Below are 54,282 nucleotides of genomic sequence, written 5' to 3'. Positions count from 1 at the left end.
GCCATCGACCACTGCGTCGGCAACGTCGAGCTCGGCCACATGAACGAGTGGGTCGGCTTCTACAACAAGGTCATGGGCTTCACGAACATGAAGGAGTTCGTGGGCGACGACATCGCCACCGAGTACAGCGCGCTGATGTCGAAGGTCGTGGCCGACGGGACCCTGAAGGTCAAGTTCCCGATCAACGAGCCGGCCGTCGCCAAGAAGAAGTCCCAGATCGACGAGTACCTGGAGTTCTACGGCGGCGCGGGCGTCCAGCACATCGCGCTCAACACCAACGACATCGTGCGGACGGTACGGACGATGCGCGCGGCCGGGGTGCGCTTCCTGGACACCCCCGACTCCTACTACGACACCCTCGGTGAGTGGGTCGGCGACACCCGCGTCCCCCTCGACACCCTGCGCGAACTGAAGATCCTCGCCGACCGCGACGAGGACGGCTATCTTCTGCAGATCTTCACCAAGCCGGTCCAGGACCGGCCTACGGTGTTCTTCGAACTCATCGAGCGACACGGCTCGATGGGCTTCGGCAAGGGCAACTTCAAGGCCCTGTTCGAGGCGATCGAGCGGGAGCAGGAGAAGCGCGGCAACCTGTAACTCACAGTTCGCGCGCGGGACTTGGGAGGACACTGGTCCCATGGCCAGGATCAACGACGTGGGTGGCACCCAGGGTTTCGGTGCCATCGACACCACCGACGACCCCGAGCCCTTCCACGCCGACTGGGAGGCCCGGGTCGTCGGGCTGTTCAACGCCCTGCGCGCGCGAGGGATCTTCAACACCAACGAGTTCCGGGACGCGATCGAGGCGATCCCGCCCGCCGCCTACCTCCAGATGTCGTACTACGAACGCTGGTTCACCGCGATCGCCGCCCTGCTGGAACGCAAAGGCGTGCTCGCACCCGGTGAGTTGGGGGAGCCGGATGAGTGACCGCTTCCCGCCCGGCACCCGCGTCCGGACCTTCCCGCACGACCCGCCGCACCACACCCGCCTGCCCCGGTACGCGCGCGGCAAGTGCGGTGTCGTCGTCGAGCCGGAGGGGCGCGCGGAGTTGGCGGACGTCAGTGCGCAGGGGCGCGGGGACGCGCCGGTGGAGCAGGTGTACGCGGTGCGGTTCGCGGCCCGGGACCTCTGGGGCGACGGCGACCATCACGTCGTACTGGACCTGTGGGAAAGCTACTTGGCGGCGTGTGAGGAGGAGCCTGACGATGAGCGGTGACCACGCGGACGCCTCGATCTCCCGGCGGGTGAGGCGACTGGAGACCCTGCTGGAGGAGAAGGGGATCGTCCCGGGCGGGGCGGTCGACGAGGTGCTCGACGCCTTCCTCGCGGGCGCCTCACCGGTGAACGGGGCGCGGGTGGTGGCCCGCGCCTGGACCGACGAGTCCTACCGGGCAAGGCTGTTGGCGGACGGCACCGCCGCCGTCCAGGAACTCGGCTACATGGACGGCTCGTACCAGCGGCTGCGGGTGGTCGAGAACACCGACGCCCTCCACAACGTCGTCGTCTGCACCCTCTGCTCCTGCTACCCGCTAGCCCTCCTCGGCCCGTCCCCCGGCTGGTACAAGTCCGAGGCCTACCGCTCCCGCGTGGTCCGCGAACCCCGGTCGGTGCTGGCCGAGTTCGGCCTCCACCTGCCCCCGTCCACGGACATCACCGTGTGGGACTCCAGCGCCGAGACCCGCTATCTGGTCCTGCCCCGCAGGCCCGAGGGCACGGAGTCCCTCACGGAGGACGAACTCGCGGCACTCGTGACCCGCAACGCGCTGATCGGCACGGCAGCGGTCTGAGCCAGGGGTTCAACTCGCCTTGTCCTGAGGCTCCTTGTCCGCAGTGTCCGAGGGCAGCGGCTCGTCCGCCGGTTCGCCCAGCGCCGCCAACGCGGCCTGGGCCAGGGGCACGCGCAGCGGTGAGAAGTACGGATTGATCTGCAGCGCCTCCTGGAGATGCCGGCGCGCGGACGCCGACTTCCCCAACTCCCGCTCGATCATGCCCCGATGGAACGCGTACAGCGCGTCCCGCACCCCGCCCCCGTGCACCTTGTCCGTCGCCACCGACGCGAACTTCAGCGCCTCCTCGTTCTGCCCGGCCCGGTGCAGCGCCCACCCCAGCGCGTCGGCCACCGCGATCCCCGGCTGCCGCGTCCACTCGCCCCGCAGCCGCCGTACGGCATCCAGCGCGTCCCCGTGGTCCGCCTCGAACACGCCGAGCACCAGCTCGTCGTCGACCCCGCCCGCCGTGTCCTGCGCCACCAGCGTGCGCAGGGTGTCGTACTGCACCCGGGCCGCCTGCGCGAGACCGAGCGACTCGTACAACTCGCCCAGTTCCAGGGCGTATTGGGGGGTCGGCTGCTTGGCGAGGGCGACCTGGTAGGCGTTCAGCGCCTCCGAGGTGCGGCCCAGTGCCGCCAGCGCCCGGCCCTCACCGGCGAGCGCCTCCCGCTGGTCGGGATCGATCCGTACGGCCGCCTCGAAGTGCCGCAGCGCGACCTCCCGGTCCCCGCGCTCCCAGGCCAGCTCCCCGGCCCGCTGCCACCAGGCCGCCTGCTCGGCGGGCGCCGTCGCCTTCGCGGCCGCGTCGGCCAACTGGGCGGCGGCGTCCTCGCGCCAGCCCCGGTCGCGGTAGACGGCGGCGGCCCGCGCCATCACGGCGGGCCCGGTGTGCAGCGCCAGCAGCTTGTCGAGGGTTCGCCGGGTCGCCTTGTAGTCGCCGAGGCCGGTGTACGCGTCGATCAGCAGCGGATACGTCGTCCACCGCTTCGGCGCCAGCTTCACCGCGGCCTCGCCCCAGGTCCGCGCCGCCCGGAAGTCCCGCCGCTCGTTCGCGAGGGCCGTCAGACCGTCCAGGGCCACGGCGCTCGCTTCGTTCCCCTTCGACCGCACCTTCAGCGAGGTCCGCAGCGCCTGCTCGGCCTTCGGGTAGTACAGGGCCTCCCCGGTCCGCCGCCCCTGCTCCACATAGGCCGCCCCGAGCACCGCCCACGACCGCGCGTCCCTCGGACGGACCCGCACCCGGGCCTCCCGGTCGCCGATCAGCGCGGCCAGGTCCGGCAGCGAGGCCGGCACCCCGGCGGTGACCGCGGTCAGCGCCTGCGCCTTGGGCCTCGGCGCGGGCGGCGGCGCCGGACGCGGCTCCTCGGGCAGCAGCCACAGCAGCCCGCCGACCAGGGCACACCCCGCGACCGAGGCGATCAGTACCCGCCGCAGGACGGGGGAGCGGCGCCTGCGCACCTCCGCCACCAGGGACGTGCCCGGGCCGCGCTGTTCGTTCTCCATGACGCTCACTCTGCGTCAGTACGACGACCACACCCCGGCACCCAAAGCCTCGCGTGGACGGGTTCACACCGATGGCCGCGAGTGCGACGCTGTGATCATGAGCCGTATCGAAGCGCCTCGCGACCACGACACCGGAACCCTTCTCGACCAACTGCTGACCGGCCTCCCCGCCGAGGCCGTGCTCACCGACCCGGACATCACGGTCTCGTACGCCAACGACATGGCGAGCTTCTGCCCATCCGGCACGCCCGCCGTCGTCGTGCTGCCGCGCACGGTCGAACAGGTCCAGCACGTGCTGCGGGTCGCCACCGAGCTGCGCGTCCCGGTCGTCCCGCAGGGCGCCCGCACCGGCCTGTCGGGCGCGGCCAACGCCTCCGAGGGCTGCATCGTGCTGTCCCTCACCAGGATGGACCGGATCCTGGAGATCAGCCCGGTCGACCGCATCGCCGTCGTCGAGCCGGGCGTCGTCAACGCGACGCTCTCCCGCGCGGTCAACGAACACGGTCTGTACTACCCGCCCGACCCCTCCAGCTGGGAGATGTGCACGATCGGCGGCAACATCGGCACCGCCTCCGGCGGGCTGTGCTGCGTCAAGTACGGGGTGACCGCCGAGTACGTCCTCGGCCTGGACGTCGTCCTCGCCGACGGGCGGCTGATGAGCACCGGTCGCCGCACGGCCAAGGGCGTCGCCGGGTACGACCTGACCCGGCTGTTCGTCGGCTCGGAGGGCTCGCTCGGGATCGTGGTGAAGGCGATCCTGGCGCTGAAGCCGCGGCCGCCCCAACAGCTCGTGCTGGCGGCCGAGTTCGGGTCCGCGGCGGCCGCGTGCGACGCCGTGTGCCGGATCATGGCGGGCGGGCACGTCCCGTCCCTCCTCGAACTGATGGACCGTACGACCGTCAAGGCCGTCAACGACCTGGCGCACATGGGACTGCCGGAGACCACGGAGGCGCTGCTGCTCGCGGCCTTCGACACGGCGGACCCGGGCGCCGACCTGGCCGCCGTAGGAGCGCTCTGCGAGGCCGCGGGGGCCACCGGGGTGGTGCCCGCCGAGGACGCCGCGGAGTCCGAACTGCTGCTCCAGGCGCGCCGGTTGTCGCTCACGGCGCTGGAGGCGGTCAAGGGCACGACGATGATCGACGACGTGTGCGTGCCCCGGTCGCGGCTCGGCGAGATGCTCGAAGGGGTGGAACGGATCGCGGAGAAGTACCGGTTGACGATCGGCGTCTGCGCCCACGCGGGCGACGGCAACACCCATCCCACCGTGTGCTTCGACGCGCAGGACCCCGACGAGTCCCGGCGGGCCCGTGAGTCCTTCGACGAGATCATGGCCCTCGGCCTGGAACTCGGCGGCACCATCACCGGCGAACACGGCGTCGGCGTCCTGAAGAAGGAGTGGCTGGCCCGCGAGATCGGCCCGGTGGGCGTGGAGATGCAGCGGGCGGTCAAGGCGGCCTTCGACCCGCTGGGGATCCTCAACCCGGGCAAGCTGTTCTGACGTTCACTCTTGTTGCTGTTCTTCGTACGGCTCACTCCCCGTCCTTGGACTCGTCCGAGGGCCACGGGTCGCGCAGCCACAGGTCGTCGGCCGGGGTCGGTGCGAGCAGCTCGGCGAGGCCGTCGTCGATGCCGAGCTGCTCCGCCTCAGAGCCCGGGGGGACCACCCGGAGGGTGCGCTCCAGCCATGCGGACACCTGGGCCGCCGGGGCCTGGAGGAGGGCGTCCCCGTCGGGTGAACTCAGCGCCATCAGGACGACGCTGCGCCCCGCCACCTTCGTCGGCCACACCCGCACGTCACCGTGGCCGCAGGGCCTGAACACCCCCTCGACGAGCAGTTCGCGGGCGAACGTCCAGTTCACCGGGTGGTCGGAGTTGATGTGGAAGGTGATGTGGACGGCGTACGGATCGTCGGTGCGGTAGCTGAGCCGGGCCGGGACCGGGATGCTCCGCTCCGGCGACAGGATGAGCTGTAGCTCCAACTCCCGCTCCACCACTGTGTGCATGACGTGGGTCTCCTCTCGTCGACGGGGCCCGCGGTGGGCCCGTACGAGTGGAGAGGGCGTGCGGCGCGAAGCATTACGCGAGTTCGGGAATCTTTTTTTCCGGGCGTGTGGACTCCGTGCACGAGGTTGCCCGGAAAGGGGTGGGTCGGACGGGACGGGCAGTGGCGGTTGCTCGGGTCTGATAGATGTGGACACCCCCTTTGACCTCCGAGCAGATACGGGACGACGGACATGAGCGCCCCAACCCCGGCACCCGGTGACGACAGGCCCCGCGAGGGGTACTACCCGGACCCGTCCATTCCTGGATACGTCCGGTACTGGAACGGCACGGCGTGGGTGCCCGGCACCAGCCGCCCGGCGCCGTCGGACGGGCTGCCGCTCGCCGCGCCCGTCGAGGAGACCGGGCCGCACTTCTTCGACGAGGACCCCGCGCCGGGCCCGGCCGACCGCCCCGAGCCGGCGGCGGCGTGGGGCGCGGACCGTTCCCACCAGAGCGGCTTCGGCGGCGACCAGGACCGCCGCGTCTCCTGGGGCGCCCCGGACCCCCGCATCCCCGCCCAACAGGAGGAATCCCCCGACCCCGGCACCTTCACCTTCCGCCGCCCGACCCCGGACACCCCCGACGAGGGCACGACGACTTTCCGCCGCCCGACCCCGCGCACGCCTCAGCAGGGTGGGGCGCCGGGGGCGCAGGGCGGGGGCGCGGGCGACTTCGGTGCGCAGGGTTCGGCGGGGGCCGGTGCCGGTGCGGGTGGTCCCGGTGGTGGGGCGGGGTCGGGTGCCGGTGGTTTCGGTGCGGGAGCGGGATCGGCGGGGTCCGGTCCGGGTGCCGGTGGCTACGGCTCGGAGGGGCAGGCGGGCTCCGGCCCGGTTGCCAGTGGTCTCGGTTCGGAGGGTTCGGCGCGGTCCGGCCCCGGTGGCTTCGGTGCGCAAGGTCCGGTGGGGTCCGGCTCGGCCGGCGGTTTCAGCGCGGAGGGTCGTGCGGGATCGGGCGCGGGCTCTGGTGGTTACGGCTCGGCGGGATCAGGTGCCGGTGGGTTCGGTGCGGGAGCGGGGTCGGCGGGGTCCAACCCCGGAGCGTCCGCCGGAGGCCCCGGCTCGCAAGGTCTCGCAGGTCCCCCCTCATCCGCCGGAGGCCCCGGTGTGCAAGGCCCCGTAGGAGCCGGCTCCACCGCCGCGGGCCCCGGTTCGCAGGGGGCTGGCGGGAACACCCCCGTCGGCGACCCCTCTGCCCCCGGCTTCGGTGCTGGAAAGGCGGCAGCGGCCCGTGCGGCCGCCGCCCAAGCGGGGCCCGGCACCGGTTCGGGGGCCGCACCGGCGGGTCCCGCAAACGGATCGGCGGCCGCCCGCGCTGCCGCCGCCCAGGCGGGACCTGGTGGCCCCGGGGCACCCGCCTCCGCCGCTCCTGTTGTGCCCCAGCAGGCCGGCCAGGTGCAGCCGCAGGGCATGCCCATGGCCACCGGCCCCGGTGGTGGGCAGCCCTCGTGGGCGCAGCAGGTGCATCGGCTGGCGGGGGACGAGGACGGGGTCGTAGCGCCGTGGAAGCCGCCCGTGGAGGACGTGTTCCAGGCGGCGGCGCGGCGGCAGGCGGCGGCCCGGCCCGCGGGGCTCGGCAAGCGGCTGGTCGCCCGGCTCGTCGACACGCTCGTGCTCGGCGCGGTCACCGCCGGGGCCGCCCTACCCCTCGGCACCAGGGCGGCCGACCACATCAACGAGAAGATCGACGCGGCCAAGCTCTCCGGCCGTACCGAAACGGTCTGGCTGCTCGACGGCACCACGGCCGTCTACCTGGGCATCGTCCTCGCCGTGTTCCTTCTCGTCGGCGTCCTCTACGAGGCGCTGCCCACCGCCAAGTGGGGCCGCACCCTCGGCAAGAAGCTCTACGGTATCGAGGTCCGGGACATCGAGAGCCACGAGCCCCCCGGCTTCGGCGGGGCGCTGCGCCGCTGGCTGGTCTACAGCGTCCCGGGTCTGCTCGGCATCGGGATCGTCGGCGTCGCCTGGTGTCTGTTCGACCGGCCGTGGCACCAGTGCTGGCACGACAAGGCAGCACATACGTTCGTAGCGGCATAGGGGCATACGTCGTCCGGGGTACCCGATTCCGTACCCCGGACGGCCGCTCGCCGGATGCGGAGCCGGACCGTTCGCGGTCGACTCGGGCCATGAGCACCGAACCGCCTCCGGGCTCCGGCCAGCAGCCGCCGGAAGACGACCCGTTCAGGAAGCAGCCCCCTCCTGGCCAGGGATCGGGCTCACCGTACGACCAGGGAAACCAGCCGTACGGCGATCCCCACGGCGGCGGCTCCTACCCCACCGACCCCCTGGCCGGCATGCCCCCGCTCGCCGAGAGCGGCCGGCGCACGCTCGCCCGGATCATCGACATGATCCTGGTCGGCATCGTCGTCTGGCTGCTCACCTGGGCCTTCGGCGTCCATGAGTACGACGTGAACTCCGACAACATGTCCTACGCCAAGTCGCTCGGACAGTCGCTGACGGCGGCCGTGCTCTACATCGGCTACGACACCGTGATGCTCGCCAAGTCGGGCCAGACGCTGGGCAAGAAGTGGCTGGGCCTGCGGGTGGCCAACCTCGACAACGGCTCGACGCCCTCCGTGCAGACCAATCTGATCCGCGCGGCGGTGCTGTGGATCCCGTTCGCGTTCTGCTGCGCGTGCATCTGGACGGCGATCAGCGGCGGTTGGAGCTTCTTCGACAAGCCGTACAAGCAGGGCCTGCACGACAAGGCCGCCAAGACGGTGGTGGTCAGCACACGTTGAGCCGGCGGGTACACAGCGATCGGCGGGTCCGTGGTCAACGGACCCGCCGATTCGCGTCGCTGAGCTGGGACTTGCGCTTGTGCTTGGTCTAGGGAGTGCTCCGCTCCCGCACCGGCTCCGCGGAGGACACGGCGGCGGACACGGTCTCGCGCCGTACCGACACCCGCACGTGCTGCGGGGCGAGCGGAACGGCGGCCGGGGCCGCGGGCTGGGCGGCGGCTGCGCGGGTCTTCGGCTGGGGCACCGTCAGCGAGACGAGCAGCCCGAGGGCGAGCGCCGCGAAGGCGATGACCGTGATGCCCAGACCCGAACTCGTCTGTGACAGCAGCAGCATGGCGAGCGTCGAGAAGATCACGGTGAACGAGCCGTAGGCGAGCTGTGCGGCAGTCGGACGAGGCATGGCAATCGAGTCCTCGTTAGGGGGTGGAGGGGAGCTGTGAAACGGGGGAGCGACAAGGATGTCGGCCTGGCTTTCCGCCGGTTCCTGGCGTTCCGCCAATCGACTCTATTCGCCTGCATGCCCGAGTGGAACGTGTAGTAAGCATGACCTAACACACAGCTCCGGAGCATGGGGGGCGCACGGAGTCATACCGTCCACCAAGTGGACGTACTCGCGCGCCCGTTGAGGACATGCCGGTGTCCGCAAAGCGGGCCCCGGATTCGTCTAGTGCACTTGTCCTGCTCAAGTCAAGGTCTGTCTTTTTTAGTAAACCTCCAGTCAAATAACGTCACTTGACTATCACGCGTACCGCGCGATCGGTTGCGCAGAGAGGATCTCAAGTGACCAGCAGACCTTGGACGTTCAGAACGGCCGCGGTGGGCGTGGCCCTCGCGGCGGCCACCGCCACGTTCTCGACGTTCGCCGTGGCCGAAGCAGGCACCACGGCCAACTCCGCCCGAGTGGACCGGCACGACCCCGCGCCGGTCGCCCAGAAGGAGCACGACCTCGACGGCCCGCTGAGCAAGACGCAGGACGCTCAGCGTCAAGAGGCCCTGAACCAGGTCATATCCGGCAAGGCCTCGGTGAAGGACCGCGACGGCTCGCAGGTCGTCCAGCTCAAGAGCAAGGGCGGCAGGAGCAAGTACGTAGAGCTGGGCCGGGAGAAGACCGACAAGATCTTCACCATCCTGGTCGAGTTCGGCGACCAGGTGGACACCCGCTACGGCGGCACCGCCGGCCCGCTGCACAATCAGATAGCCGCGCCGGACCGCGCGAAGGACAACTCCACGGCCTGGCAGGCGGATTACAACCAGGCGCACTTCCAGGACCTGTACTTCGGCACCGGCAAGAACACCGAGTCGCTCAAGAAGTACTACGAGAAGCAGTCCTCGGGTCGCTACTCGGTCGACGGCGAGGTCACCGACTGGGTCAAGGTCCCCTACAACGAGGCCCGTTACGGCTCCAACAAGGCCTCCACCGGCGCCTGGTACGCGGTCCAGGACGGCGTCAACGCCTGGGTCGCCCAGCGCGAGGCGGCGGGCGACACGGCCGCCGAGATCAAGACGGAGCTGGCCCAGTTCGACCAGTGGGACCGCTACGACTACGACGGCGACGGCGACTTCAACGAGCCCGACGGCTACATCGACCACTTCCAGATCGTGCACGCCGGTGAGGACGAGTCCGCCGGCGGCGGCGCGCAGGGCGAGGACGCGATCTGGGCCCACCGCTGGTACGCCTTCGGCACCGACGCCGGCTCCACCGGGCCGGACACCAACAAGCTCGGCGGCACCCAGGTCGGCGACACCGGCATCTGGGTCGGCGACTACACGATCCAGCCCGAGAACGGCGGACTCGGCGTCTACGCCCACGAGTACGGCCACGACCTCGGCCTGCCCGACGAGTACGACACCGCGGGCGGCGAGAACTCCACCGGCTTCTGGACCCTGATGTCCTCCGGCTCCTGGCTCGGCACCGGCAAGGACGCCATCGGCAACCTGCCCGGCGACATGAACGCCTGGGACAAGCTCCAACTGGGCTGGCTGGACTACGACGTGGCCAAGGCCGGCACCAAGTCGAAGCACACGCTGGGCGTCGCGGAGTACAACACCAAGAACCCGCAGGCGCTGGTGGTGCAGTTGCCCGAGAAGGCGGTCACCACGGAGGTGGTCGCCCCGGCGCAGGGTGCCACCCAGTGGTGGAGCGGCAGCGGCAACGACCTGAGCAACACCCTTTCCCGTTCCGTGGACTTGACCGGCAAGTCGTCGGCGGCGCTCACTCTGGACGGCTGGTACGACGCCGAGCAGGACTACGACTTCCTCTACACCGAGGTGTCGACCGACGGCGGCACGAGCTGGACCCCGATCGACGGCAAGCTGGCCGACGGCTCCGCCATCCCGCGTGACGGCAGCGGCAACCCCGCCCTCACAGGCACGGCGGCCGCGTACCAGAAGCTGACGTACCCGCTGGACGCCTACGCGGGCCAGAAGATCGACGTCCGCTTCCGCTACCAGACGGACAGCGGGGTGGCGCAGAAGGGCTTCGCGGCCGACGAGATCACGGTGACCGCCGACGGCGCGACCCTCTTCTCGGACAACGCCGAGTCGGCGGACGCCGCTTGGACCGCGAAGGGCTTCTCGCGCATCGGCGCGTCCTTCACGGACGACTACGCGCAGTACTACATCGCAGAGAACCGTCAATACGTGTCGTACGACAAGGTGTTGAAGGTCGGCCCGTACAACTTCGGCTTCTCGACGACCCGTCCGGACTGGGTGGAGCACTACGCCTACCAGAACGGCCTGTTGATCTGGAAGTGGGACACCTCGCAGGCGGACGACAACACCAGCGAGCACAACGGTGAGGGTCTGATCCTGCCGATCGACTCGCACCCGACACAGCTGAAGTGGTCCAACGGCACGCTGATGCGCAACCGCGTCCAGGCCTACGACTCGCCGTTCAGCCTGTACCGGACGGACTCGATGACGCTGCACAACGCGGACGTGGCCACCAAGATCGCCTCGCAGCCGGGCGTCCCGATCTTCGACGACGGGAAGTCGACCTACTACGACACGTCGAACCCGACGGCCGGTGTAAAGATCACTGACACCAACACCCGGATCAAGATCGTCAAGGAGCCGCTGAACGGCTCGACGGTGACCGTCCAGGTCGGCCCCTCGGCCAAGTAGTCGGTAAAATCGCAGGTCAGAGACGTATCGGCGGTGACCCCCTGGCGGGTCGCCGCCGATACGTGTTTAGGTGCGTCCTGTGCTTCCCTTATTGACACCGACGTCGACACCGATATCGACACCGACTCGCACGGGGGTGTGACCGCATTGTCCGCAGGAGGTTTCTGCAAGCTGCCCACAGGCAGCGTGGTGGTGGCGCTGAACCTGCCCAGACCCACCGCCCAGGGGGACGGCTGCGTCCGCGTGCTCGTCCACGCCCGCAACCGCGCCCGGGCCCTGACCAGGCTCCGCAACCTCGGCATGCGGGCTGTCTACCTGCGGGGCAACGGCTCTCCGCCGACCCCGGACGAGATCACCGCCGTACTGCACCACCCCGACGGCCTGATATGGCGCACGGCGCCTGACAACGCTGTCGTCGCCCCCGGTCCGGAGCTGCCCCAGGAGCTGTGGCACCCGATCCGGGCGCTGCTGCGGAGGCCCGCGGCCCCCGCGTGAGGGGGCACCACCCGCTCGACAGGCGGCCTGCGGCGACCGCCCCCATCGTGGGATGGCTCGGGGCGCCCTGGACCGCGGCGGAGGCCGTTCCGCGGCTACCGTCCGGGCCGCCCAGCGGGGCTGAGGAGGGCCGTCCTCGCCATCCTCGGACGACCGCGTCTCCTGGCTGCCGTCCTGGCTGGACCGACTCCTCCCGCAGCGGGCCCCGGTCTGACCCGCGGGCGGCGCCGCTCCGAAAATCGGTGGAGCGGCGCCGCCGTATGCCCCTATCGTCCTGGCGAACCTGTTCGGCCAGGAAGGGACGTGCCGTTGTACACCGTGTGAGACCCCCCGAGAGCTGATCTGTCGCGCGTCGCGCCTGTGCGCCGCGCCGCTTCCTGCTGCGGACTTCTCACTGGAACCGGTGTACTCCTGTGCTCAAACGCTGGGTGGTCATGCCCACCTGCCTCCCCCTCGTCATCCGCCGCTGCCACGTATGCGCGTCCGACCGCTTCCGGTCGGACGGCAAGTTCCGTGTCAACGCCCACCACAAGCTCCTCGACGTCTGGCTCCTCGCGCTCTGCGTCACCTGCGGGGATACGACCAGGCTCACGGTCCTGGAGCGGACGAACGTGCGCTCCCTACGACCCGAGCTGCTCGACCGGCTGCACGCCAACGACCCGCTCCTGGCAGCCGAGTTGCTCCAGGACCCGCTCGTGCGGCGGCGCAACCGCGTCGCCCTCGACTGGGCGGGTGCCTGGCGTCTGGACACCGGCGGGCCGGATCACCTCGACCGCGAGGTGATCGACGTCTCGGTCCGGTTCGCGGCGCCGATACCCGTCCGCCCGCTGCGGCTGATCGCCGAAGGATGCGGTCTCTCGCGGGCCGAGGCCGAAAGGCTGCTCGCGGAGGGGAACCTGGTGTCGGCGGTCCGACTGTCCGGCAGGCTCTCCGGCGACTTCACCTTCACACTGAAGCGCGGCTGCTAGACGACCGGCTTCCCGGTCAACTCCACACCGGCCGCGCGCAGTTCCTCCAGCGCGCGGTCGGTGGTCTCCTTCGCCACCCCGGCGGTGAGATCCAGGAGCACCTGCGTACGGAAGCCCTTCCGTGCGGCGTCCAGGGCGGTGGCCTTCACGCAGTGGTCGGTGGCGATGCCGACGACATCCACCTCGTCGATCTCCCGGGCCCGCAGCCAGTCTCCCAGCGGCACGCCGTTCTCGTCCTGCCCCTCGAACCCGCTGTACGCCGCCGCGTACGCCCCCTTGTCGAAGACGGCGTCGATCGCGCCGGAGGCGACCGCGGGCGCGAAGTTCGGGTGGAAGCCGACGCCCTCCGTGCCCGCGACACAGTGCGCGGGCCAGGAGTGGACGAAGTCGGGGTTGTCGGCGAAGTGGCCGCCGGGCGCGATGTGGTGGTCGCGGGTGGCCACGACATGCCGGTAGCCGGCGGGCGCCTGCCCGATCAGCTCGGTGACGGCGGCGGCCACGTCGGCACCCCCGGCCACCGCGAGACTGCCTCCCTCGCAGAAGTCGTTCTGCACGTCAACGACGATCAAGGCGCGGCGCATGGTGGGTGTCCTTCGACGGTGAGTGAGATTCGAGCCTAGAGACTCCGGCGGCACTACGGGAGGGCGCACCCGGGTTTTTCGGGTCTGTCTTAGCTACCCGGACGCCCCTGCACGTACTCCGTGGGGATGACGGCCTCCCCGCGCGACAGTTGGGTCGCCGACAACGGCAGGTTGGCCCGCGCCGCCGCGTGCCGGTCCCGTACGACGTCCAGCGGTTCACGGGCGACGACCTCGCCGCCCTTGACCAGCTCCACCAGGAGCTGCCGGTCGGCCAGTTCGGCGGGGACCGGCCCGGTGCCGACCACCTCGGCCTCCGCGGTCCCGTCGGCATCCAGCCGCCGCGCGGCCCACTTGCGGCCGCCGATCGAGGTCTTGCCGCCCAGGGACTTCTTCGCGACCGGCACCAGCGGTGCCTTCGGGTCGGCGGACTCGGCGCGGGCGACCAGCTTGTAGACCATCGAGCAGGTCGGGTGCCCGGAGCCGGTCACGAGCTGGGTGCCGACGCCGTACGCGTCCACGGGCGCCGCCGCCAGCGAGGCGATGGCGTACTCGTCCAGGTCGGAGGTCACGATGATCTTCGTGTTGACGGCGCCCAGCTCGTCCAACTGCTGCCGCACCCGGTACGCCACCAGCAGCAGATCGCCGGAGTCGATGCGGACGGCGCCCAGTTCGGGCCCCGCGACCTCGACCGCCGTACGGACCGCCTCGGTGACGTCGTAGGTGTCGACGAGCAGGGTGGTGTTCCGGCCCAGCGAGTCCACCTGGGCCTGGAACGCGTCGCGTTCGGTGTCGTGGAGCAGGGTGAAGGCGTGCGCGGAGGTGCCGACGGTGGGGATGCCGTAGCGGAAGCCGGCCGCGAGGTCGGAGGTGGTGGCGAAACCGCCGACGTAGGCGGCGCGCGAGGCGGCGACGGCGGCGAGTTCGTGGGTGCGGCGGGCGCCCATCTCGATCAGCGGGCGGTCACCGGCGGCGGAGGCCATGCGGGAGGCGGCGGCGGCGATCGCGGAGTCGTGGTTGAGGATGGAGAGGATCACGGTCTCCAGCAGCACGCACTCGGCGAACGACCCCTCTACCCGGATGATCGGCGACCCCGGGAAGTACACCTCGCCCTCCGGGTAGCCCCAGACGTCACCGCTGAAGCGGTAGGAGGCGAGCCACTCCAGGGTCTCCTCGTTGACGACGTTCCGCTCCCGCAGGAAGCCGAGGACGTCCGCGTCGAACCGGAAGTTCTCCACGGCGTCCAGGACGCGTCCGGTGCCTGCGACGACGCCGTAGCGGCGGCCCTCGGGCAGTCGTCGGGTGAAGCACTCGAAGACCGAACGCCGGTCGGCCGTCCCCGCTTTGAGGGCGGCCTGCAGCATCGTCAGCTCGTAGTGGTCGGTGAAGAGCGCCGTCGAGGGAACGTCCACCGGCAGCCCAAGGTCCGCTGTGTTCATGGCAACGGATGGTACTCCCATCTCGTCACTCTGACGATTTGTGGGGTCCGTTTGTGCGGGGACCCCCTTCTGGTGGCAGCATGGGCGATGTGACGTCACCCGCACCCCTGGAGATCGAACGCACCGAGTCGGCGGAGGAGGTCTTCGCCGTACCCGAGCCCGACGTCCCCTGGGTCACGATCGTGCACAACGACCCGGTCAACCTGATGAGCTATGTGACGTACGTCTTCCAGACGTACTTCGGCTACTCCAAGGACAAGGCCACCAAGCTCATGAAGGACGTCCACCACAAGGGCCGCGCGGTCGTCTCCAGCGGAAGCCGCGAGGAGATGGAACGCGACGTGCAGGCCATGCACGGCTACGGTCTGTGGGCCACCCTCCAGCAGGACCGGAAGTAGCGACACATCCCGATGCCAGGACACTTCGAACCGCTCCGCGGCGGCGGTGCCGCCGTCGCCCTCGACGACGTCGAGATCTCCATCATCCGGTCGCTGGCCGTCCAGCTCCTGGAGCTGATCGGCCCCGGCCCGGGCGAGGACGCCCCCGGCGACCCGCTCGCCGAACTCTTCGCCGAGGGCCCGAGCGAACCGCCCGCCGACCCCGTGCTCAGGCGGCTGTTCCCGGACGCCTACACCGACCCGGAGCAGGCCCCCGACTCCCCGCAGGACGCCGAGGAGAAGCTGGCGCACTCCGCCGAGTTCCGCCGCTTCACCGAGAACGACCTCAGGGCCGGCAAGCGCGAGAACGCCCTCGCGGTGGTCCGCACCCTGGACTCGCTGACCCCCAGCGGCGACGGCGGCGCGGTCCTCAAGCTGACCCCCGACGAGTCCCGGCAGTGGCTCGGCTCGCTCAACGACCTGCGCCTGGCGATCGGTTCACGCCTCGACATCACCGACGAGGACGACACGGACGACCTCTACCGGCTCCCGGACGAGGACCCGCGCAAGCCGATGGTGATGGCGTACCTCTGGCTGGGCGGCCTCCAGGAGACCCTCGTCGCCACGCTGACGCCGTGACGGGCGGGGCCTCCCTGTTTGCTCAGCGGACGCTCAAATCCGGATAACGATCACGTCACCGCGACGGCCGGTTATGCCGATCCCGGCCGCGCTTTGTCCGCTTCTACCTGTGGTCTGCGCCACAAATGCCCAAGTCGATCGCCGAAGTGACCGTGATAGATCTTCACGACCGCACACGGGGGGATTCGGCGAAAGGCACATCACACATGACCTCCGCTCAGGTCGAAGAGACGGACAAGACCCCCGAAGAGGGGTACGAGCGCGGGCTCGGCAGCCGCCAGGTCCAGATGATCGCGATCGGCGGCGCCGTCGGCGTCGGCCTCTTCCTGGGAGCCGGGGCGAACATCGCCAAGGCCGGCCCCAGTCTCATCCTCATGTACGCCCTCGCCGGCGTGATCATCTTCTTCATCATGAGGGCATTGGGCGAACTGCTCCTGTACCGCCCGGTCTCCGGCTCCTTCGCCGAGTACTCCCGGGAGTTCCTCGGCCCGTTCTTCGGCTACTTCACCGCCTGGACGTACTGGTTGATGTGGGTGGTCACCGGCATGGCCGAACTCACGGCCGCCGCCATCTACGTCCACTACTGGTTCCCGTCGGTCCCGCAGTGGACCACCGCCCTGGTCTTCCTCGTGGTGCTCTTCGTGGCCAACCTGATCTCGGTGAAGCTGTTCGGCGAGATCGAGTTCTGGTTCTCGATGGTCAAGATCACCGCCCTCATCGGCATGATCGTCATCGGCCTCGGCGTGCTCACCTTCGGTTTCAGCTCGGCCGGTGACACCGCCTCCGTCGCCAACCTCTGGCAGTTCGACGGCTTCTTCCCCAAGGGCATCGGCTCCTCCCTGATGACCCTCCAGGGCGTGATGTTCGCCTACCTCGCCGTCGAGCTGGTCGGCGTCACCGCAGGCGAGTCCGAGGACCCCGAGAAGACCCTCCCCAAGGCGATCAACACCCTGCCCTGGCGCATCGCCCTCTTCTACGTCGGCGCCCTCAGCGTCATCCTCTGCGTCGTCAAGTGGACCGAATTCGCCCCGGGCGTCAGCCCGTTCGTCGAGGCCTTCGCCAAGATCGGCATCCCGGCGGGCGCCGGCATCGTCAACTTCGTGGTCCTCACCGCGGCCCTCTCCTCCTGCAACTCCGGCATGTACTCGACCGGCCGCATGCTGCGCACCCTGGCCGACAACGGCGAGGCCCCGAAGGCCTTCAGCCGCCTTTCCGCCTCGAAGACCCCGGCCCTCGGCATCACGATCTCCGTCGCCTTCATGGGCATCGGCGTGGTCCTCAACTACGTCGTCCCCGAGAAGGCCTTCGGCTACGTCACCTCGGTGGCCACCGCCGCCGGCATCTGGACCTGGCTGATGATCCTGGTCAGCCACGTCCTCTACCGCCGCGCGGTCGACGCGGGCCGCCTCCCGGCCTCGTCCTTCCCGGCCCCGGGCGGCGCGAAGTGCTCCTACGTGGCCATCGCCTTCCTGCTCTTCGTCACCGGTCTCATCGCCTACGACGCCGACTCCCGCGTCTGCCTCTACGTCATGGCCGGCTGGGCCTTCGCCCTGTGGATCGGCTGGCTGGTCCTGAAGTCCCGCAACCCGCAGGTCACCGAGCGCCGCGAACCGGAGTTCGAGAAGGCCCTCTGACCGACCGGTCCCGGCATATGGGCCGCCCCGTACCACCACTCGGTACGGCGCGGCCCTTCTGCTTATCCTGACGACCATGCCGACGCTGACCATCACCCAGGCCCTCTTCGACCAGATCGTCGCCCACGCGCGCGCGGACCACCCCGACGAGGCGTGCGGGGTCGTCGCGGGCCCGGTGGGGGAGGGCCGCCCCGAGCGCTTCATCCCGATGCTGAACGCGGCCCGCTCGCCCACGTTCTACGAGTTCGACTCGCAGGACCTGCTGAAGCTCTACCGCGAGATGGACGACCGCGACGAGGAGCCGGTGATCATCTACCACTCCCACACCGCGACCGAGGCCTACCCCTCCCGCACCGACCTCGCCTACGCCAACGAGCCCGGCGCCCACTACGTCCTCGTCTCCACCGCGGACACGGACGAGGCAGGCCCCTTCCAGTTCCGCTCGTACCGGATCGTCGAGGGCGAGGTCACGGAGGAGGAGGTCAAGGTGGTGGAGGCGTACTGATCCCGACCTCATCCCGACCTGATCTCGTACTGCGGATGAAATCGGTCCGAAGTGTGAGATCACCTACCGAGGACCGGACAGGGAATCGATACGATGAGCCCATGGTTCTTCTCGACGTGAGCGACAAGGCGCCGGGCATGCTGCTCGTGGCGCGGCTGCACGTCGACCTGTGCAGGCTGAACAGCGCCATCTGTTGACAGCGCGCTGTCGCCGTACGGCCCGTGCGCCGCGGCAAGCAGACGTGTGCCCACCGACACCAGACGACCCCTCCCGCTTTCCGACAGGAGCCCCTTGCCATGGCCATCGAGGTCCGCATCCCCACCATCCTCCGCACCTACACCGGCGGCGAGAAGGCCGTCGAGGGTGCCGGTGAGAACCTCGCCGCGCTCTTCGCCGACCTCGAAACCCGGCACGCGGGCATCCAGGCCCGCATCGTGGACGGCGGCGAGCTGCGCCGCTTCGTCAACGTGTACCTGAACGACGAGGACGTCCGCTTCCTCGACGGCATCAACACCAAGCTGACCGACGGCGACAACGTCACGATCCTGCCGGCCGTCGCCGGCGGTATGGCCTGATCGTCGATGCGTTACGACTCCCCGCTGGCCGCGGTGGGCAACACCCCTCTGGTGCGCCTGCCGCGGCTCTCGCCGTCCACCGACGTCCGCATCTGGGCCAAGCTGGAGGACCGCAACCCGACCGGCTCGGTCAAGGACCGCCCGGCCCTGCACATGATCGAACAGGCGGAGAAGGACGGCCGGCTCACCCCCGGCTGCACCATCCTGGAGCCGACCTCGGGCAACACCGGCATCTCCCTGGCCATGGCGGCGAAGCTCAAGGGCTACCGCATGGTCTGCGTGATGCCCGAGAACACCTCGCAGGAACGCCGTGAACTGCTCGGCATGTGGGGCGCGGAGATCATCCCCAGCCCCGCGGCGGGCGGCTCCAACACGGCCGTGCGCGTGGCCAAGGAGCTCTCCGCCGAGCACCCCGACTGGGTGATGCTCTACCAGTACGGCAACCCGGACAACGCGGGCGCCCACTACGCCACCACCGGTCCGGAGATCCTCGCCGACCTCCCCTCGATCACCCACTTCGTCGCGGGCCTCGGCACCACCGGCACCCTGATGGGCGTAGGCCGCTACCTCCGCGAGCAGAAGCCGGACGTCAAGATCGTCGCCGCCGAACCGCGCTACGACGACCTGGTCTACGGCCTCCGCAACCTCGACGAGGGCTTCGTCCCCGAGTTGTACGACGCCTCTGTCCTCACCACCCGCTTCTCGGTCGGCTCGGCCGACGCGGTCACCCGCACCCGCGAACTCCTCCAGCAGGAGGGCATCTTCGCCGGCGTCTCCACCGGCGCGGCCCTGCACGCGGCGATCGGCGTGGGCAAGAAGGCCGTAGCGGCGGGGGAGAGCGCGGACATCGCGTTCGTCGTGGCCGACGGCGGCTGGAAGTACCTGTCGACGGGCGTATACACGGCGGCGACGACAGAGGAAGCGATCAAGACCTTGCAGGGTCAGCTCTGGGCGTGACTCAGCGGGTGAGGTGCCGGACCTGGTCCCACAGGACCGGGTCCGCGACACCCACCCGCCGGCGGAACGCGGCGACCGGCACCGAGCGCAGCTCGGCCGTCTCCAGGTAGCTCGCCCGGCCCCGCGCGTCACCCACCGAGCCAGGGGGCAGCGCGATCACCCCGCCGCGCTCGTCGTGGTACTTGCTGGTGATCTTCGCGACCGTCGCCGTCCGCCGCCGCACGGCGAGCACCAGACACGGCCGGTCCTTCGCCACCCCCGGCCGGTCCTCGAAGGGCACGTTCGCCCACCAGATCTCGGCGGCCCGCGGCCGGTCCCCCCGTACCTTCCGGGCCGGCCGGCGCCCTCGCCCCCACCCGTCGACGAGCGTGGCGATCAGCGCCAGCAACATCACCACCGCGAGCGCGAGCCACCAGAACCTGTCCATGCGGACGACGGTACCGGCGCGCAATCCCAGCCGCGCGCCCTCTCGCAGACCCCACGCGCCCCGGTTCCAGCCGAACCGGTGACACCACGGGTGAGTTCCCCCACAACAGCCCTTGGCGGAGGAGCGACCGGCCCTTTTGCGCCTTACGCTCGACGGACCGCACGACCCCCGTCACCCAACTCCAGAAGTAACCCGCCAGCGGAGGTTTCTGCTTTATGAAGCTCACCGTCGTCGGCTGCTCGGGGTCGTTCCCGTCCGCGGAATCGGCCTGTTCGAGCTACCTCGTAGAGGCCGACGGCTTCCGGCTGCTCCTCGACATGGGCAACGGCGCCCTGGGCGAGCTGCAGCGCCACTGCGGTCTCTACGACCTCGACGCGATCTTCCTCAGCCATCTGCACGCCGACCACTGCATCGACATGTGCGCGTACTTCGTCGCGCGCTACTACCGTCACGACGGCGGCCGCTGCGACCCCATCCCGGTCTACGGCCCCGAGGGCACCGAGCACCGCCTCACCACGGCCTACGCCGACACCCCCACCGCCTCCTCCATGAGCGAGGTCTTCGACTTCCACACGGTGAAGCCGTCCACGTTCGACATCGGCCCTTTCACCGTGCACACCGAGCGGGTCCGCCACCCCGTGGAGGCGTACGGCATCCGCGTCGAGCACGGCGGCCGGTCCCTCACCTACTCCGGCGACACGGGCGTCAGCGAGTCCCTCGACGAACTCGCCCGGGACACCGACCTGTTCCTCTGTGAGGCCGCGTTCACCCACGGCAAGGAGAACATCCCCGACCTCCACCTCAACGGCCGCGAGGCGGGCGAGACGGCGACCCGAGCGGGCGTCAGGCGCCTGGTCCTGACCCACATCCCCCCGTGGACCGACCCCCAGGCCAACCTGGCCGACGCGCGAGAGTTCTTCGCGGGGCCGGTGGAGCTGGCGGCGCCGAGGGCGGCGTACGAGATCTAGCCGTACGTACGTGACATGCGAAGGCCCCGGCACCTTTTCGGTGCCGGGGCCTTCGTCATCGCCGTACGAGGATCACGCCTTGGTGAGGTCCTCGACCTCCTCGTCGGGCTCGCGGCCCGGGGTGGGGAGGTTCCACTTGATGATCGCGAAGCGGAAGACGAAGTAGTAGATCGCGCCGAAGACCAGACCGATCGGGATGATCAGCCACGGCTTGGTGGCGAGGTTCCAGTTGAGCGCGTAGTCGATGAAGCCGGCGGAGAAGGTGAAGCCCGCGTGGACGCCGAGCGACCAGGTGATCGCCATCGACAGGGCGGTCAGCACCGCGTGGATCGCGTACAGCAGCGGCGCGATGAACATGAACGAGAACTCGATCGGCTCGGTCACACCGGTCACGAAGGAGGTGAGCGCGAGCGAGAGCATCATGCCGGTCACGGCCTTGCGGCGCTCGGGACGGGCGGTGTGCGCCATGGCGAGTGCGGCGGCCGGGAGGCCGAACATCATGATGGGGAAGAAGCCCGACATGAACTGACCGGCGGTCGGGTCATGGGCGAAGAAGCGGGTCAGGTCGCCGTGCACGACGGCGCCGCTGGCGTCCTTGAAGTCGCCGATCTGGAACCAGGCCACGGAGTTGACGAACTGGTGCATGCCGACCGGGAGCAGCCCACGGTTGATCAGACCGAACAGACCGGCACCGAAGGCACCGAGACCGGTGATCCACTCGCCGAAGTTCGAGATGCCCTCGCCGATCGGCTTCCAGACCAGGCCGAAGAAGACACCCATGAGCGTGCCGACGAAGGCCATGATGATCGGCACCAGACGGCGGCCGTTGAAGAAGCCGAGCCAGTCGACCAGCTTGGTCCGGTGGAACTTCTGCCACAGCACCGCGGAGAGCAGACCCATGATGATGCCGCCGAGGACACCGGGGTTGTTGTAGGTCGCGGCTACGTCCGCGCCCTTCATGATCTTCGCGTCGGTGACCGGGAACGCCTTGAGCACATTGCTGTAGACGAGGAAGCCGACAAGCGCCGCGAGGGCGGTGGAGCCGTCGGCCTTCTTGGCGAAGCCGATCGCGACACCTATACAGAACAGCAGCGGCAGGTTGTCGAAGATCGCGCCACCGGCGGTGGCGAAGACCGCCGTCACCTTGTCCGGCAGGTTCAGCTTGTCGTGGATGTCGGCCTGACCGAGCCGGAGCAGCAGGCCCGCCGCCGGAAGCACAGCGATCGGAAGCTGTAGGCTGCGGCCGATCTTCTGCAGGCCCTGGAACAGGCCGGATCCCCACTTCTTTGTGGGGGCCGCCGTTGGCGCGGTGGCGGTGCTCATAGACTTCCTCCATCGGGTGGTGGTCTACACCACTCAGTGGTGTAGACCTGTTGTAGCAGATGAAGTCCGCATAAAGGAACCCGCGAATCCTGCAACCGCAGCGCTACGCCCCGTACATGGCCGCGCATACGTCGACCGGCACACCAAAGGGCCCCCGGACCAGTGGTCCGAGGGCCCAACTCCCCAGTGCTGTCAGGCTTTTGTGACGTCCTCGTGCTCCTCCTCCGGCTCCCGCCCCGGAGTCTTCAGATCGAACTTCGTGATGGCGAAGCGGAAGACGACGTAGTACACCGCCGCGAAGCACAGCCCGATCGGAATGATCGCCCACGGTTTCGTCGCCAGGTTCCAGTTGATCGCGTAGTCGATCAGACCCGCCGAGAAGCTGAACCCGTCATGCACCCCGAGCCCCCAGGTCACCGCCATCGACACCCCGGTCAGCACCGCGTGCACCGCGTAGAGGAGGGGAGCGATGAACAGGAACGAGTACTCGATGGGCTCGGTGATACCCGTGACGAAAGAGGTCAGCGCCACCGAGAGCATCAGACCGCCGACCTCCTTACGACGGCTCGGCTTCGCGCAGTGTGCGATCGCGAGCGCCGCCGCAGGCAGCGCGAACATCATGATCGGGAAGAAGCCCGAGGTGAACTGCCCCGCGTTCGGGTCGCCCGCCAGGAACATGTTGATGTCACCGTGCACCACCGTCCCGTCCGGCTTGGTGTAGCTGCCGAACTGGAACCAGATGGGCACGTTCAGGAACTGATGCAGCCCTACGACCAGCAGCGCCCGGTTGGCCAGACCGAACACCCCGGCACCCAACGCACCCCGGTCGCTCAGCCAGTTGCTGAAGTGCTCGAGCCCGCTGCCGATCGGCGGCCAGATCCACAGACACACCGCCGCGACCGCGATCGCCACGAACGCCATGATGATCGGCACCAGCCGCCGCCCGTTGAAGAAGCCGAGCCAGTCCACCAGCTTCGTCCGGTGGAACCGCGCCCAGAAGAACGCCGCCAACAGCCCCAGCACGATCCCGCCGAACACCCCGGGGTTCTGGTACGTGAACGCCGACACCGAGTGATCGGCGGCCTGGCACCCGATCCCGGGCACCGCGGTCGTGCCGCCCGTGCAGTCCTTGGGGAACTGGCGCAACACGTTGTAGTAGACGAGGAAACCGGTGAGCGCGGCCAGCGCCGTCGACCCGTCCGACTTCTTCGCCATCCCGATCGCGACACCCACACAGAACAGCAGCGGCAGCCCGAGCTGCCCGTCGAGCAGCGCGCCGCCCGCACCCGCCATCACCTTGGAGACATTGGTCCACCCCAGCCCGTCGTCCCCGAACACGTCCGGCTGGCCGAGCCGGTTGAGGATGCCGGCGGCCGGCAGTACGGCGATGGGGAGTTGGAGACTGCGGCCCATCTTCTGCAGTCCCTGGAACACCTTGTTCCAGGAGAAGCGCCCGGGACCGGCGGCGGCACTGTCGGCACTCATGGACGCCCCTCGGTAATGTGGTGTAGACCAGTTGGTGACGCGATCACTCAACATCATTCGACACGTGGGACATGACCGCTCGCGAAGCTGGGCCAACTGTGGGTTACTGCGACAAAGCGGTTCATATCAGGGACTTCAGGGAGAAACGACATGGCCACCAAGGCTGAGAAGATCGTTGCCGGGCTGGGCGGCATCGACAACATCGAAGAGGTCGAGGGCTGCATCACCCGCCTCCGCACGGAGGTCCACGACCCCTCCAAGGTCGACGAGGCCGCCCTGAAGGCCGCCGGCGCCCACGGCGTCGTCAAGATGGGCACCGCCATCCAGGTCGTCATCGGCACGGACGCCGACCCGATCGCGGCGGACATCGAAGACATGATGTGAACACCGCAGTTCACTTCTGAGGTCCACTTCTGCGGTCCACTTCTGAGGGGCTCCTCCCACCGCGGGAGGAGCCCCTTCGCCGTCTACGACTAGGCTCTTCGCCATGTCTCGCATCGACGGCCGAACCCCCGAACAGCTCCGCCCCGTCACCATCGAACGCGGCTGGAGCAAGCACGCCGAGGGCTCCGTCCTCGTTTCCTTCGGCGACACCAAGGTCTTCTGCACCGCCTCCGTCACCGAAGGCGTCCCCCGCTGGCGCAAGGGCAGCGGCGAGGGCTGGGTCACCGCGGAGTACTCCATGCTGCCCCGCGCCACCAACACCCGCGGCGACCGCGAATCCGTACGCGGCAAGATCGGCGGCCGCACCCACGAGATCAGCCGCCTCATCGGCCGCTCGCTCCGCGCGGTCATCGACTACAAGGCTCTCGGCGAGAACACCATCGTCCTCGACTGCGACGTCCTCCAGGCCGACGGCGGCACCCGCACCGCGGCCATCACCGGCGCCTATGTCGCGCTGGCGGACGCCGTGGCGTGGGCCCAGGGCAAGAAGCTGATCAAGGCCGGTCGCCAGCCGCTCACCGGAACGGTCTCGGCCGTCTCGGTCGGCATCGTCGGCGGAGTCCCCCTCCTCGACCTCTGCTACGAGGAGGACGTCCGCGCCGAGACCGACATGAACGTCGTCTGCACCGGCGACGGCCGCTTCGTCGAGGTCCAGGGCACCGCCGAGGCCGAACCCTTCGCCCGCGACGAACTGAACGCACTCCTCGACCTCGCCGTCGCCGGCTGCGGCGAGCTGACCGCCGTACAGCGAAAGGCACTTGAGGCGGCGCTGGAGAAGTAGGACGCTGGGCGGGCCAAGTAAAGGACGTACAAAGAGGAGCGGGTCGCGGGGGCAACCCGGCGGCCCGCACCCGCGTCCTTACGCATACGGAACGGAAACGGGGAGTGGCCGCGGAAGCCCACCCCCACGGGGAGGAACCGAACCATGGCCAGCGCAAGCCGACGCCGTCACCGTCGCCGTATCGCAGCCGCCACCATGGCGGTGATCGGCCTCACGGCCGGACTCGCCACCGGCTGCGACGCCGTGGACAAGGCCATCGACTGCGTCCAGACCGCCGACACCATCGCCGACAGCGTCACCGGCCTCCAACAGGCCGTGGAGAACGCGGCCAACGACCCCACCCAGACCGACCAGTCCCTCAACTCCATCGAGAAGGACCTCGACAAGATCGGCGACAAGACCGACAACGCCGACGTGAACAAGGCCGTGGACGACCTCCGTCAAGCCGTCGACAACGTCCGTACGGCCGTCAAGAACGGCGACAACACCCCCGACATCAGCCCCGTCACCGACGCGGCGGGCGAACTGACGAAGGTCTGCACGTCGTAGGAGCGGGGCGGACGTTGGAATACTGGACGCCATGACACGCCTGATCCTCGCCACCCGCAACGCCGGGAAAATCACCGAACTGAGGTCGATCCTCGCCGACGCCGGCCTGCCCCACGAACTCGTCGGCGCGGAGTCCTACCCCGACATCCCCGACGTCAAGGAAACAGGCATCACCTTCGCCGAGAACGCCCTGCTGAAGGCCCACGCCCTGGCCCGCGCAACAGGCCTCCCGGCGGTCGCCGACGACTCGGGCCTCTGCGTCGACGTCCTCAACGGCGCCCCCGGCATCTTCTCCGCCCGCTGGTCCGGCACCCACGGCGACGACAAGGCCAACCTCGACCTGCTGCTGGCCCAGTTGTCGGACATCGCGGAGGAGCACAGGGGAGCCCACTTCGCCTGCGCGGCAGCCCTCGCCCTCCCGGACGGCACGGAACGCGTGGTCGAGGGCCAATTGCGAGGCATCCTGAGGCACACCCCCGTGGGCACGAACGGCTTCGGCTACGACCCGATCCTGCAGCCGGACGGCGACACCCGAACCTGCGCGGAACTCACGGCGGAGGAGAAGAACGCGATCAGCCATCGGGGGAAGGCGTTTCGGGGGTTGGTGCCGGTGGTTCGGGAGTTGTTGGGGTGAGACGACGGAGGGCGCGTTCCGTCGCCGGTGGCGCGCCCTTCGTGGTGGGCCCGGTGGGACTCGAACCCACGACACACCGGACCTAAACCGGCGCCCTCTAGCCTGCTGGGGTACGGGCCCGCAGCGCCACCAACTCTACTGTGCGCCGCTACGAGGGCGTACGCGGAGATCGATTCGAGAAGTTCTTCGTCTGACTGTGGCAGGACGGGCACAGGTACCGCAGGTTCTCTCTCCGGTTGTCCAGCCGGTCCCCGTTGATGTGGTCGATCTCCAGGACGAGCCGCCTGCCCTGCCATACATCCCCGACACCGCAGACCTCGCAGAGGTGCGGGACGCCGAGGTCGTCGAGTGCCCGGCGCAGTCGCACCGTCTTGGTGCGGAAGGAACCCGCCTCCAGTCTCACCAGGATCTGGGACGCGGACTTGCGGTCCTTGCCGGGAACGCCACGGCGGTGCCCCTGGCCGACGAAATGACTGGTCGACAGGTCGTGGGCCGCCACGCTTCGCTTGAGTCGCTCCCGCGCCGCTCCATTGTCGACGATGCCGAGCGCCTTCAGGACACCCGCAATGCTCTGGGAGGACGCTATGGCGGGCGCGAGTCGGTCGCGGGGCAGGATTCCCGGGCCGTATCCACGGCCGCTGGTGAAGTGCGAGGTGTCGATCCCGAACCGGTCCAGTTTCCTGCGGATATGGCCGTACGGGCTGTCGCGCGGATCGAGGCCCATGTACTGCACCATCTCGCGGATGCTGGACGAACAGGCCGCGGCCTCCTGCAGAAGCTCTTTCGAGTAACTTCGCCGCTCTCGTTCGGGTATCGGCTCGTCGACGAAATGCGAGGTGTCGATCCCGTAGTGGGCGAGTCTGCCGCGCAGGTAGTTGCGCGGAGCGCTGCCCATAGGAGCGTCCAGTCTGCGCATCAGGTCGACCAGGCTCGTGGAGACGGCTGCGGTACGGGCGAGCAGGTCGTTCGTGTACCTCGGGGAACTCATCCCCGGACCCTTCGCCCGCGACCCCGGTAAGTGTCCGTCACCGCATGGCAGTTGGGGCACAGCAACCGGAGGTTCTCCTGGCGGTTGTCCCACCAGTCGCCGTTGATGTGGTCCACCTCAAGCCTGAGCGGCAGACCGTTCCGCTCCGGGCCTGTGCCGCACATCGTGCAGCGTTCCTCGACCCCGGCGTTCAGCAGCGCGCGGCGCAGCCGGTTTCCCGGCACTCTGCCGTCCGCCGCGGACCGGAGCGAGAGAGTGCCTCCGAGCGAACCTTTGGGGCGCGCTCGTCGTACGGCCGTGAAGTGGCTCGTGTCGATTCCGAGAGCGGCGATACGGCGACCGATGTGGGTCTGATTGCCGCCGACCTGGCTGATCCCGAGGTGACGTACGACGTCCTTGATGCTGGTCGACGTCGCCACGGCCGCCCGTAGCCGTTCTTCGGTGTGGCGAACCTGGTTCGTCGTGAAGTGGGAGATGTCGACATCCGCCTCCGTCATCTTCCGGCGTAGGTAACGCCTGCTGCCAGGAGTGGGATCGCCTCCGCACCATCGAACCGCGTCATCGATGTGCTTGGTGCGATGAGCCGCCTCTTCCAGTAACTGACGGGTGTACCTGGCAGCCATGTTCCCCTCCGATCTCGACCACCAGTTCGTGGCCTCGCACGGAAAAACGAACCGCCTGGCGGCCGGTCACGCCGAGTCGATATGCTGCTGATCACACAGCGAGCCTCTCGGAGCCGGAGTCTTGTCCGACCGGGAGGCTTTTTTCATGACCTCATTCATGGCAGTGCACATACGACCGGCCACCCCCGCCGACCGCCCCACCGTCGAACGTCTCTGGTTGATGTTCCGGCATGACCTGTCCGAGTTCGAGACGGGTGGGAAACCTCAACTGCCCAACCCCGACGGCACATTCCGCAGCGAGCGTGTGGACGCCGCCTTCGGAGGCTCGGGTGACTGGGCGCCGTATCTCTTCACGAGCGGGGAGCGGCCCGTCGGGTTCGCGTTCGTGCGGGGGCTCAGCGGGCCCACTCGCGTGCTCAACAGCTTCTTCGTCGTGCGCGGGGTGCGGCGGGCCGGGGTCGGGCTGGGGGCCGTCCGGGAGGTCGTGCGGCGGTATCCGGGGGACTGGGAGGTCGCTTTTCAGGACGCCAATCCGGGGGCCGTGCGGTTCTGGCGGCGGGTGGGGGAGGCGCTTGCTCCGGGGGAGTGGAGCGAGGAGCGCAGGCCGGTGCCGGGGCGGGCCGACCTGCCTCCCGATGTGTGGATCTCGTTCCGCTACGGAGGCTGCTAGATGCCCAGGTCCTTGATGATCTTCGCCACATGGCCCGTCGCCCGCACGTTGTACAGCGCGTGTTCGACCTTGCCGGACTCGTCCACGATGATCGTGGAGCGGATCACGCCCATATAGGTCTTGCCGTAGTTCTTCTTCTCGCCGAAGGCCGCGTACGCGTCGAGGACCTGCTTGTCGGCGTCTGCGAGGAGGGTGACCTTGAGGTTCTCCTTCTCGCGGAACTTGGCGAGCTTCTCCGGCTGGTCGGGGGAGATCCCGATGACGTCGTAGCCGGCGCCCGCGAGCACCTCCAGGTTGTCCGTGAAGTCGCAGGCCTGCTTGGTGCAGCCGGGGGTCAGGGCCGCCGGGTAGAAGTAGACGATGACCTTGCGGCCCTTGTGGTCGGCGAGGGACACCTCGTTGCCGTCGGCGTCGGGGAGCGTGAAGGCGGGGGCAACGTCCCCGGGCTGGAGTCGTTCACTCATCGCGCTAGCGTAACCGGGGGTCCTGACAGTGCACTCCGCCCAAGAGCTGACAGACTGTCCGGCACAAGTACCAGCAGACTTCGGAGGCCGTACGGTGACGGACACGTCGAACACGCCGGACACCAGAACCCCGGCGCAGATCGAGGCGGACATCAAGCGTCGCCGCGATGTCCTGGCCGACACGCTCGACGAGATCGGGGTGCGGGTGCACCCGAAGACCATCGTGGGCGACGCGAAGGCCAAGATCGCCTCCAACATCGATCACACCCTCGGCAGGGCGTACGTCGGTGTCAACCGGGTCGTGAGTGACGTCAAGGGTCAGTTCGTGGACGAGGAGGGCGCGCCGAGGGTGGAGCGGATCGTGCCGGTCGCTCTCGTCGCCGTCGGGGTCGTGGGGCTGATCTTCCTGGGCTCCCGGCGCCGTAAGCACTGAAGTCATGAGCCCGACCGCGTACGGACAGGTCCAAGGCAGGTAGGTTCGTGGCGTGAGCGCCAAGAGAGACGAGCAGAGCACCCAGCACGACAAGCTGCCCATCCGGATGCTGCACGACCGTGTGCTCGTGCGGCAGGACAAGAGCGAGGGCGAGCGGCGTTCGGGTGGCGGGATCCTGATTCCGGCGACGGCTGCCGTGGGGCGCCGGCTGGCCTGGGCGGATGTCGTGGCGGTGGGGCAGAACGTGCGGACGGTGGAGCCCGGCGACCGGGTTCTCTACGACCCCGAGGACCGTGCCGAGGTCGAGGTGCGGGGGATCGCCTACGTCCTCATGCGTGAGCGTGATCTGCACGCGGTGGCCGCGGACCGGTTCGAGGGGTCCGAGGACTCGACCGGCCTGTATCTGTAGTAGCAACCCGGAAGGGGCCGGTGACGACAGTCACCGGCCCCTTCCGTTTTCTCCTCCGCCGGTCACTCCTTCTTTCGGGCCGTGCTCTGCGGCCCGGCCGTCGTCCCGCCCGTCGTCGTGCCGCCGGTGGTGCCGTCCGTCGTGGTCCCCGTCGTGCCGCCGCCCGTCGTCGTGCCGTCCGTGGTGGTGCCCGTCGTGCCGCCCGTGGTGGTCGTGCCGCCGTCGGTCGTGGTGCCGCCCGTGGTCGTGGTGCCCGTCGTGCCGCCGGTCGTCGTGGTGCCGCCGTCGGTGGTCGTCGTCCCGCCGTCGGTCGTACCGCCGTCCGTCGTGCCGCCCTGGGCCTGGCCCTGGTCGCCCTGGCCGCCGGTGGTGGTCGTACCGCCGTTGTCCTGGCCGTTCGTGGCCGACGGCTGGGAGGGGGTGAGGCTCGGGGGCGCTACCGTCTCGGCGCCGTCCTGGAGCTGGAGGTCGAAGTCGTGCGCCGCGGTGCCCTTGAGGGCGGCCTTGGTGAACTGGGCCCAGATCTCGGCGGGCGCGCCGCCGCCGTTGACACGTTCGAGGCCCATCGCGCCGTAGAGCGGCTCGTGGGCGGCGGTGGTCGGGTTCTGGCCCATGACGGAGACGACGGTGGCGAGGTCGGGGGTGTAGCCCGCGAACCAGGCCGCCGTGTCCTTCTCGGCCGTGCCGGTCTTGCCGGCCGCCGGGCGGTCGGCGCCCTGCGCGGCGGTCGCCGTGCCGTTGTCGACGACGCTCTCCAGGACGTTGGTCGTGGTGTCGGCGGCCTCGCGGCTGACGGCCCTCGTGGTCTTCTGGGCCGGCAGCTTGATGTCGTCCGTGCCGTCCTTGGTGACCTTCGAGATCAGGGTGTACGTGTGCCGCTCACCGTGGTTGGCGAGGGTGGCGTAGGCCTCCGCCATGTCGAGGACGCTCGCGGTGGACGGGCCGAGCGCGATGGACGGGGTGGCGGTCAGGTCGGGGGTGTCGGCGGGGATGCCGAGGCCGATCGCGGTCTGCTTGATCTTCGCTGGGCCGACGTCCACCGCCATCTGCGCGTACACCGAGTTGACGGACTTGTCGGTCGCCGTACGGACGGTGATGTCGCCGTAGGAGACGCCGTCCTCGTTCTCGGGGGCGTACGAGCCGCCGCTCCAGCCTTCCACGGGGCGCTTGTCGGTGCCGTCGTAGTAGGTGTTGGGGGTGATGGTCTGGCCGTCCTGGGTCTGCGAGCCGTTCTGGATCGCGGAGGTGAGGACGAACGGCTTGAAGGTGGAGCCGACTTGGAAGTCGCCGCGGGTGGCGCCGTTCGTGTACTGCTTCACGTAGTCGATGCCGCCGTACATCGCGACGATCCGGCCGGTCTTGGGGTCGACCGAAGCACCGCCCGCGCGCACGTAGTTGTCGACCTTGCGGTTCTTCTTGTCGAGCTTGGACATCACCTGGTCGTTGACCGCCTTCACGAAGGCGTCCTGCTTGCTCTTCTGGAGGGTGGTGGTGATGCGGTAGCCGCCGGCTTCGAGGGTGTCCGCGTCGATGATCTTGTTGGTGGCGAGGTAGTCCTTGATGGCGCTGACGATGTAACCGCGCTGCCCGGACATGCTCGTTGAGGCCGTGGCCTCCTTCGGCATCGGGAACTTCATGCCGGTGCGCTCGGCCTGGGTGAGCCAGTGCTTCTTGACCATGCCGTCGAGGACGTAGTTCCAACGGGCCACCGCGGCGGCCTTGTTCTCCGGGTGCGCCACGACGTCGTACTCGCTCGGCGCGTTCAGCAGCGCGGCGAGGTAGGCGCCGCGGGCGGCGTCGAGGTCGGTCGCGTCCTTGCCGTAGTAGGCCTGGGCGGCGGCCTGGATGCCGTAGGCGTTGCGGCCGAAGTAGCTGGTGTTGAGATAGCCCGACAGGATCTCGGACTTGGGCTCCGTGCGATCCAGCTTGATCGAGATGAAGAACTCCTTCACCTTGCGGGTGACGGTCTGTTCCTGGCCCAGGTAGTAGTTCTTGACGTACTGCTGGGTGATCGTGGAGCCGGACTGGGTGCCCTTGCCGGTGGCGGTGTTCCACGCGGCGCGGATCATCGCCTTCGGGTCGACGGCGGACTCGGAGAAGAAGTCCCGGTCCTCGGCGGCCAGTACGGCGTGCTGCGCGTCCGCGGACACCTGGTCGAGGCCGACGTTCTCGCGGTTGACCTCGCCGTCGCGGGCGAGTTGGGTGCCGTCGGCGTACAGGTACACGTTCGACTGCTTGATCGCGAGCGCGTTGGCGGGCGGGATCTTGACCATCGAGTAGCCGAGGTAGAACCCGCCGATCAGCAGCGCCACCAGGGTGACCACCCCGGCGAGCGTCATGCGCCAGGTCGGGACGGCCCGGCGCCAGCCGGTGCGCCCCGGCCGCTTGGGCTTCTTGCCGCCGGGCGCCTCGGGTGGGGCGGCCGCTTCCGGCTCTCTCGGTGCCCAGCCCTGCTCGGGCTGCTGCGGCTGCGGCTGGTCGCTCATGTGGTGCACGGACTCCTGTTTCGCGTCGTACGGTCGCGTACAACCTCGTACGTTCGTGTACGGCCTTGTGCGCTTCTGCGCCCCCAGACGAAGACTCTCGCACCATGCGTTCCGTTCCCGCCGATCGGCACGCACTTGCCCGGAAAATGCGTGGCGTGCATCACCACCTGCCCATTAGGCTCCTGCGCTTCGGTGTCCGGGCGCGGTGGAGGGTGGTTTCTGGTGGGTGCTGGGCGGTTGTACGCGGCCGTCGCGGCGGGGGGTTTCAGACGGTACGCGACGTATCGGGCGGCGACGCTCGCCGGGGTGTTCACCAACACCGTGTTCGGGGTGGTCCTCGTCTACACGTATCTGGCGCTGTGGGACGAGCGGCCGCATCTCGGGGGCTACGACCAGGCGCAGGCGGTGACCTACGTCTGGCTGGGGCAGTGCCTGTTCGCGACGCTGGCCATCCAGGGCGGCGGGTTCGAGAAGGACCTGATGGAGCGCATCCGCACCGGCGACATCGCCGTCGACCTGTACCGCCCGGCCGACCTCCAACTGTGGTGGCTGGCAAGCGACTTCGGCCGGGCCATGTTCCAGTTGCTGGGGCGCGGGGTGATCCCGTTCGCGTTCGGCGCCCTGTTCTTCCCGATGGCACTGCCCACCGACGTCACCTCCTGGGCGGCGCTCCTGGTGGCGCTGCTCCTGGCGGTGCTCGTCAGCTTCGGCATCCGCTTTCTGGCCGCGCTGAGCGTGTTCTGGCTGCTGGACGGCACGGGCGTCAACCAGGCCATGATGATCCTGGGGGTCTTCTGCTCGGGCATGGTGCTCCCGCTGAACGCCTTCCCGGGCGCGCTCGGCGAGGTCGTACGGGCGCTGCCGTGGGCGGCGCTGATCCAGCTCCCGGCGGATGTGCTGATGGGGAAGACCGATCCGCTGCACGCGTACGTCTTCCAGGCGACGTGGGCGGTGGCGCTGCTCGCGGTGGGGCGGCTGTTGCAGTCGGCGGCCACGCGGAGGGTGGTGGTCCAGGGTGGTTGAGACGACCCGAAGGAGTGAGGTGGCGTCGCCCCGACGCGACGGTGAACTGCCCCGCTGGCGTGAGGGGTTGCGTGCCTACGGGCTGATCGCCGGGATGTGGGTGCGGTCGAGCATGGCCTACCGCGCCTCCTTCGTCATCACGGTGGTCGGCAACCTGCTGGTGACCGGTCTGGACTTCGCCACCATCCTGCTGATGTTCTCGCGGGTCGACTCGCTCGGCGGCTGGTCGCTGCCCGAAGTCGCCTTCCTGTACGGCCTGTCGGCGACCGCGTTCGGTATCTCCGACCTGGTGCTCGGCTCGATGGACGTGCTCGGCGCCCGGATCCGCGACGGCTCCTTCGACACCCTGCTGGTGCGCCCGGCACCGGTGCTGGCCCAGATCGGCGCGGACCGCTTCGCGCTGCGCCGGCTCGGCCGGATCACCCAGGGCGGCATGGTGCTCGGGTACGCGCTGTTCCACATCGACGTCCAATGGACCGCGGGGAAGCTGCTGTTGGTGCCGGTGATGCTGGTGTGCGGCGCGGTGATCTTCGGGGCGCTGTTCGTGGCGGGCGCGGCCTTCCAGATCCTGGCGCAGGACGCGGCCGAGGTGCAGAACGCGTTCACCTACGGCGGCAACACCCTGCTGTCGTATCCACCGGCCGTGTTCGGCAAGGACTTTGTGCGGGGCGTGACCTTCATGCTGCCGCTCGCCTTCGTCAACTGGGTGCCCGCGTCCTATGTGTTGGGCCGCCCCTATCCGCTGGACCTGCCCCCGGGGGCGGCGTTCGCATCGCCGCTGGTGGCGTTCGCCTGCTGTGCGCTGGCCGGGCTGGCCTGGCGGGCGGGGCTCAAGTCGTATCGAAGCACTGGGAGTTGAGGGTTGTGGACGAGAACTTCATTCAACTCGACCGCGTCGAGAAGGTCTTCGACGTGCGCAAGAAGACCGGGTTCATGAAACGGGAGCGGCGGCAGGTGCGGGCCGTCGACTCGATCTCCTTCGGCGTCGCGCGCGGGGAGATGGTCGGCTACATCGGTCCGAACGGCGCCGGGAAGTCGACCACCATCAAGATGCTGACCGGCATCCTCACCCCGTCCGGGGGCCGGTTGCGGGTGGCCGGCATCGACCCGTCCCGCGAGCGCACCCGCCTCGCGCACCGCATCGGCGTGGTGTTCGGACAGCGGACGACCTTGTGGTGGGACCTCCCGCTGATCGACTCGTACAAGCTGATGCACCGCATGTACCGCATCCCCGAGGCCCGTTACGTCGAGAACCTCGACCGCTGTGTCGAACTCCTCGAACTGGGCGCCCTGTTGGACGTCCCGGTCCGTCAGCTCTCGCTCGGCCAGCGGATGCGCGGCGACATCGCGGCGGCCCTGCTGCACGACCCCGAGGTGCTCTACCTCGACGAGCCGACCATCGGCCTGGACGTCATCTCCAAGGCCAAAGTGCGCTCCTTCCTGCGGGAGTTGAACGCCGAGCGCGGCACCACGGTCCTCCTCACCACCCATGACCTCCAGGACATCGAGCAGTTGTGCTCCCGCGTGATGGTCATCGACCACGGACGCCTGATGTACGACGGCCCGCTCACCGGGCTGCACGAGGCGGGGGAGAGCGAGCGGACCCTGGTGGTGGACCTGGAGCGGGAGTTGCCCCCGATCGAGGTGCCGGACGCGCGGGTGGTGAAGGTGGAGGGCCCGCGGCAGTGGCTGGCCTTCCCGGCGTCGGCTTCGGCGGCTCCGCTGGTCGCGCGGATCGCGGCGGAGTATCCGATGGTTGACCTGTCGGTGCGGGAGCCGGACATCGAGGCGGTGATCGCGAAAATGTACGCCGAACAAGCCGAGCAGGTCGAGAAAGCGGTCTCGTAGCCGTCCGTCGAGCGACCTCGTAGGCTGCTCCGTATGACCGACGACGCAGTCCCGGAGCTCCGCGCATCCGACGCCGACCGTGAGCGGGTCGCCGAGGTCCTGCGGGACGCCCTCGCGGAGGGCCGCCTCGACATGGAGGAGTTCGAGGAGCGGCTGGAGGCGACGTACAAGGCGCGCACGTACGGCGAACTGACGCCCATCACCCGGGACTTGCCGACCGCCGGGGTGACCCCGTCGCCGGTGAACATGGTCAAGGGGCCGGTGGACAGCGGGAGTTGGGCCGCGCGGATCGTAGGCGGCGAGGGATCCTCGACCGGTGGCGTGGCCATCTTGTCCGGGTTCCAGCGCAAGGGGCGCTGGACGGTTCCGAAGCGGTTCACCTGCTTCAGCTTCTTGGGCGGCGGTGAGATCGACCTGCGCGAGGCGAACTTCGCGGACCGCGAGGTCGAGATCAACTGCATTGCGATCATGGGCGGAGTGGAGGTGACCGTGCCGCCGGGCGTCGAGGTCGTCGTCCGCGGCATCGGCGTCATGGGCGCGTTCGACCACAGCCAGGAGGGCGTGCCCGGCGACCCCGGCGCCCCACGCGTGATCATCACGGGCTTCGCCTTCTGGGGCGGCGTCGGCGTGGAACGCAAGCTCCCCCGGGCGGAACGCCAGCGACTCAAGGAGGAGCGGCGCCGTCAGAAACTGGAGGGCGGCTCCCCGGCCAGAGAGCTCTACGACTCCCACCGCGACGCCATGGACGAACACCGCGAGGCGATGGAGGAGCACCACGAGGCGATCCGACGCCGACACGAGGAGCGCCGGGAGCGCCACGAGGAGCGGCGCGAGCGCCACCGGGACCGCCGGGAGCGCAGGCACCGGGACTGGGACTGACGGCACCTCTGTAAACGGGAACGGCTCACAACTGGGCCGGGACCGCGCCCTTGAGGTCGTCCAGGTCGATGGTGCGGGCCATCTTGCGGTAGCCCCGGTCGTTGGGGTGGAGGTGGTCGCCGCAGTCGTATTCGGGGGCGAGGCGGCGCGGGTTGTACGGGTCGCGGAGCGCCTTGAGGAGTGGCGCGAGTGGCGTCGGGGCTGGGACTGACGGCGCCTCTGTAAGCAGGAACGGCTCACAACTGGGCCGGGACCGCGCCCTTGAGGTCTCCCAGGTCGACGGTCCGGGCCATCTTCCGATACCCCCGGTCGTTGGGGTGGAGGTGGTCGCCGCAGTCGTATTCGGGGGCGAGGCGGCGTGGGGCGTACGGGTCGCGGAGCGCCTTGTCGAAGTCGACGACGGCGTCGTAGAGCTTGCCGCTCCTGATCGCCGCGTTGACCTGTTGGCGTACGGCGTCGCGGCCCGCCGAGTAGCGGGGGTGGCCGCCGAAAGGCATCAGGGTCGCGCCGATCACCTTGATGCCGTGAGCGTGTGCCTGGCGGACCAGGGTGCGCAGGCCGGTCAGGACGCGGGTGGCGTCGGCGCCGTGCAGGACGTCGTTGACGCCGAGGTCGATGACGACGACCTTGACGTTCGGGCGGCCGAGCACATCACGGGCGAAGCGGTCGAGGCCGCTCTGGTTCTCGGCGGGCCGACCGGCGAGGCTGGTGAGTATCTGGTTGCCGCTGATGCCCTCGTTGACGACGCTGTAGCGGGGCACGTCCTGCCCGGCCGTTACGGCCGCCCGCAGCCGCCGCGAAAAGGCGTCCGGCCAGCGGCGGTTGGCGCTCTCGGTCGAGGTGGATCCGTCGGTGATCGAGTCGCCGAACGCGACGACCGTGCCGTCCGCCTCGTGGCTCAGCACGTCCAGAGCGGTCAAGTAGCGCCAGATGGCGGTCCGTTGGGTGTACGGCCGACCGGTCGTGTCGTCGGTGCGGTCGCCGGGGGCGAGATAGGAGATCTGGCGGGCGTACGGGTGGTAGGTGGCCGGGCCGGAGTTCGTGGGCGCGTAGGTGCTGACCAGCACGTCGGCGCCCTGGGGTATGGAGAGGCGGACGGCGTCGCTGACTATCTGCCCGCCCGGCGGGATGGTGACCGAGGTCGCCCCGCCGAAGGTCAGCCTGCGCATGGTGCCCGTGGCCGCGGCGGAACTGTTCGAACCGGCGGCGAGGGCGATCGAGGCGTGCGCGAGGGTGAGCGGGGCCTGGCCGTAGAGGTTGGACAGGGTGATCCGGGCGCCCGTACCGGCGGCGCTGGTGTGCACGATGTTGCGCACCGAGCGTCCCGCCGTCCCCGTCTGCTCCGTGCCGGGCTCGCCTGCTACGGGGGCCGCGGACCAGGCGCCGACCCAGGTACCGGCCGAGGCGGGCGCGGCGGAGTTGTGCGGGGGGCGGCCGTCGGCGGGGGAGTTCCCGCCGCTGCCGTCACCGGCGGAGACTCCGACGTATATGGCGAGGGAAAGCGCCACGATCAAGGTGACGATCGCAAGCAGCAGGGCATAACCACGACGCTTGGTCATGCGATGCGTATCTCCTCGGCGACTCGGCTGAAGGCTCGGGCCCTGCCATTTTGCCCTTTCGGGTGACAGCGGGAACTCCTGTCCCCCTCCAGGAGTCGGTCAGGAAGGGACAATATGCACGGTACCGGCGGACGGGTGGAGCGGATGGAGCGGGTGGAACCTACGGAAGCGAGCAGCACCGGGAGCGAGGCGTCCCGCCGCACGATGACCACGTTCAGCGCGGCCGACGAGGAGAAGCAGCGCGGCGTACGCCGGATGAAGCTGACGGCGCTGGCCCTGCTGCTCTTCGTGGCCGTCGTGTACGTCCTCGCGAAGTGGGCGTCGAACGCGGGCGCGGGCCCCTGGGCGGGCTATGTCGCCGCGGCGGCCGAGGCCGGCATGGTCGGTGCGATGGCCGACTGGTTCGCGGTCACGGCCCTCTTCCGCCACCCCCTCGGCCTGCCCATCCCGCACACCGCGATCATCCCCACCAAGAAGGACCAACTGGGCGTATCCCTGGGCGAGTTCGTCGGCGAGAACTTCCTCTCCGAGGATGTCGTACGGCAGCGCCTGCGCGCGGTCGGCATCGGCAGCCGCCTCGGCGCCTGGCTGGCCGTGCCGGACCACGCGGACCGGGTGACGGCGGAGCTGTCGGCGGCCCTGCGCGGCGCCCTCACCGTGCTGCGGGACTCCGACGTCCAGGCGGTGGTCGGGGAGGCGATCACCCGCCGCGCCGACGCCCAGGAGATCGCCCCCGGCATCGGCAAGACCCTGGAGAAGGTCGTCGCCGACGGCGGCCACAAGCGGGTCGTCGACCTGATCGTCACCCGCGCGCACGACTGGCTGGTCCTGCACGACGAGCAGGTCATGGACGCGGTCGAGGGCGGCGCGCCCGGCTGGACCCCGAGATTCGTCGACAAGCGCATCGGCGAGCGGGTCTACAAGGAGCTGCTCCGTTTCGTCACCGAGATGCGCGACATGCCCTCCCACCCGGCGCGGGGCGCCCTGGACCGTTTCCTGGGCGACTTCGCCGCCGACCTCCAGTCCGACACGGACACCCGCGCGCGCGTGGAGCGGCTCAAGGGCGAGGTCCTCGGCCGCGGCGAGGTCCAGGACCTGATCGCCAGCGCCTGGACGTCCGTACGGTCGATGATCGTGTCGGCCGCCGAGGACGAGCGCAGTGAGCTACGGCTGCGGGTGCGGGCGTCGCTGCTGTCCCTGGGTGCGCGGATGGCGGTGGAACCGAAGCTCCAGGAGAAGGTCGACGGCTGGCTCGAGGGCGCGGCGGTGTACGTCGTCACTACCTACCGCAAGGAGATCACCTCCCTGATCACGGACACCGTGGCCGGCTGGGACGCCGAGCACACGACCCGGAAGATCGAGGCGAACATCGGCCGTGACCTGCAGTTCATCCGGATCAATGGCACGGTGGTGGGATCACTGGCAGGGTTGTTGATCTACACGGTGTCGCGGCTGGTGGGGGTGTAGGCCGGGATTCTCCGGGGCACCCGGTGGGGGTTCGCCCGACGAGGAGGCCCTATGTCCAGCAGCACGGACAGCGACAGCCGTAGCGGCAGTGGTAGCGGTGACGGCCGGGCCGGGAGCGGCCCGACGATCACCTCGTCCATCCCGGCCCGTCTGGACCGCCTGCCGTGGTCCCGCTGGCACTGGACGATCGTCATAGGACTCGGCACCGTGTGGATCCTCGACGGCCTGGAGGTCACGGTCGTCGGCAACATCGCGAGCCGCCTCTCCGAGCCCGGCAGCGGCCTGCCGATCAGCTCCGGCCAGGTCACCGGCATCGCGGCGGCGCTGTATGTGGCGGGCGCCTGCGTGGGCGCCCTCTTCTGGGGTCACCTGACCGACCGCTACGGCCGCAAGAAGCTCTTCATGATCACGCTCGCGGTGTATCTGGCGGCGACGGCGCTCACCGCCGTCTCCTTCTCCACCTGGTGGTTCTTCGCCTTCCGCTTCCTCACCGGCTTCGGTATCGGCGGCGAGTACGCGGCGATCAACTCCGCGATCGACGAACTGATCCCGGCATACTGCCGGGGCCGCGTCGACCTCGTCATCAACGGCAGCTTCTGGGTAGGAGCGGTAGGCGGCTCACTCCTCTCCATCGTCGCGCTGAACACCAACATCTTCGCGGCGGACGTGGGTTGGCGACTGACCTTCGCGCTGGGCGCCGTACTCGCCTTGGTGATCCTCCTCGTACGACGCCATGTACCGGAGAGTCCACGCTGGCTGCTGATCCACGGCCGGGACCGGGAGGCGGACGAGGTGGTGACCTCGATCGAGCGCCGGATCGAGGCCGAGCAGGGTCACCAACTGCCGCCCGCCGAGGGCGAGATCACCATCCACCAGCGCAAGAGCGTCTCCTTCGCCGAGATCGCCCGCACGATCTTCCGGGACTACCCCAAGCGCGCGACTCTCGGCTTCTCCCTCTTCATCGGCCAGGCGTTCCTCTACAACGCGATCACCTTCGGCTTCGGTGCGATCCTGACGAAGTTCTTCGACGTGCCCTCGGGCAACACCGGTTACTACTTCGCGGTCATCGCGGTAGGCAACTTCCTGGGCCCGCTGCTGCTGGGCGGCCTCTTCGACACGGTGGGTCGCCGGGTGATGATCTCCTCCACCTACCTGCTCTCCGGCCTGCTGCTGTTCGGCACGGCGTGGCTGTTCGACCGGGGTTCACTGAGCGCGACGACGCTGACGGCCTGCTGGTGCGCGGTCCTGTTCTTCGCCTCGGCGGGCGCGTCCAGCGCGTATCTGACGGTGTCGGAGATCTTCCCCATGGAGACCCGCGCGATGTCGATCGCCTTCTTCTACGCCCTCGGCACGGCCGCGGGCGGCATCAGCGGCCCCCTCCTGTTCGCGGACCTCACCGGCACGGGCAAGGTGGCCGACACGGTGCTCGCGTTCCAGATCGGGGCGGGGCTGATGTGCGCGGCCGGGCTGGTGGCGGCGGTACTGGCGGTGCGGGCGGAGAGGCGTTCGCTGGAGGACGTGGCGAAGCCGCTGACGGCGGTGGGTACGGGGAGCGCGGGGAGCGCGACGAGGACTGCCGCGCGCCCGGCGTGAGGGGCGGCCCGATCTGAGTACTCGTACTCTGTCGCGCCCCTGCCCCACCGAGGAACCCTCGTACGTATGACCGAGAAGCTGCTGAGCCCCCTGCGAACCCGCCCCTGGCCGGAACGCTGGCTGACCCGCACACTCGGCGCGGCGCTGGCGGCGGGGGCGTACGAGGTCTGCGCCCCGTCGTCAGACGTGCCGGGGGCCGGAGTCGGCGGTCTGGCGCTGTCCGTGACCCTGCTCCTCCTGGCGGCCTACTTCGGCCGCAGGGACGACCTTGCGTGGCCGCTGCTGCTGGTGGCGGCACCGCCGACGGTGCTGATGTACATGTCGTTCGAGTCGGAACAGCCGTTGCAGTGGGCGTCCGCGACGCTGGTGATCGCGGCGGGCACGCTGATCGCGGCGACGGTGGGACGCTGCTCCAGGCCGCACGAGGAGGACGAGACGGCAGGCCTGCTGTGCGCGCACGCACGCCCACCGATCGTGAGGAGCCGTACCCGATGAGCATCCGCAGGATCAAGAAGCGCAGCCGGGCACTCATCTCCGAATCGGTGAAAGGTGCTGGTCGTGCCGGAGAAGAGGAGACCACTGGTGAACTGGACACTCGGCGAGGAGTTCGAGACTCCTGAGGGGATGGTGCGATGGAAGACGCTCGGCAGCGGAGACCCGGTCGTGCTGGTCCACGGCACCCCGTATTCCTCGTTTCTCTGGCGGGACATCACTCCAGCGCTCGCCCGTACCCGCACGGTCTTCGTCTTCGACCACCTCGGCTTCGGCCAGTCGGACCAGCGTGAGGGCCAGGACCTCAGCCTGGCGGCTCACGCGAGAAATTTTGCCCGGCTCCTCGACCACTGGGAGCTGTCCGGCCCCAGCGTCGTCGCCCACGACATCGGCGGGGCCGTGGCACTCCGGACGCTACTGCTGGAGGAGCGGAAGTACCGGGACCTGACCCTCTTCGACGCAGTGAGCGGCGGTGAGTGGGAGCGAGGACTCTTCCAGCTCATCCTGGAGCACGCGGACGTCCTCCAGCGGCTTCCGGACTACGCGCACGAAGCGCTGGTCGCCAGCCATATGCGGCACGCGACGCACACCGGCTTCCGGCCGGGGGTCCTCGACGCGTTTCTCGCACCGTGGCGGGGGGCCGAAGGGCAGGCCGCGTTCTACCGCCAGTACAGCCAGATCAGGCAGGCAGACACCGCCGCGTACGAGAACCTGCTGGGCACCATGTCACTTCCGGTGCGCATCATCTGGGGCCGCGAGGACCGCATTCTGCCGCCGAAGTACGCGGAGTGGCTGCACGCGCGCATCCCGCACGCCGAGTTGCACTGGATCGACGAGGCGGGTCACCTGCTCCAGGAAGACGCGCCGGGGCAGCTTTCTGCCTACCTTGCCGCCGGGTTCCCCTCGGACAGGTGAGAAGGGGCAGCGGGAAGCGCGGGACCGCTCACCGAGCGAGGTGTTCACCCTGTGCGTCCGCGGCGGCCCGGACTACGCGTCCGCCGCCGAGGCTACGGCCATGGGGTGAGGGAGATGTCAGCCTTGGCGGCCGGGGAGCATGGCCAGGGCCTGGGAGCGCTTTGCGACGAGGTCGTCGTAGGTGCCGTCGCGCTCAGCCCAGCGGTGCGTGAGTACCCGCTCGACCAGGATCTCGTCAGGGGTGGGGTTCTGCGAGAGCAACTGCATGGCCTCGGTGGCGAAGTCGCTGAGCGGCAGTGCCTGCGGGTTCACTTTCTCCTGTCCTGCCGTGGCGACGGCCGGGGGGACGAGCTCGACGACGCCGACGCCGGTGCCGTCCAGTTGCGCGCGCAGTGCCTCGGAGTAGGCGTGCACCGCGGCTTTCGAGGCGGCATAGGTGGGCATGGGCGGGAACGGCAGGAAGGCGATGCCGGAGGTGACGGTGATGAAGGTGCCGGCGCCGCGCTGGACCAGGTGTGGGGTGAAGGCGTCGACGACCCTGATGGTGCCGACCAGGTTGGTGTCGATCGTCGTCTGCGCCGCCTCGAAGTGCGCCGGGTCGCGCAGGTCCTCCAGGAGCATGACGCCCGGCATGGTCACCACGGTGTCCAGCTCGGGGTACCGGAGGAGTACGGCGTCGCGGGCACGTGCGACGGAGGCACCGTCGGTGACATCGATGCCGAATGTGCCGATGCCTTCGTCGGAGAGTTCAGCGAGCGCCGTCGCGCTGCGCCCGCCGACGGCCACGGTGCTGCCCGCCGCGGCGAACCGCCGGGCCAGTTCCCGGCCGATTCCGGACGTTCCGCCGACGATGAAAACGGTGCGGTTGGAGAGATCCACGAGGCCTTCCCTTCAGTTCGGATTGATACCGCGAGTCTTGACCGGCTCCGCGAAGCGCGGGAGTGCCCTCGTCTTCCCTGGTCCTGCCAGGGCCCCCGCTGAGACGCAACCACCGCATTACGGTGGTGTGGTGAAGGATGAGGAATCGGACAACCAGCTCGGCAGCTACCTTCGCGCCCGGCGTGAGCTGATCTCCCCGGCCCAGGCAGGGCTCCCGCCCGGCGGCAACCGCCGCGTACCCGGCCTACGCCGTGAGGAAGTCGCCCTGCTCGCCGGAATCAGCCCCGACTACTACCTGCGCCTGGAACGGGGTCGAGACAAGAACCCCTCACCTCAGGTCCTCGGATCACTCGCGCGCGTCCTGAACCTCGACGACGTCGAGCGGACATATCTGCTCGGCCTCGCGGCAGCACGCCCCAAGGCACCGCGCCGCAAGCGACCCGAGCACGTACCGGCACGGGTGCACCAACTCCTCGCGCACCTTCAGCTCCCCGCGTTCGTCGAAGGGCGCGCCTTCGACGTACTGGCCTCCAATCCCATGGCCGTCGCCCTCTCCCCCCGACTGCGCCCCGGCGAGAACCGGCTTCGTTCCCTCCTCCTCGACCCGGAGGAACAGGCCTTCCAGCAGGACTGGGCGAAAGCCACCGCCGACTTCATTGCCGCCCTCCGCACCACCATCGGGGACGACACCGACAACCCCCGGTTCGTCGAACTTGTCGGAGAGCTCGCACTGTCCAGCCAGCGGTTCCGCACCCTGTGGGCCCGACACGACGTCCGCAACCTCGACGGAGGCACCACCACGGTCCATCACCCTGTCGTCGGTGAACTACGGCTCCACCGGGACAAACTCCCCGTCGACGACGTCATCCTCGTTGTCTACTACCCCGACAAGAACAGCGACAGCGACGAGAAACTGCAACTCCTCGCAGCGCTCTCAGACACCGAACCCAGCGACACAGCACACAGCGGACCAGCAGACACCCCCCGCCGGAAGACACCCTGACGGACTTGGACTGCCCCGCCCGTGGAAGCGCGAGGTCAAGCAGGCTCAGCCCCGCCGGTCGGCCACTGCCCACGACGCTGCCGCGACCGCCCCGGCGACTCCGAAGACGGCGGGCCAGGCGCCCACCTTTTTGGCCAGGGGATGGGAGCCGGCGAAGGCGGCGACGTAGGCGACGGTGAGGGCGCCGGCCGCCTTTCCGCCGGCCCGCTCGCGCCACTGCTGTGCGGCGGCCGCGCCCGCGACGGCCAGGACGACCCCGCCGAGCTGTCGCTTCCTCGTCCAGCGGGCCACGCCGTACCCACCGACGAGTCCGCTCGCTGCGATCACCGCGCCGGGAACCTTGACCATGACGTGCCTCCTGAAGCTGACTGGATATCGCCCCCGAGACTAACGCGCGGCCCCGCCCGCCTTAGCAGGGGACCCTATTCACGCGATAAGCGCAGCCTGTCAAATTCATAAGCGAATTCCTTGAATTCGCGCCGAGTTGCTATGAAACCTGAAACTTATTTTGTTCACGTGACGATGCATTGAGATTTCGGTAAGAACGTCGATAATCTTGTGAGCAATCGCGTGGACGGGCAGCCGGCTGCCCGCAGCGCGTCTTACCCCTGCCTGTGCCCGCTGACGAGCGGCGATGGGCGCTGCCCGGTGCGGCCGGGTGCTGCCCGGGCGGGCTGGGACCTCGTTCTGAGATTTCTGGAATTTCCGGAACCGAAGGAGTCGTTCGTGAGCAGAGAAAGAACCCGTCTGGTCCGCGCAAAGCGGACATGGCGTGGAATAGCCGGAGCCGTCACAGCAGTTGTGCTGGTCGGCGGCGGTTTCGCCGTGGCAAATGCGTCCACGGACACCCAGACCGGTAAATCGGCCGCAGGCGTCAAGCGTCCGGTCGACAAGAAGGCCACCGGCGTCGGCGCCGTGGTCAGCGCGGCCAACGAGTTCCTGAACACCCTGGACGCCGACCAGCAGGCCTCCACCCTGCTCGACTTCTCGCAGGCGAACGCCACCGCGTGGTCGAACCTCCCCTGCGGCTCGTCCTGCCGCCCCGGCATCCAGCTCGGCTCCCTGACGGACACCCAACTGGCAGCCGCCATGAAGGTGTTGAAGCTGGCCACGGGCACCGGCAAGAACACCGGCTACGACCAGATCACCCAGATCATCAAGGCCGACGACGTGCTCAACGCGGCCCAGAGCACCAGCTCCGCAGGCCCGGCCCCGTCGGACACCGCGTCGAGCACGGCCTCCGCGGACCCGTCCGCCACCGCCACGGCGCCCCCCACCTCGACGGCCACCGACGCCCCGACCGACGTCCCGACCGGCACCCCGCCCTCCGGCGGCGCCGGAGGCGGCGGCCTCGGCGGTTACGGCAGCGGCGTCTACTTCCTCGCCTTCCTCGGCACCCCCTCCGCCACCGGCACCTGGCAACTGCACTTCGGCGGCCACCACTTGGCCCTCAACCTCACCTACAAGAAGGGCAAGGTGGCAGGCTCCAGCCCGTTCTTCGTCGGGGTAGAGCCCAGCACCTGGACCGACGACGACGGCACCACGTACTCGCCGCTCGCCACCATGCGCAACGGCCTGCTCGCCCTGACCGGCAGCCTGAGCACGGAGCAACTGGCCACCGCCAAGCTCTCGGAGTCCTTCAGCGACGTACTCCTCGGCCCGGGCCAGGACGGCCAGTTCCCGGAGACGAAGGAAGGCATCAAGGCCGGCTCGCTCTCCCCGAAGCAGAAGGCACTCGTCCTGAAGGCCATCCACCCCTGGATCGCCAACGTGGACGACGCCACCGCGAAGAAGCTCATGAAGACGTACGAGCGTGAGCTGAACGAGACCTACATCGCCTACTCCGGCGGCACCGCCCTCGACACCCAGGGCGACTACGTGCGCATCGACGGGCCGGGCGTCTGGGTCGAGTTCGTCTGCCAGAACGGTGTCGTGTACCGGGACCAGATCCACTACCACACCGTGTACCGCGACCACACCAGCGACTACGGCAGCGAGTTCACCTTCTCATGACCGGACCGCGAACTTGGCTGACCACAGCACTTCGCCTGGTGGCCGGGATCGCGATCGCGGTACCGGCGGCGCTCCTGCTCGGAGCGTCGCCGGCCGCCGCGCACCCGATGCCGCACTCAGTGGTCCGTCTCGACGTGTACAAGGACTCGGTCACCGCCCAACTGGCCCTGCCGGTCGGTGACTTCACCACGGCCAGCGGCATCGACCTCAACACCCTCGCCTCCTCCGCCCTCCCCACCAAGGCCGTGGCGATCCGCACCTACCTGGCCCGGCACATCCGCCCGACCACCCTCAAGGGCCAGGCCTGGCAGGTGAGCATCGGCGCCCTGAGCCTCAGCCGCACCGAACAGACCTCCACGGGCCCGTACCGCGAGCTGGTGGCCAAGGCCGTACTCACGCCACCCTCCGGCGCGGATGTACGACACTTCACCCTCGACTACGACGTGATCGTGCACCAAGTGGTCACCCACGTAACCCTGGTGTCGGTCCGTCAGGACTGGGCGGCCGGACGGGTCACCGGCGACGGCGCCACCCAGGTGGGCACGATCCGGCTCGACGTCCGGCACATGAAGGTCCCGCCGCTGACCGTCGACCTGGGCGCGGGCAGCGCCTGGCGCGGCTTCGTGGCCATGCTCCAACTCGGCGGCAACCACATCCTCACCGGCACCGACCACCTGCTGTTCCTGCTCATCCTGCTGCTGCCGGCCCCGTTGTTGGCCGCCGGAGGACGCTGGCGCGGCCTGGCGGGCCCCCGCGCGGCACTCACCAACATCGGCCGCATCACACTGGCCTTCACCGTCGGCCACTCGGTTGCGCTGGCCGTGACCGCCCTGACCCGGGTCCAGATCCCCGGCCGACCGGTCGAGGCGTTCATCGCGGCGAGCATCCTCGTGGGCGCGGTGCACGCGATCCGCCCCCTCTTCCCCGGCCGGGAAGCGATTGTGGCGGGCGTCTTCGGCCTCGGCCACGGCATGGCGTTCTCCTTCGTGCTAGCCGAAATGCACCTGTCCACAGGCCAGTTGGCCACCAGCCTCCTCGCCTTCAACCTGGGCATCGAACTGGTCCAACTCCTGCTGGTCTGCCTGGCGTTGCCCTCGCTGCTGGTCCTCGCGAGACTGCGCGTGGGGCCGGCCCTACGGGTGACCGGCGCGCTGATCACCGCCACGGCGTCCATCGGCTGGCTGGCAGACCGCCTGGGCCTGCCCAACCCGGTGGCGAGAGCGGCCGACAGCGCGGGATCGCATACGACGGCGCTGTTGCTGACGCTCGCGGTGACGGCGGTCGCGGCGGGTGGGTGGACGCTGGTAATCCGCCAACGACGCCGGACACTCCCGGAGTTGGCGCTCTCCACGCAGCCGTAGAAGAAGTATGTGCGGGGTGTGGAGCGCGAGAGACGCGGGGCCGGGGGAATATTGATCCCCCGGCCCCGCGCCTCTTGGGATGCTCGCTACGACGAGAGCCACTCCGTGGCGTTGAGGGCGAGGGCGGCGTTGGTGGCGCCGGTGTCGTTCCAGCCGTCGTAGAGCGTGTTGCCGGACTGCCCGGTGCCATCGTCGATCGGCGAACTGTCGCCCCAGAACGCGACCTTGCCGCTCCCGAAGGTGCTGGTGGCGAAGAAGGCGCCGGTGTTGCCGGAGTAACCGCTGCGGTACAGCAGCCCCTTGGCGGCGGAGTTGTCGGCGGGCTTGATCGTGGCGGTCGTACCGTTGGCGATCAGGCTCTTGGTGACGGTGCCGAAGGAGCCATGCAGCACCGGGTTGGTGCTGTCGCTGATGGCGGCCGGGTACCCGGAGGTGATGTTCAGCGAGTCGATGGAGAAGCCGAACGGGTCGGTGGAGTCAACGCTGTTGTTGGTCATCAGGTCGTTGAGGATCTGGACCGCGTCGTACCCGTCGTTGTTCCGGTCGGACCCGGTGTGGTCCGAGACCATGAACAGACCGCCGCCAGCCTGCACGAACTTCATGATGGCGGTCTTCTCGGCCGTAGTGAACTTGATGTTCGGCTCCGGCAGCACGAGCGTGTCGAAGTTCGACAGGTCCGTGGCCGACGAACCGCCGTAAGTCAGCGCGCTGGTAGCGGTCTTGAGGCTGTAGTCGCCGGTCTTCTGCAGGGCGATGCCCCACGACGACAGCGCCCCGGTCCAGTCCTTGTCGGAGGAGGGCGAGGAGTCCTGGGTGAGCGGGTCCGGCTTGCTGGTCGAGATGATCCAGTCCGCGTTGCCGGCCTCCTCGGCGTGCCCGTCGTCGAACAGGACACGGTGGGTGGTGGCCGCGGCGGCGGGCGTGACGGTGGCTGCCTGCACGACCGCGCCACCGGCCAGCAGGCCGAGGACGGTGAGAGCGGTGGTGAGCTTACGGCGTGATGTGTACTTGCCAAGGCTGAGCATCCGGTGAGCCTCCGTGAGTGGGGGGAATCCAGGTGTGGGGGGTGGAGGGAACAGGGGGTGCGGGTGCTGAGTTGTGGTGCCGAATGTGGTGAATCTCCGCGCGTAGAACGGTAGTTGAACGATCGCCGATCGACACAAGGGAGGACGGTACACACAAGATCGGGAGCGGCGGGAGAGCCTACGGGCGGTTCACGTAGATCTCTTACTCGACGGTGTGGGCATGAGGAAATGGCGCGGTAATGGCGCGGTGCCGGGCGCCGTGACGCATGGCTGCCCGGCACCGGAGTGCTGACGCGCGGGTGCTGCTGGACTCGGGCTGCCTACCTGACGTCGACGAAGTCGCCGGGTGCAGTCGACGCGGCGGTGGTGGCGGTACCCGCGAAGACGTAGCGGTAGTACCCGTCGACCGTGGCCTTGGTGGTGGTCTTCAGGACGCCGGTGCTGTTGGTCTTGACCGTCTTGAGGGTGGTGTAGGTGCTGCTGCCCTTCTTGCGGAACTGAAGCTTCGCGGGCTGGGACACATAGCCCGCGAACTTGCCCGTCGACCAGTTCGCGCGCGCGAGCTTGCCCGTGACCGTGATGGTCTTGCCCTTCTTGACCGGCTCGGGCGTGGCATTGGCGGTCAGGGTGGAGAGCTTCTTGATCGAGGCGGTGGCGACGTCGTCGTTGTAACTGGCGTTCGCGTACAGGTCCCAGGCGCCCAGGAACAGCTTCCAGGCCCCGGCCACGCCGTTGTTCTTCATGTCGGTGGCGGGGTGGATGTTGAAGACGGCCTTGCAGGTGTAGGTGCCTTGGGTCGCCGTCTCCGTGCAGTTGGGGTCGTCGTCCGTCCCCAGGCCGCCGGTGATGCCGTCCGTGGTCGAACTGTCGGTGCCCTGCCACAGGAAGGCCTCGGTGAGGGCGATGCCGTTCTGGTCCGTGGCGGTGTACGTGACAGTGACGGACTTCGTGCCGCTGGTGCCGAGGACGATGTCCTTGCCCCCGTTGATGACCGCGTGCGAGAACTTGGTGTTGCCCAACGAGTCTCTGGGCTGAACGACCGTCGAGGCGAAGGAACGTAGCTTCGCCGTCGCCGGACGCTCCGCCGCCTGGGCGGCAACCGGAAGAGCGAGCGCGGACAGAACGACGGCACCGGAAACAGCGCCGGCCGCAACGCGTATACGCATGAATCCCCCACGGGAACCTGGGACCCGCTGAAGTCGCCCTCCAGCCAGGCCTGTTGATCTTCGCATCATATGAACTCAGTTCGGAAATAGTGAAGATCCCATGTGCAATAAGTGCGTAACGGACCAAGGGGGTTGGGGCCGCTACGGCCCTCCTCGTCTTGCCGGTGCCCCTTGTTGAACCGCTCAGTGGCAAGTGCCAAGGCCCTGCACGTAGTCCTCGAAGGGCACCGATTCCGCGAGGGCGATGCGCTGGTACTCCCGGAACGGCTCCGGGTCTCCCTCGTACACCTGCCGGCTGATCTGAGTCCCGTCCGGCTCGTAGTGCATGAGCACGATCCGCGATCGGTCGAAGAACCAGAAGTCCTGAACCCCTTCAAGGGGGTTGGGGCGGTTGGTCACGTCGAGGATGCGAGCGTCCTCGCCGGCCTCGACGTTGTGGCGGTAGTACTCGAACTCGAAGCGGAGGTAGTCGGAGAGGGGCTGCGTGACGATGTGCACGCGCCCGACACTGCGCCCGCCGGCCACGTACCCCTTGATCCGCTCACACCAGGGCAGCGTCGCCTCACGCGTGACGGCTTCCCCGGCCTCGAATCGCCGGATCGCCTCGACCTCCTGCGGCACGCGGTAGACAGGCAGAGTCTCCAGACGCCACGCCTCCCGCTCCATGGAGTCGAACGCCCTCCGCCAGTCCTCACCGGCCAGGAACATGTACAGCCTCCTTCTTTTCCGACAGGTCGCACGCGGCAGTTTCGCGCCACATGGCGGTCACGGGGCGCTGGGTGGTTCACGTAGATCTCTCTACCTAATTGGCTTCGCCGCTCCAGAACTTCAGCGCCTTGGCGATCAGGCCCTTGGCGTCCTCTCCATAACTCGCCGCGTCGCTCAGGGCGGCGAAGGCCCTTTCGTGGAGGGTGAGTTCGGCAGGGTCGGTGAAGTCCACTCCGGAGGAGACGAGTTCGTAGTGGACGCTGTCGCTGCCACGCATGTTGAAACCAGCCATGGGCACCACGCTCACTTCGGCGGTGGCCGCGAGGACACCGAGGGTGAGGGAGGGCAGATCGATGTCCCGAAGGAGACGCTCCATCTGCTCGCACATCACCTCCGGTCCGCCGACGTTCGTGTAGAGGCCCTGCTCGCCGAGGATGACGTCGTAGCGGTGCTCACCGTCGTACAGAACCTGTTGGCGCTCCATCCGCTTCGCCACCCCCGCCCGCACGTCGTCCGGGACACCGAGAAAGTCGACGACCCGGCGGAGGATGACGGTCGCGTAGGCCTCGGTCTGGAGCGTGCCCCAAATCATGTTGGGCACGTAGCCCTTGCCGTACGGCGTCTGCCGGTACCAGCGGATCACCTCGTCCTGGATGTCTTCGGTACCGGTGGACAGCCGCTGCTGCCACGGGATGGAACTGGTCACGGTGTCTCTCCTGTCTGCTGTGCGGCGGAACTTGACGGCCCAAAGGTGTCAATGGCGGTGTGAAGCAGTCCAGTTCCTCGGAAGCCAGGCAGCTCGATCCGGCCGGTGAGCAGGATGTCGTGGTTGGCGAAGAGCGAGTCGAGGTCGATACGGCGGCGGATGTACGCCGTCCAGGTCGCGCGCGGCAGATCCGTGTACGCGGCGACCACGCGGGCCCGGTTGGCCTGGGTGAGGATCCAGCGGGCCTGGTCAGTGCCGTTGGTGCGACCGCTGAGGTCGCGCGCCAGACGCCACAGTTCTTCGCCTTCGCTGAGTACGTCGACGACGGCGACGAGGCCGATGTCGCCCAGGCCGCGCTGGTCGCTGGACTGGGTGGTGTAGGCGAGGGTGAGGGCTTCGAGGGGAAAGACGGTGACACGGCTCGTCCCGGTCAACTCGGTGAGGGACACGAGAGGCTGATCCGTTCTGGCGGTGAAGGCCGGGCGAGCCGCCCTTGGGGGAGAGGCCCGCCGGACCCGGTGAGAAGTGGCTGGTTACACGCCGGTCAGCAGCAGGGGCCGTCGCCGCAGCAGGCCGGCGCGTTGCACTCGGCGGCCGTACCCCACAGCCGCTCGTCAACCACGAACCCCGCCGCCCGGATCTTCCCGACGACATCTGTCATCAGGCCGCGCGTGCGGGTCTTGCTGTTCGGCTGGTGGTGCACGAAGTAACCGAACTGCTCCGCACACCAGTTGGCGTACCAGTCGGTGTGCAACACGAGGGTGTGCCAGCCGGGGTCGACCTGCTGAGAAGGGGCCATGGTGGCGCCCTCACCGGTCGAGCCCATCACGTGGACGAGCGCGAGCGCCTGGTCGACGACCCGGGCGGCGACGGAGCGTTCCAGGCTGTACTCGTCGGCGCAGAAGGTGGCGAGCATGGAGAACTCGGCTTTGGTGACGAGGGATTGGCCGGTGCGGGTTGCGGTAACGGCGGTGATGGTCATCGAGACGCTCCTTTCGCGGTCGTGGTCGCGTGACTGCGGGGCGGGGTCGGTCCGGGTGGTCGTTCGGGTGCGGGCGGGGTTGCGTGGAGCACGGCTCACCTCATGGTTGGTGGGGTTTCGGGCGGACCTCTCCTGGAGCGCAGGGAGGGTTGGGAAATGGGGAAGGCAGAAGCCTCAGCGGACGAAGCCCTTGCCGGGGTCGGCGCAACGCCAGCACTGGCACGGGGGCCACTCGGCTGTGATCAGGGGGGAAAGGTCACCCGTAGTGAAGACGACCCGTTCGGGGCCCCACGTTTTTCCGGAGTCCCGTGAGACGCGCATCGTCATGAGCGGGGCATCGGCGAAGAGATGGGGGTCCGACCCATCACTCATGGGGTATGCGCCATAGCTTGGTGCTGACGCAGCTTCACGTTCGCATCGGACACAGCGCTGTAGTCGCTTCTAGAGCGAGCATTCTCTCGGCTCACGCACATACCGAGACATGTGCCACACCCTGATACAGCTTTCGGTTCCGCTGGAAGTTCTGTAAGTCCATACCCCTGCGGCTTCCGCGTACCAGCCATAATTCCTCCCCGGTTTCCGGCTCGTCTATGATCCACCGGTTGGAGGGGGTAATCGAGCAATATTCCCGTTGCCTACTAAAGATCAACGATAGAGGCTGGACCATTCCTGAAGAATAGATCTGGCCGCGTCATCGAACCGAGCCTTCTGCTCGCATTGTTTGAAAACTTCCACATGCTCGGCGATGTCGCGGGAGTCACGGAAAACGGTTCGCCCGGTGAACGTTTCGACAGTGACCAGCCTGTCGTCGTAGACCGTGAAAGTGTTCATTGGGCCGCGGCTTATGATCGTGCCAATGGGTATGACTCCTATGCGGATATTGGGTAGATGGGACAGGGAGGCCAAGCGGTCGATCTGCACAGCCATGGCAGGTGGAGGAACCACAGCCCATCTAACAGCCTGCTCCGTCAATAGAAAAGTGAAGCGTTTTGTGCTGTCGTAGAGCACAACCTGACGCTCCAGCTTTCGCGCCACCGTCTTCGAGATATCTCCCGGCGAGTATTCGAGGCTTGCGCGAATGTACTCGGGAGTGGCCAGCAAGCCTGTGATCATCGCGGGGAGAAAGTACCGAAGTTCATCGGCGTCGGCTTCCAGGCTAGCCAATTCGGCCTGTCGCTTCTCCAGGCCGCGTCGCCATGATGAGCGAATTGGCTGCCACTCGGTGTTTGCCATGCGAGCCAGGGCTGTAACTTCGGCCGTCAAATGCTCAGGGGCTCCGAGTGCCCTCATAACGAGTTCGACGTCGACCAAACTCGGTATGATCTCAGCGGTCTCGATCTTGCTGATCTTGGATTGGGACATATTGCAACGCGCGGCGAGCCGGACCTGGGACAGTCCGGCTCGCTTGCGCAGCGTTCTCAGAGTCTCGGCCAGGTCGGCTTTTGACTGCCCTAGCTGCTCAGGGTCAAGCGTCAAGGCCCTTCACGTACTCCTCGAAGGGCACCGATTCCGCCAGGGCGATGCGCTGGTACTCCCGGAAGGGCTCGGGTTCGCCTTCGTACATTTCCCGGCTGATCTGGGTTCCGTCTGGCTCGTAGTGCATGAGCACGACCTGACGGCGGTCGAACATCCAGAAGTCCTGCACCCCGTCAAGCGGGTTGGGGCGGTTGGTCACGTCGAGGATGCGAACGTCCTCGCCGGCCTCGACGTTGTGGCGGTAGTGCTCGAACTCGAAGCGGAGGTAGTCGGAGAGGGGTTGCGTGACGATGTGCACCCGCCCGACGCTGCGGCCGCCAGTCACGTACGCCTTGACCCGGTCGAACCAAGGCTGTGTCGCTTCGCGAGTTACCGGCTCACCGGCCAGGAACCGACGGATCGCCTCGACCTCCTGCGGCACCCCGTAGGCAGGCAGAGTCTCCAGACGCCACGCCTCCTGCTCCATGGAGTCGAACGTCCTCCGCCAGTCCTCACCAACCAAGAGCACGGACAGCCTCCTTCAAGACAGCCTCCGGGATCTCCACGAGTGCCTCCCCGTCCGGCGGGTCGAATACGCTCGACACGCCTCCTTGGATCACGAACGACCCCGAGGCGGTTCGGTAGACGTTGGGGCAGTCGTCGCCCCCACACTCGCCGTTCCCGTTCCCGTTGCCAGTCAGTCGGGTCAGTTCCTCACGCGCCATTGTGCCCCCTGTGCGTCGGGCAAGGTCGCTCCCTGCCTCGGAGATGAACGCTTGGCCGATCGCCGGGCCGTCGTCTATGACGGCATGGAGATATTCCTGTAGCGGGGTAGTCGATCTCGTGGACTGACCCTCTCCGGCAACGCTTGAGGCGTGTCGGCAGTACGGGCGGTGATTGAGATGGGTGGCGCTGTGCGTGACCAGGAGAGGCAACGGCCCACGGCAGAACCGGAGTTGAAAGCCCGGGTTCAGGGGGCAGCCAGTCACGCGACAAGAGGTTGTCCCGTATGGGGCGTGAGTTATCGGGTGAGGGCTGGGTTGTGGATCCGGGCGATGCCGAGCATGGCCTGGTGAACGCGATGTGGTGTTCACCGTGCTTCCCGCCCCGTCCGCCGTCGTGGCGGAAAGCTGGAGCCCCGCAGCTCGCGGGCCAGCACGGCAACAGGTGCCGCTGCCCGC

59 protein-coding genes, 1 tRNA gene and 2 pseudogenes (1 of these 62 only partly in view) are annotated in these 54,282 nt (G+C 68.7%); 36 read left to right on the top strand and 26 right to left on the bottom strand.

Annotated elements, in window-relative coordinates; genetic code table 11:
* The 4 genes in view from hppD to nthA are tightly spaced (at most 40 nt apart) and all read left to right on the top strand, a layout consistent with a single transcriptional unit that may run on beyond the window.
* Nucleotides 1-597, top strand: partial view of a 4-hydroxyphenylpyruvate dioxygenase gene (gene hppD, locus ABZT04_RS37705; RefSeq protein ID WP_356062868.1) — the 3' portion only. Its footprint begins 549 nt before the window's first position; 597 of the gene's 1,146 nt are visible here — the last part of the coding sequence; its start codon lies beyond the left edge, outside the window; its stop codon occupies nucleotides 595-597.
* A 40-nt stretch (nucleotides 598-637) separates the two neighbouring features.
* Nucleotides 638-928: a hypothetical protein gene (locus ABZT04_RS37700; protein ID WP_356062865.1), complete on the top strand. Its 291-nt coding sequence runs from the start codon at nucleotides 638-640 to the stop codon at nucleotides 926-928.
* Nucleotides 921-1,217, top strand: a complete 297-nt coding sequence (locus ABZT04_RS37695; protein ID WP_356062863.1) for an SH3-like domain-containing protein — start codon at nucleotides 921-923, stop codon at nucleotides 1,215-1,217. The genes ABZT04_RS37700 and ABZT04_RS37695 overlap by 8 nt, the downstream gene beginning before the upstream one ends.
* On the top strand, nucleotides 1,207-1,788 hold the full coding sequence (nthA, locus tag ABZT04_RS37690; protein ID WP_356062860.1) for a nitrile hydratase subunit alpha: 582 nt from the start codon (nucleotides 1,207-1,209) through the stop codon (nucleotides 1,786-1,788). Before ABZT04_RS37695 ends, nthA begins: the two co-directional genes overlap by 11 nt.
* A gap of 9 nt (nucleotides 1,789-1,797) precedes the next feature.
* Here the strand turns inward: nthA and ABZT04_RS37685 are convergent, their stop codons facing one another.
* Entirely contained in the window at nucleotides 1,798-3,273 is a 1,476-nt protein-coding gene (locus tag ABZT04_RS37685; protein WP_356062857.1) for a tetratricopeptide repeat protein, read from the bottom strand.
* 91 nt (nucleotides 3,274-3,364) lie between these two features.
* On the opposite strand from ABZT04_RS37685, the gene ABZT04_RS37680 reads away from it, so the two are divergent.
* Complete coding sequence (locus ABZT04_RS37680; RefSeq protein WP_356062916.1) at nucleotides 3,365-4,771, top strand: FAD-linked oxidase C-terminal domain-containing protein; 1,407 nt, start codon at nucleotides 3,365-3,367, stop codon at nucleotides 4,769-4,771.
* A gap of 31 nt (nucleotides 4,772-4,802) precedes the next feature.
* Here ABZT04_RS37680 and ABZT04_RS37675 read toward each other — a convergent pair whose 3' ends face one another.
* The gene (locus tag ABZT04_RS37675) at nucleotides 4,803-5,276 is read right to left on the bottom strand and encodes an SsgA family sporulation/cell division regulator (protein WP_356062855.1); all 474 of its coding nucleotides are present in this window, start codon (nucleotides 5,274-5,276) and stop codon (nucleotides 4,803-4,805) included.
* A gap of 231 nt (nucleotides 5,277-5,507) precedes the next feature.
* Between ABZT04_RS37675 and ABZT04_RS37670 the strand changes: the two genes are divergently transcribed.
* Together ABZT04_RS37670 and ABZT04_RS37665 are read left to right on the top strand one after the other, a co-directional pair.
* On the top strand, nucleotides 5,508-7,349 hold the full coding sequence (locus ABZT04_RS37670) for an RDD family protein (RefSeq protein WP_356062852.1): 1,842 nt from the start codon (nucleotides 5,508-5,510) through the stop codon (nucleotides 7,347-7,349).
* Nucleotides 7,350-7,438: 89 nt separating this feature from the next.
* Nucleotides 7,439-8,053, top strand: coding sequence for an RDD family protein (locus tag ABZT04_RS37665; RefSeq protein ID WP_356062849.1), 615 nt, complete (start codon nucleotides 7,439-7,441; stop codon nucleotides 8,051-8,053).
* 88 nt (nucleotides 8,054-8,141) lie between these two features.
* Here the strand turns inward: ABZT04_RS37665 and ABZT04_RS37660 are convergent, their stop codons facing one another.
* Nucleotides 8,142-8,453 (bottom strand): hypothetical protein, encoded by a 312-nt coding sequence (locus ABZT04_RS37660; RefSeq protein WP_356062847.1) that lies wholly within the window; start codon nucleotides 8,451-8,453, stop codon nucleotides 8,142-8,144.
* Between the two features lie 380 nt (nucleotides 8,454-8,833).
* On the opposite strand from ABZT04_RS37660, the gene ABZT04_RS37655 reads away from it, so the two are divergent.
* The 3 genes from ABZT04_RS37655 to ABZT04_RS37645 all read left to right on the top strand — a co-directional run bounded on the left by ABZT04_RS37655 (nucleotide 8,834) and on the right by ABZT04_RS37645 (nucleotide 12,639).
* Nucleotides 8,834-11,176: an immune inhibitor A domain-containing protein gene (locus ABZT04_RS37655; RefSeq protein ID WP_356062844.1), complete on the top strand. Its 2,343-nt coding sequence runs from the start codon at nucleotides 8,834-8,836 to the stop codon at nucleotides 11,174-11,176.
* A 147-nt stretch (nucleotides 11,177-11,323) separates the two neighbouring features.
* Complete coding sequence (locus tag ABZT04_RS37650; RefSeq protein ID WP_356062841.1) at nucleotides 11,324-11,671, top strand: hypothetical protein; 348 nt, start codon at nucleotides 11,324-11,326, stop codon at nucleotides 11,669-11,671.
* A gap of 413 nt (nucleotides 11,672-12,084) precedes the next feature.
* A complete protein-coding gene (locus tag ABZT04_RS37645) occupies nucleotides 12,085-12,639 on the top strand; it encodes a DUF1062 domain-containing protein (RefSeq protein ID WP_356062838.1) in 555 nt (184 codons plus the stop codon).
* On the opposite strand, the gene ABZT04_RS37640 is transcribed toward ABZT04_RS37645, so the two are convergent.
* Together ABZT04_RS37640 and ABZT04_RS37635 are read right to left on the bottom strand one after the other, a co-directional pair.
* Complete coding sequence (locus ABZT04_RS37640) at nucleotides 12,636-13,220, bottom strand: isochorismatase family protein (RefSeq protein ID WP_355913261.1); 585 nt, start codon at nucleotides 13,218-13,220, stop codon at nucleotides 12,636-12,638. The two genes, ABZT04_RS37645 and ABZT04_RS37640, sit on opposite strands and share 4 nt — an antisense overlap.
* 89 nt (nucleotides 13,221-13,309) lie before the next feature.
* The gene (locus ABZT04_RS37635; protein ID WP_356062835.1) at nucleotides 13,310-14,656 is read right to left on the bottom strand and encodes a nicotinate phosphoribosyltransferase; all 1,347 of its coding nucleotides are present in this window, start codon (nucleotides 14,654-14,656) and stop codon (nucleotides 13,310-13,312) included.
* Between the two features lie 80 nt (nucleotides 14,657-14,736).
* On the opposite strand from ABZT04_RS37635, the gene clpS reads away from it, so the two are divergent.
* The 7 genes from clpS (at nucleotide 14,737) to ABZT04_RS37600 (ending at nucleotide 19,343) form a co-directional block, all read left to right on the top strand.
* Complete coding sequence (gene clpS / locus ABZT04_RS37630; RefSeq protein ID WP_355913267.1) at nucleotides 14,737-15,054, top strand: ATP-dependent Clp protease adapter ClpS; 318 nt, start codon at nucleotides 14,737-14,739, stop codon at nucleotides 15,052-15,054.
* 12 nt (nucleotides 15,055-15,066) lie between these two features.
* The gene (locus ABZT04_RS37625; protein ID WP_356062832.1) at nucleotides 15,067-15,672 is read left to right on the top strand and encodes a DUF2017 domain-containing protein; all 606 of its coding nucleotides are present in this window, start codon (nucleotides 15,067-15,069) and stop codon (nucleotides 15,670-15,672) included.
* 206 nt (nucleotides 15,673-15,878) lie between these two features.
* Nucleotides 15,879-17,306 (top strand): amino acid permease, encoded by a 1,428-nt coding sequence (locus tag ABZT04_RS37620; protein ID WP_356062829.1) that lies wholly within the window; start codon nucleotides 15,879-15,881, stop codon nucleotides 17,304-17,306.
* A 76-nt stretch (nucleotides 17,307-17,382) separates the two neighbouring features.
* Entirely contained in the window at nucleotides 17,383-17,811 is a 429-nt protein-coding gene (locus tag ABZT04_RS37615) for a M67 family metallopeptidase (protein WP_356062826.1), read from the top strand.
* 101 nt (nucleotides 17,812-17,912) lie between these two features.
* Complete coding sequence (locus tag ABZT04_RS37610; RefSeq protein ID WP_317774922.1) at nucleotides 17,913-18,008, top strand: putative leader peptide; 96 nt, start codon at nucleotides 17,913-17,915, stop codon at nucleotides 18,006-18,008.
* Between the two features lie 99 nt (nucleotides 18,009-18,107).
* Nucleotides 18,108-18,386, top strand: coding sequence for a MoaD/ThiS family protein (locus tag ABZT04_RS37605; RefSeq protein WP_355913282.1), 279 nt, complete (start codon nucleotides 18,108-18,110; stop codon nucleotides 18,384-18,386).
* Between the two features lie 6 nt (nucleotides 18,387-18,392).
* Nucleotides 18,393-19,343 (top strand): cysteine synthase, encoded by a 951-nt coding sequence (locus ABZT04_RS37600; RefSeq protein ID WP_356062823.1) that lies wholly within the window; start codon nucleotides 18,393-18,395, stop codon nucleotides 19,341-19,343.
* Between the two features lies 1 nt (nucleotide 19,344).
* Here ABZT04_RS37600 and ABZT04_RS37595 read toward each other — a convergent pair whose 3' ends face one another.
* A complete protein-coding gene (locus ABZT04_RS37595; RefSeq protein ID WP_356062820.1) occupies nucleotides 19,345-19,770 on the bottom strand; it encodes a type II toxin-antitoxin system PemK/MazF family toxin in 426 nt (141 codons plus the stop codon).
* Nucleotides 19,771-19,985: 215 nt separating this feature from the next.
* Here ABZT04_RS37595 and ABZT04_RS37590 point away from each other — a divergent pair, with 215 nt between their 5' ends.
* On the top strand, nucleotides 19,986-20,738 hold the full coding sequence (locus ABZT04_RS37590) for an MBL fold metallo-hydrolase (RefSeq protein WP_356062817.1): 753 nt from the start codon (nucleotides 19,986-19,988) through the stop codon (nucleotides 20,736-20,738).
* A 72-nt stretch (nucleotides 20,739-20,810) separates the two neighbouring features.
* Here the strand turns inward: ABZT04_RS37590 and ABZT04_RS37585 are convergent, their stop codons facing one another.
* Nucleotides 20,811-22,061, bottom strand: a complete 1,251-nt coding sequence (locus ABZT04_RS37585; protein ID WP_356062814.1) for a PTS transporter subunit EIIC — start codon at nucleotides 22,059-22,061, stop codon at nucleotides 20,811-20,813.
* A 192-nt stretch (nucleotides 22,062-22,253) separates the two neighbouring features.
* On the bottom strand, nucleotides 22,254-23,546 hold the full coding sequence (locus tag ABZT04_RS37580; RefSeq protein ID WP_356062811.1) for a PTS transporter subunit EIIC: 1,293 nt from the start codon (nucleotides 23,544-23,546) through the stop codon (nucleotides 22,254-22,256).
* Nucleotides 23,547-23,696: 150 nt separating this feature from the next.
* On the opposite strand from ABZT04_RS37580, the gene ABZT04_RS37575 reads away from it, so the two are divergent.
* The 4 genes from ABZT04_RS37575 (at nucleotide 23,697) to rdgB (ending at nucleotide 25,954) form a co-directional block, all read left to right on the top strand.
* On the top strand, nucleotides 23,697-23,930 hold the full coding sequence (locus ABZT04_RS37575) for a PTS glucose/sucrose transporter subunit IIB (protein ID WP_043679504.1): 234 nt from the start codon (nucleotides 23,697-23,699) through the stop codon (nucleotides 23,928-23,930).
* Between the two features lie 103 nt (nucleotides 23,931-24,033).
* Complete coding sequence (gene rph / locus ABZT04_RS37570; protein ID WP_356062808.1) at nucleotides 24,034-24,771, top strand: ribonuclease PH; 738 nt, start codon at nucleotides 24,034-24,036, stop codon at nucleotides 24,769-24,771.
* Between the two features lie 144 nt (nucleotides 24,772-24,915).
* Nucleotides 24,916-25,320 (top strand): hypothetical protein, encoded by a 405-nt coding sequence (locus ABZT04_RS37565; protein ID WP_356062805.1) that lies wholly within the window; start codon nucleotides 24,916-24,918, stop codon nucleotides 25,318-25,320.
* 31 nt (nucleotides 25,321-25,351) lie between these two features.
* On the top strand, nucleotides 25,352-25,954 hold the full coding sequence (gene rdgB / locus ABZT04_RS37560; protein ID WP_356062803.1) for an RdgB/HAM1 family non-canonical purine NTP pyrophosphatase: 603 nt from the start codon (nucleotides 25,352-25,354) through the stop codon (nucleotides 25,952-25,954).
* A 42-nt stretch (nucleotides 25,955-25,996) separates the two neighbouring features.
* Here the strand turns inward: rdgB and ABZT04_RS37555 are convergent.
* The 3 genes from ABZT04_RS37555 to ABZT04_RS37545 form a co-directional block, all read right to left on the bottom strand.
* Nucleotides 25,997-26,074: transfer RNA gene (locus ABZT04_RS37555), tRNA-Leu, on the bottom strand.
* Between the two features lie 28 nt (nucleotides 26,075-26,102).
* The gene (locus ABZT04_RS37550; protein ID WP_356062800.1) at nucleotides 26,103-26,942 is read right to left on the bottom strand and encodes an HNH endonuclease signature motif containing protein; all 840 of its coding nucleotides are present in this window, start codon (nucleotides 26,940-26,942) and stop codon (nucleotides 26,103-26,105) included.
* Complete coding sequence (locus tag ABZT04_RS37545; protein WP_356062797.1) at nucleotides 26,939-27,565, bottom strand: HNH endonuclease signature motif containing protein; 627 nt, start codon at nucleotides 27,563-27,565, stop codon at nucleotides 26,939-26,941. Before ABZT04_RS37545 ends, ABZT04_RS37550 begins: the two co-directional genes overlap by 4 nt.
* 145 nt (nucleotides 27,566-27,710) lie before the next feature.
* On the opposite strand from ABZT04_RS37545, the gene ABZT04_RS37540 reads away from it, so the two are divergent.
* Nucleotides 27,711-28,235, top strand: a complete 525-nt coding sequence (locus ABZT04_RS37540; protein WP_356062794.1) for a GNAT family N-acetyltransferase — start codon at nucleotides 27,711-27,713, stop codon at nucleotides 28,233-28,235.
* Here ABZT04_RS37540 and bcp read toward each other — a convergent pair.
* A complete protein-coding gene (bcp, locus tag ABZT04_RS37535) occupies nucleotides 28,232-28,699 on the bottom strand; it encodes a thioredoxin-dependent thiol peroxidase (protein ID WP_356062792.1) in 468 nt (155 codons plus the stop codon). The two genes, ABZT04_RS37540 and bcp, sit on opposite strands and share 4 nt — an antisense overlap.
* 94 nt (nucleotides 28,700-28,793) lie before the next feature.
* Here bcp and ABZT04_RS37530 point away from each other — a divergent pair, with 94 nt between their 5' ends.
* Together ABZT04_RS37530 and ABZT04_RS37525 are read left to right on the top strand one after the other, a co-directional pair.
* Entirely contained in the window at nucleotides 28,794-29,132 is a 339-nt protein-coding gene (locus ABZT04_RS37530) for a DUF3618 domain-containing protein (RefSeq protein WP_356062790.1), read from the top strand.
* Nucleotides 29,133-29,184: 52 nt separating this feature from the next.
* Entirely contained in the window at nucleotides 29,185-29,541 is a 357-nt protein-coding gene (locus ABZT04_RS37525) for a co-chaperone GroES (protein WP_026178110.1), read from the top strand.
* Nucleotides 29,542-29,603: 62 nt separating this feature from the next.
* Here the strand turns inward: ABZT04_RS37525 and ABZT04_RS37520 are convergent, their stop codons facing one another.
* A complete protein-coding gene (locus tag ABZT04_RS37520) occupies nucleotides 29,604-32,027 on the bottom strand; it encodes a transglycosylase domain-containing protein (protein WP_356062787.1) in 2,424 nt (807 codons plus the stop codon).
* 222 nt (nucleotides 32,028-32,249) lie between these two features.
* Between ABZT04_RS37520 and ABZT04_RS37515 the strand changes: the two genes are divergently transcribed.
* The 4 genes from ABZT04_RS37515 to ABZT04_RS37500 all read left to right on the top strand — a co-directional run bounded on the left by ABZT04_RS37515 (nucleotide 32,250) and on the right by ABZT04_RS37500 (nucleotide 35,777).
* Nucleotides 32,250-33,050, top strand: coding sequence for an ABC-2 family transporter protein (locus ABZT04_RS37515; RefSeq protein WP_356062784.1), 801 nt, complete (start codon nucleotides 32,250-32,252; stop codon nucleotides 33,048-33,050).
* 94 nt (nucleotides 33,051-33,144) lie between these two features.
* Nucleotides 33,145-33,909, top strand: coding sequence for an ABC transporter permease (locus ABZT04_RS37510; RefSeq protein ID WP_356062913.1), 765 nt, complete (start codon nucleotides 33,145-33,147; stop codon nucleotides 33,907-33,909).
* Between the two features lie 5 nt (nucleotides 33,910-33,914).
* Entirely contained in the window at nucleotides 33,915-34,898 is a 984-nt protein-coding gene (locus ABZT04_RS37505; protein WP_356062781.1) for an ABC transporter ATP-binding protein, read from the top strand.
* A 33-nt stretch (nucleotides 34,899-34,931) separates the two neighbouring features.
* Nucleotides 34,932-35,777 (top strand): DUF1707 domain-containing protein, encoded by an 846-nt coding sequence (locus ABZT04_RS37500; RefSeq protein ID WP_356062778.1) that lies wholly within the window; start codon nucleotides 34,932-34,934, stop codon nucleotides 35,775-35,777.
* A gap of 25 nt (nucleotides 35,778-35,802) precedes the next feature.
* Here the strand turns inward: ABZT04_RS37500 and ABZT04_RS37495 are convergent.
* Nucleotides 35,803-35,952, bottom strand: a pseudogene (locus tag ABZT04_RS37495) (SGNH/GDSL hydrolase family protein); the annotation flags it as partial.
* A gap of 61 nt (nucleotides 35,953-36,013) precedes the next feature.
* Nucleotides 36,014-37,336, bottom strand: coding sequence for an SGNH/GDSL hydrolase family protein (locus ABZT04_RS37490; protein WP_356062775.1), 1,323 nt, complete (start codon nucleotides 37,334-37,336; stop codon nucleotides 36,014-36,016).
* Between the two features lie 114 nt (nucleotides 37,337-37,450).
* Here ABZT04_RS37490 and ABZT04_RS37485 point away from each other — a divergent pair, with 114 nt between their 5' ends.
* From ABZT04_RS37485 to ABZT04_RS37470, 4 genes are all read left to right on the top strand, one after another.
* A complete protein-coding gene (locus ABZT04_RS37485) occupies nucleotides 37,451-38,803 on the top strand; it encodes a DUF445 domain-containing protein (RefSeq protein ID WP_356062772.1) in 1,353 nt (450 codons plus the stop codon).
* Nucleotides 38,804-38,854: 51 nt separating this feature from the next.
* Complete coding sequence (locus tag ABZT04_RS37480; RefSeq protein ID WP_356062769.1) at nucleotides 38,855-40,396, top strand: MFS transporter; 1,542 nt, start codon at nucleotides 38,855-38,857, stop codon at nucleotides 40,394-40,396.
* A gap of 66 nt (nucleotides 40,397-40,462) precedes the next feature.
* Complete coding sequence (locus ABZT04_RS37475; protein WP_356062766.1) at nucleotides 40,463-40,891, top strand: hypothetical protein; 429 nt, start codon at nucleotides 40,463-40,465, stop codon at nucleotides 40,889-40,891.
* An 87-nt stretch (nucleotides 40,892-40,978) separates the two neighbouring features.
* Nucleotides 40,979-41,803: an alpha/beta fold hydrolase gene (locus ABZT04_RS37470; protein ID WP_356062763.1), complete on the top strand. Its 825-nt coding sequence runs from the start codon at nucleotides 40,979-40,981 to the stop codon at nucleotides 41,801-41,803.
* Nucleotides 41,804-41,920: 117 nt separating this feature from the next.
* Here ABZT04_RS37470 and ABZT04_RS37465 read toward each other — a convergent pair whose 3' ends face one another.
* Nucleotides 41,921-42,682, bottom strand: coding sequence for an SDR family NAD(P)-dependent oxidoreductase (locus ABZT04_RS37465; RefSeq protein WP_356062760.1), 762 nt, complete (start codon nucleotides 42,680-42,682; stop codon nucleotides 41,921-41,923).
* Nucleotides 42,683-42,812: 130 nt separating this feature from the next.
* Between ABZT04_RS37465 and ABZT04_RS37460 the strand changes: the two genes are divergently transcribed.
* Nucleotides 42,813-43,685, top strand: a complete 873-nt coding sequence (locus tag ABZT04_RS37460; protein WP_356062757.1) for a helix-turn-helix transcriptional regulator — start codon at nucleotides 42,813-42,815, stop codon at nucleotides 43,683-43,685.
* A gap of 45 nt (nucleotides 43,686-43,730) precedes the next feature.
* Here the strand turns inward: ABZT04_RS37460 and ABZT04_RS37455 are convergent, their stop codons facing one another.
* Complete coding sequence (locus tag ABZT04_RS37455) at nucleotides 43,731-44,033, bottom strand: hypothetical protein (RefSeq protein WP_356062754.1); 303 nt, start codon at nucleotides 44,031-44,033, stop codon at nucleotides 43,731-43,733.
* A 378-nt stretch (nucleotides 44,034-44,411) separates the two neighbouring features.
* Here ABZT04_RS37455 and ABZT04_RS37450 point away from each other — a divergent pair, with 378 nt between their 5' ends.
* Together ABZT04_RS37450 and ABZT04_RS37445 are read left to right on the top strand one after the other, a co-directional pair.
* The gene (locus tag ABZT04_RS37450; RefSeq protein ID WP_356062751.1) at nucleotides 44,412-45,698 is read left to right on the top strand and encodes a DUF3500 domain-containing protein; all 1,287 of its coding nucleotides are present in this window, start codon (nucleotides 44,412-44,414) and stop codon (nucleotides 45,696-45,698) included.
* The gene (locus tag ABZT04_RS37445; RefSeq protein ID WP_356062748.1) at nucleotides 45,695-47,059 is read left to right on the top strand and encodes a HupE/UreJ family protein; all 1,365 of its coding nucleotides are present in this window, start codon (nucleotides 45,695-45,697) and stop codon (nucleotides 47,057-47,059) included. Before ABZT04_RS37450 ends, ABZT04_RS37445 begins: the two co-directional genes overlap by 4 nt.
* 92 nt (nucleotides 47,060-47,151) lie before the next feature.
* On the opposite strand, the pseudogene ABZT04_RS37440 reads toward ABZT04_RS37445, so the two are convergent.
* From ABZT04_RS37440 to ABZT04_RS37400, 9 genes and pseudogenes are all read right to left on the bottom strand, one after another.
* Nucleotides 47,152-48,084, bottom strand: a pseudogene (locus ABZT04_RS37440) (hydrolase); the annotation flags it as partial.
* Between the two features lie 320 nt (nucleotides 48,085-48,404).
* Entirely contained in the window at nucleotides 48,405-49,250 is an 846-nt protein-coding gene (locus tag ABZT04_RS37435) for a hypothetical protein (RefSeq protein ID WP_356062746.1), read from the bottom strand.
* 183 nt (nucleotides 49,251-49,433) lie between these two features.
* Complete coding sequence (locus ABZT04_RS37430) at nucleotides 49,434-49,958, bottom strand: DUF6879 family protein (RefSeq protein WP_356062744.1); 525 nt, start codon at nucleotides 49,956-49,958, stop codon at nucleotides 49,434-49,436.
* A 94-nt stretch (nucleotides 49,959-50,052) separates the two neighbouring features.
* On the bottom strand, nucleotides 50,053-50,664 hold the full coding sequence (locus tag ABZT04_RS37425) for a DUF5753 domain-containing protein (protein WP_356062741.1): 612 nt from the start codon (nucleotides 50,662-50,664) through the stop codon (nucleotides 50,053-50,055).
* Nucleotides 50,661-51,113: a hypothetical protein gene (locus ABZT04_RS37420; RefSeq protein ID WP_356062738.1), complete on the bottom strand. Its 453-nt coding sequence runs from the start codon at nucleotides 51,111-51,113 to the stop codon at nucleotides 50,661-50,663. The genes ABZT04_RS37425 and ABZT04_RS37420 overlap by 4 nt, the downstream gene beginning before the upstream one ends.
* 95 nt (nucleotides 51,114-51,208) lie before the next feature.
* The gene (locus ABZT04_RS37415) at nucleotides 51,209-51,646 is read right to left on the bottom strand and encodes a hypothetical protein (RefSeq protein ID WP_356062735.1); all 438 of its coding nucleotides are present in this window, start codon (nucleotides 51,644-51,646) and stop codon (nucleotides 51,209-51,211) included.
* 645 nt (nucleotides 51,647-52,291) lie between these two features.
* Nucleotides 52,292-53,122, bottom strand: a complete 831-nt coding sequence (locus ABZT04_RS37410; protein WP_356062732.1) for a helix-turn-helix transcriptional regulator — start codon at nucleotides 53,120-53,122, stop codon at nucleotides 52,292-52,294.
* Nucleotides 53,112-53,630: a DUF6879 family protein gene (locus ABZT04_RS37405; RefSeq protein ID WP_356062730.1), complete on the bottom strand. Its 519-nt coding sequence runs from the start codon at nucleotides 53,628-53,630 to the stop codon at nucleotides 53,112-53,114. Before ABZT04_RS37405 ends, ABZT04_RS37410 begins: the two co-directional genes overlap by 11 nt.
* Entirely contained in the window at nucleotides 53,614-53,826 is a 213-nt protein-coding gene (locus ABZT04_RS37400; RefSeq protein WP_356062912.1) for a hypothetical protein, read from the bottom strand. Before ABZT04_RS37400 ends, ABZT04_RS37405 begins: the two co-directional genes overlap by 17 nt.
* Nucleotides 53,827-54,282: the final 456 nt, after the last annotated feature.

Source organism: Streptomyces sp. NPDC005492 (assembly GCF_040605995.1).
Lineage (GTDB): Bacteria > Actinomycetota > Actinomycetes > Streptomycetales > Streptomycetaceae > Streptomyces.
This window is presented reverse-complemented; position numbering and strand designations above follow the sequence as displayed.

Coding starts and splice junctions, on each gene's coding strand:
- ABZT04_RS37625 (WP_356062832.1), top strand. CDS start 15,067: ATGCCAGGACACTTCGAACCGCTCCGCGGCGGCGGTGCCGCCGTCGCC.
- ABZT04_RS37685 (WP_356062857.1), bottom strand. CDS start 3,273: ATGGAGAACGAACAGCGCGGCCCGGGCACGTCCCTGGTGGCGGAGGTG.
- ABZT04_RS37675 (WP_356062855.1), bottom strand. CDS start 5,276: ATGCACACAGTGGTGGAGCGGGAGTTGGAGCTACAGCTCATCCTGTCG.
- clpS (WP_355913267.1), top strand. CDS start 14,737: ATGGGCGATGTGACGTCACCCGCACCCCTGGAGATCGAACGCACCGAG.
- rph (WP_356062808.1), top strand. CDS start 24,034: ATGTCTCGCATCGACGGCCGAACCCCCGAACAGCTCCGCCCCGTCACC.
- ABZT04_RS37545 (WP_356062797.1), bottom strand. CDS start 27,565: ATGGCTGCCAGGTACACCCGTCAGTTACTGGAAGAGGCGGCTCATCGC.
- ABZT04_RS37585 (WP_356062814.1), bottom strand. CDS start 22,061: ATGAGCACCGCCACCGCGCCAACGGCGGCCCCCACAAAGAAGTGGGGA.
- ABZT04_RS37565 (WP_356062805.1), top strand. CDS start 24,916: ATGGCCAGCGCAAGCCGACGCCGTCACCGTCGCCGTATCGCAGCCGCC.
- ABZT04_RS37540 (WP_356062794.1), top strand. CDS start 27,711: ATGACCTCATTCATGGCAGTGCACATACGACCGGCCACCCCCGCCGAC.
- ABZT04_RS37510 (WP_356062913.1), top strand. CDS start 33,145: ATGTGGGTGCGGTCGAGCATGGCCTACCGCGCCTCCTTCGTCATCACG.
- ABZT04_RS37575 (WP_043679504.1), top strand. CDS start 23,697: ATGGCCACCAAGGCTGAGAAGATCGTTGCCGGGCTGGGCGGCATCGAC.
- ABZT04_RS37500 (WP_356062778.1), top strand. CDS start 34,932: ATGACCGACGACGCAGTCCCGGAGCTCCGCGCATCCGACGCCGACCGT.
- ABZT04_RS37520 (WP_356062787.1), bottom strand. CDS start 32,027: ATGAGCGACCAGCCGCAGCCGCAGCAGCCCGAGCAGGGCTGGGCACCG.
- ABZT04_RS37435 (WP_356062746.1), bottom strand. CDS start 49,250: ATGCGTATACGCGTTGCGGCCGGCGCTGTTTCCGGTGCCGTCGTTCTG.
- ABZT04_RS37550 (WP_356062800.1), bottom strand. CDS start 26,942: ATGAGTTCCCCGAGGTACACGAACGACCTGCTCGCCCGTACCGCAGCC.
- ABZT04_RS37595 (WP_356062820.1), bottom strand. CDS start 19,770: ATGGACAGGTTCTGGTGGCTCGCGCTCGCGGTGGTGATGTTGCTGGCG.
- ABZT04_RS37430 (WP_356062744.1), bottom strand. CDS start 49,958: ATGTTCCTGGCCGGTGAGGACTGGCGGAGGGCGTTCGACTCCATGGAG.
- ABZT04_RS37605 (WP_355913282.1), top strand. CDS start 18,108: ATGGCCATCGAGGTCCGCATCCCCACCATCCTCCGCACCTACACCGGC.
- ABZT04_RS37670 (WP_356062852.1), top strand. CDS start 5,508: ATGAGCGCCCCAACCCCGGCACCCGGTGACGACAGGCCCCGCGAGGGG.
- ABZT04_RS37590 (WP_356062817.1), top strand. CDS start 19,986: ATGAAGCTCACCGTCGTCGGCTGCTCGGGGTCGTTCCCGTCCGCGGAA.
- ABZT04_RS37700 (WP_356062865.1), top strand. CDS start 638: ATGGCCAGGATCAACGACGTGGGTGGCACCCAGGGTTTCGGTGCCATC.
- ABZT04_RS37455 (WP_356062754.1), bottom strand. CDS start 44,033: ATGGTCAAGGTTCCCGGCGCGGTGATCGCAGCGAGCGGACTCGTCGGT.
- ABZT04_RS37640 (WP_355913261.1), bottom strand. CDS start 13,220: ATGCGCCGCGCCTTGATCGTCGTTGACGTGCAGAACGACTTCTGCGAG.
- ABZT04_RS37485 (WP_356062772.1), top strand. CDS start 37,451: ATGCACGGTACCGGCGGACGGGTGGAGCGGATGGAGCGGGTGGAACCT.
- ABZT04_RS37660 (WP_356062847.1), bottom strand. CDS start 8,453: ATGCCTCGTCCGACTGCCGCACAGCTCGCCTACGGCTCGTTCACCGTG.
- nthA (WP_356062860.1), top strand. CDS start 1,207: ATGAGCGGTGACCACGCGGACGCCTCGATCTCCCGGCGGGTGAGGCGA.
- ABZT04_RS37615 (WP_356062826.1), top strand. CDS start 17,383: ATGCCGACGCTGACCATCACCCAGGCCCTCTTCGACCAGATCGTCGCC.
- ABZT04_RS37480 (WP_356062769.1), top strand. CDS start 38,855: ATGTCCAGCAGCACGGACAGCGACAGCCGTAGCGGCAGTGGTAGCGGT.
- ABZT04_RS37600 (WP_356062823.1), top strand. CDS start 18,393: ATGCGTTACGACTCCCCGCTGGCCGCGGTGGGCAACACCCCTCTGGTG.
- ABZT04_RS37580 (WP_356062811.1), bottom strand. CDS start 23,546: ATGAGTGCCGACAGTGCCGCCGCCGGTCCCGGGCGCTTCTCCTGGAAC.
- ABZT04_RS37415 (WP_356062735.1), bottom strand. CDS start 51,646: ATGACCATCACCGCCGTTACCGCAACCCGCACCGGCCAATCCCTCGTC.
- ABZT04_RS37620 (WP_356062829.1), top strand. CDS start 15,879: ATGACCTCCGCTCAGGTCGAAGAGACGGACAAGACCCCCGAAGAGGGG.
- ABZT04_RS37635 (WP_356062835.1), bottom strand. CDS start 14,656: ATGAACACAGCGGACCTTGGGCTGCCGGTGGACGTTCCCTCGACGGCG.
- ABZT04_RS37695 (WP_356062863.1), top strand. CDS start 921: ATGAGTGACCGCTTCCCGCCCGGCACCCGCGTCCGGACCTTCCCGCAC.
- ABZT04_RS37400 (WP_356062912.1), bottom strand. CDS start 53,826: ATGGCGCGTGAGGAACTGACCCGACTGACTGGCAACGGGAACGGGAAC.
- ABZT04_RS37490 (WP_356062775.1), bottom strand. CDS start 37,336: ATGACCAAGCGTCGTGGTTATGCCCTGCTGCTTGCGATCGTCACCTTG.
- rdgB (WP_356062803.1), top strand. CDS start 25,352: ATGACACGCCTGATCCTCGCCACCCGCAACGCCGGGAAAATCACCGAA.
- ABZT04_RS37665 (WP_356062849.1), top strand. CDS start 7,439: ATGAGCACCGAACCGCCTCCGGGCTCCGGCCAGCAGCCGCCGGAAGAC.
- bcp (WP_356062792.1), bottom strand. CDS start 28,699: ATGAGTGAACGACTCCAGCCCGGGGACGTTGCCCCCGCCTTCACGCTC.
- ABZT04_RS37610 (WP_317774922.1), top strand. CDS start 17,913: ATGGTTCTTCTCGACGTGAGCGACAAGGCGCCGGGCATGCTGCTCGTG.
- ABZT04_RS37445 (WP_356062748.1), top strand. CDS start 45,695: ATGACCGGACCGCGAACTTGGCTGACCACAGCACTTCGCCTGGTGGCC.
- ABZT04_RS37475 (WP_356062766.1), top strand. CDS start 40,463: ATGACCGAGAAGCTGCTGAGCCCCCTGCGAACCCGCCCCTGGCCGGAA.